The following is a 54833-nucleotide window of genomic DNA, read 5'->3' on the forward strand; positions in this document are numbered from 1 at the left end:
CTCGTCCTCGGCCTTGCGGCGGGCAAGACGCTCGCTCCAGCCAACGGGCTTGATGAACCCGCTCATACCGTCACCTCACACCTCGCGACACGATCACTGCTGCGGACGCAGCTGATCGAGCTCCTTCGTCAGCTGCACGGAGGTCTCCTTCAGCGATTCGTTGCTCCGGCGGAGTTCGGCGTTCTCCTGCTCCAGCTTCGCCAGCAGGGCGGCCGCCGGTTCGGCGGCACCGTTCGTGCGGGACCGGCGCTGCTCGCGGCGGCGCCGCGCGTTCTCCTTGGCGGTCTCGACCATCGTGTACAGCGTCGGCACCAGCACCAGGGTCAGCAGCGTGGAGCTGATCAACCCGCCGATGACCACGATGGCCAGCGGCTTGCCGATGAACCCGCCGTCGCCGCCGGTGATCCCGATGGCCATCGGGAGCAGGGCGAAGATGGTCGCCGCCGCGGTCATCAGGATCGGGCGCAGCCGCCGCCGGCCGCCGTCGATCACCGCCTGCCGGATGCTCGCCCCGTCCGCCCGGTACTGGTTGATCAGGTCCACCAGCACGATCGCGTTGGTGACCACGATGCCCACCAGCATCAGCATGCCGATCAGCGCGGGCACGCCCAGCGGAGTGCCGGTGACCAGCAGCAACCCGATCGCGCCGGTCGCCGCGAAGGGCACCGACACCAGCAGGATCAGCGGCTGCACCAGGCTGCGGAAGGTGCCGACCATGATCAGGAAGACGATCGCGATGGCCGCCGCCAGCGCCAGCCCGAGCTGCCCGAACGCCTCCTGCTGGTCGGAGCTGACGCCGCCGAGCTCGTAGGACGCGCCGGCGGGCAGGTCGAGGTCGGCGAGCCGCTCCTGCAGATCCGCGGTGGTGGAGCCGAGATCGGCCGCGGTCACGTTGCCGCTGATGGTGACGCTGCGGTCGCGATCGGTGCGGATGAGCTCCTGCGGCCCGTCGATCTGGCCGACGTCGGCGACCCGGTCGAGCCGCACCGTGCCGGTGGCGGTCGGCAGCGGGAGCGCCCGCAGCGCGTCCAGCCCGGCAGGCGCGTCGCCGCCCCGGAGCACCACGTCGTGCGGCGTGCCGTCGATCGTCAGCTCGGTGAGGGTGGCGCCCTGCATCGCCTGCGCGACGGCCTGCCCGATGGTCGCCTCGGTCAGCCCGTAGCGCGCGGCGTCGGCATCCCGGACGTTGACATCGATGCGCGGCGCGCTGTCGCCGAGGTTGCCGGTGACGTCGGTGACGCCCGGCGTTTCGCTCATCGCGCGCTGCACCGAATCCGCCGCCGCGGCCAGTTCTGCCTGGTCGGAGCCCTGCACGATGACCTGCAGCTTGCTGCCGCCGACGCCGCCCTCCTGGTCGAGGGTGATCTTGCCCGCGTCGGTCAGCCCGGCGAGCCGCTCCCGGATCTCGTCGGACAGCTCGGCCGAGTCGGCGTCCTCGTCGAGCGTGAGCGAGAAGCTGGCCGTCGAGGCGCCGCTGCCCGCTCCCATGAGGCCGGCGATCGCACCGAACGGGCCGCCGGCGCCGCCGATGCTGACCTGGTAGGACTCGATCTCGCGGAAGTCGGCGAGCACGTTCTCGACCTGTTTCGCCGCGGCGTCGGTGGCCTCCAGGCTGTTCCCGACGGGCAGCTGCTGGCTGATGCGCAGCGTGCTCTGGTTGGCCGGGCTGAGGAAGTTGGTCTGCAGCAGCGGCACCAACCCGAGCGTGCCGACCAGGACGACCACGGCGAGCGCGACGGTGGTCCAGCGGTAGCGGGTGGCGAAGGCGATCACCGGCACGTAGCAGCGTTGCAGCAGGCCGCGCTGCTCGCGCTCCTCGGCTTCGCGGCGAACGGCCTCGACGTCGACGTGCCGCGACGGCGTTTCGAGGAACCAGTACGCCAGCACCGGGATCACCGTGAGCGACACCAGCAGCGACGCGAGCAGCGCCACCGTGACGGTGATCGCGAACGAGCTGAACAGCTGGCCGACCATGCCGCCGACCAGGGCGATCGGCAGGAACACGGCGACCGTGGTCAGCGTCGAGGCGGTGACCGCGCCGGCCACCTCGCGGACCGCGCCGAGCACGGCGCGGCGCTTGTCCTCGCCGTAGGAGAGGTGCCGCTTGATGTTCTCCAGCACGACGATCGAGTCGTCCACCACGCGGCCGACTGCGATGGTCAGCGCGCCGAGGGTCAGCATGTTCAGCAACAGGTCACCGGTCCACAGCGCGATCAGCGCGATCAGCACCGACAGCGGGATCGACACGGCGGTGACCAGCGTGGAGTGGATCGACAGCAGGAACACCAGGATCACGACGACCGCCATGACCAGCCCGAGCAGGCCCTCGGTGGTGACGCTCTCGATCGACTTCTCGATCGCCGGTGCCTGGTCGAAGACCACGGTCAGGGTGGCGCCCGAGCCGAGCGCGGCGGTCAGCTCCGGCAGCCGGTCGCGCACCTCGTGCGAGATGGCGACCGCGTTGCCGTCCGGCTTCATGGTCACCGACACGCCGAGGCTGGGCTGGCCGTTTGTCCTGGTCAGCGAAGTCGGGGCGGCCAGCTCGGCGGTCACCTCCGCGACGTCGCCCAGCCGCACGGGCTGCTGGCGGGCCCCGGGCTGGGCGGGGCTGAGGTAGAGGTTCCGCAGGTCCTCGACGGTGCTCGGCGCGCGTCCGGTTTGGACGGTCAGCGTCTGCCCGTGCTCGGTCAACGTGCCGCCGGGCACCGGCGAGGCGGCCGACCGCAGGGCGGTGCCGATCGCGCTGGGACTCAATCCTGCGGCGGCGAGCTCGGCGTTGTCGGGGACGATCGTGACGACCTGCTGCCGGGTGCCGGAGACGGCGGCGTCCCGGACGCCGTCGATGCCCTCCAGCTCCGGCACCACCCGCTCGTCCAGCCGGGCGGCGAGTTGCTGCTGGTCACCGGGCGAACCGGCGGCCAGGGTCACCACCGAAAGATCCGCGGTGCTGCCCGCGACGACCTGCGGCTCCACGCCCTCCGGCAGCTGTGCCTGGATCCGCGACACCGACCGCTGCACCTGGCCCAGCGCATCGTCGATGTCGGTGCCGTACTCGAACTCCACCCGCACCGAGGCCGACGACTCGCGCGAGGTCGACGTCGTGCCGGTGATGCCGGGGATGCCGCGCAGGCTGTCTTCCACGGGGACGGTGACCTGCTGTTCGACCACCTCGGGGGAGGCGCCCGGATAGGCGGCGACCACCGACGCCATCGGGAGCTCGATCGGCGGCAGCAGCTGCTGCTTGAGCGCGGGTACGGCGACCGCCCCGAACCCGGCGACGACGAGCGCGATGAGCGCCACGAGGCTCCGGTTGGCGAGGCTCAGTTTGGCCAGTGCGGACATGTCGGGGTGGTTCCTTCAGATCGGCGGGCGTGCGCAGCACGGATGACCAGGCGGCAGTGCCGGTCGCCCGATGTCCACGATGGCCGTTCCGAAGGAGATTCGCGTCCGCCCAGCGCGGACACCTCGACGTACTGCGAACGCAGTACCGACGCCTCGGCTCCGCCCGGATCCCGGTTCCGCCTGCTCAGGACCCGTGCGCACTTCGTGTCGCTATAGAGCCTGTTTCCAAACTCGTCCTGCGTAGCGGTGCGGGTGGCGGAACCTCAGAGGTCTTCTCGGCTGTGGGATCCCCGACTTATGTATGACCAATACGCGGCATCGGGGCTGTCCTCGCGAGAAGACCTCTGAGAACCCGCGGCGGTGCAAGCTGAGTAGGCGGGCTAAGGCGGCTGCGCCGCTTCAAAGACAAAACGCCCGCGTTACCACATCCGCACGTCACCACATCCAAAACAGCCTCTATAGCAGCAGAAAGTGCACACGGGTCCGCGCCCGCGGTCAGGCGCCGCCGGGGCGGACCAGGCCGGTTTCGTAGGCGATCACCACCAGCTGGGCGCGATCCCGCGCGCCGAGCTTCATCATCGACCGGTTCACGTGGGTCTTCGCGGTCAGCGGGCTGACGAACAGCCGCTCCGCGATCTCCTCGTTCGACAACCCGGCGGCGACCAGCACCAGCACCTCGCGCTCCCGCGCGGTCAGCACCGCGAGCCGCTGCGGATCGGCGTCGACCAGCTGCTCCGGCTGCGCCAGGAACCGGGCGATCAGGCTGCGCACCGCCAGCGGCGAGAGCAGCGCCTCGCCGCCCGCGACGAGGCGGACCGCGTCGATGAGCTCTTCGGGCTCCACGCCCTTGCCGAGGAATCCGCTCGCGCCCGCCCGCAGCGCGGCGAACACGTACTCGTCGATCTCGAAGGTCGTCAGGACCAGTACCCGGACCCCGGCCAGGTCCTCGTCGGCGGTGATCTCGCGGGTCGCGGCCAGCCCGTCCAGGTCGGGCATCCGGATGTCCATCAGCACCACGTCGGCCCGGGTGCTGCGGGCCAGCGTGACCGCTTCCCGGCCGGTGGAAGCCTCGCCGACGACCGTCAGGTCGGGCGCGGAGTCGATGAGCACCTGGAACCCGGCCCGCACCAGGGACTGGTCGTCGGCGAGCAGCACGCGGATGGTCATGGCCGGTCGCCGTTCGGCAGCGGCAGGCATGCCTGCACCTGAAATCCTCCTGCGGTTCGCGGGCCTGCGGTGAGCCGGCCGCCGAGCGCGGTCACCCGCTCCCGCATGCCGATGATGCCGTGCCCCTGCCCGGTATCCGCCTCGGGAGCGCCGCGTCCGTCGTCGACGACGGACAGCCGGAGCTCGGTGCCGGTGTAGTCGATGCGCACGGTGGCGGTCGCCGGCCCGGCGTGCTTGTGCACGTTGGTGAGCGATTCCTGGATCACCCGGTACGCGGCCAGATCCACCGCGTCCGGCAGGGCAGTGGCGGTGCCTTCGACGGCGGTTTCGACGACCAGTCCGGCGCTGCGGAACGACGAGATCAGCTCGTCGAGCTGCGCGAGCCCCGCCGTCGGGGCCGTCGGCGCGACGGACTCGCCGTCCTGCCGCAGCAGCCCGACGGTCGTGCGCAGGCCTTCCAGCGCCGAGCGGCTCGCGGTCCGGATGTGCGCCAGCGCGGTCCGGCTCTGCTGTGGCTCGCTGTCGAGCATGTGCGCGGCCACGCCGGCTTGGACGTTGATCAACGCGATGTGGTGCGCGAGCACGTCGTGCAGTTCGCGCGCGATGCGCAGCCGCTCCTCCACGACGCGCCGCCGAGCCTCTTCGTCCCGGCTCCGCTCAGCGCGCCGGGCCCGCTCCTCGATCTCGGCCACGTACGCCCGCCGGCTGCGCACGGCGTCTCCGGCGGCGATGGCCATGCCCGACCAGGCGAGCACGCCGAACACGTCCGGCAGCAGCCACGGCCACGATGTCGACAGCAGCGACGCACCGGCCAGCGCCGCGGCGGTGATCGCGCCCGCTGTCCAAGCCGTCCGCCGCTCGGACAGCGTCGCCACGGTGAACAGCGCGACCAGGGCGGTGAGCAGGAGCGGGCGGGGCGGCGAGCCGAAAGCCAGGTAGACCACCGAGCCGACGCCGGTGCACGCCAGGACCGGGATCGGCCAGCGGCGCCGGAAGACCAGCAGGCCGCACAGGACGGCGCCGAGCCCGGCGGTCCACGGCAGCTCGGCGGGCCGGTTCACCATCGACGTGCCCACGATGATCGCGAACACGATCACCGCGAGCAGCACGTCCAGCCACACCTGCCTGGGCCGCGCGCGCTGGTTCACGCACTCACGGTACGGACGGGTCCGCGGCGACGCGTCTGCCCTGGGTCGTACCGGTCGATACCGCGCTGGCAGTACGTCAGCGGATGGTGCGGTACCCGGGGTGGACGCCGGGAGTCAGGTCGTGGCTGTCCGCCAGGCGCTCCAGGAGGGCCTTGAGCCGGGCTCGGTCGTCCGGGTCGAGGGCCTGGCAGAAGTCGGCCTCGTGCTCGGCGGCCACCGCGTGGACCTTGCCCAGCAGCTCGGTGCCCTCCTCGGTGAGGGTCAGCTCGTGGACCCGGCGGTCGCGGGTGCTGCGGGTGCGGGTGACCAGGCCGCGACCCTCCAGCTCGTCGACGAACGTGACGACCTTGCTCGGCAGCATCCCGAGGTTGCCGGCCAGCGCCTGCTGGCTCAGCCCCGGCTGCGCGGCGATCATCCGCAGCATGCCCACCTGGGGCGGGGTCAGGTCGAGCGCGCCGACGCGGGCGGCGAACTTCGTCGTGGCCTGCGCGCCCAGCTGGGTGAGCAGGAACGAGACGCCGGGTCTGGGAAGATCTGCTGCCACGCCAACACTGTACCGAATCGTTCACGCGTCGAACGATTTGTGTTTCTCGCCGGGCCGCAGGCTGGCGTGCGCCTCGATGTTCAGGCGCTCGACCATGTGCGGGTAGTGCAGCTCGAACGCCGGCCGGACCGAGCGGATGCGCGGCAGCGCGACGAAGTTGTGCCGCGGCGGCGGGCACGACGTGGCCCACTCCAGCGAGTTCCCGTGCCCCCACGGGTCGTCCACGTCGACCACCGCGCCGAACCGGTAGCTGGTGAAGACGTTGTACAGGAACGGCAGGATCGAGGCGCCCAGCACGAACGCGCCGATGGTCGACACGGTGTTCAGCGCGGTGAAGCCGTCGGAGACCAGGTAGTCGGCGTAGCGCCGCGGCATCCCCTCGGCGCCCAGCCAGTGCTGCACCAGGAACGTGGTGTGGAACCCGACGAGGGTCAGCCAGAAGTGCAGCTTGCCCAGCCGCTCGTCCATCATCCGGCCGGTCATCTTCGGGAACCAGAAGTACACCCCGGCGAACACCGCGAACACGATCGTGCCGAACAGCACGTAGTGGAAGTGCGCGACCACGAAGTAGGTGTCGGTGACGTGGAAGTCCAGCGGCGGCGCCGCGAGGATGATGCCGGTCAGCCCGCCCAGCAGGAACGTCACCAGGAACCCGACCGCGAACAGCATCGGCGACTCGAAGGTCAGCCTGCCGCGCCACATCGTGCCGATCCAGTTGAAGAACTTGATCCCGGTCGGCACCGCGATCAGGAACGTGGCGAACGAGAAGAACGGCAGCAGCACCGCGCCGGTGGCGAACATGTGGTGCGCCCACACGAGCATCGACAGGCCCATGATCAGCAGCGTGGCGAAAACCAGGCCGGTGTAGCCGAACAGCGGTTTCCGGCTGAACACCGGCAGGATCTCGGTCACGATGCCGAAGAACGGCAGCGCCACGATGTAGACCTCGGGATGGCCGAAGAACCAGAACAGGTGCTGGAACAGGATGACGCCGCCGTTGGCCGGGTCGAACGCGTGCCCGCCGAGGTGCCGGTCGATCAGGAGCCCGAACAGCGCGGCGGCCAGGATCGGGAACGCCATCAGCACCAGCAGGCTGGTGGCCAGGATGTTCCAGCAGAAGATCGGCATCCGCCACATCGTCATGCCGGGGCAGCGCAGGCACACCAGCGTGGTGATCATGTTGACCGCGCCCAGGATCGTGCCCAGCCCGCTGAGGATCAACCCGGCCGCCCACACGTCGCCGCCGGGGCCCTGGCTGAACATCCCGCGCGACAGCGGCGCGTAGGCGGTCCAGCCGAAGTCGGCGGCGCCGTTGGGCAACAGGAAGCCGCTGAGCACGATCAGCCCACCGAACAGGAACAGCCAGAACGACAGCGCGTTCAACCGCGGGAACGCCACGTCCGGCGCCCCGATCTGCAGCGGCAGCACGACGTTGGCGAAGCCGAACACGATGGGCGTGGCGAACAGCAGCAGCATGATCGTGCCGTGCATGGTGAACAGCTGGTTGTACTGCTCCTGCGAGAGGAACTGCAGGCCCGGCACCGCGAGTTCGCCGCGGATCAGCAGCGCCATCAAACCGCCGGCGATGAAGAAGAAGAACGAGGCGATCAGGTAGAGGATCCCGATGTCCTTGGGATCGGTGGTGCGCAGCCACGGGATCAGGTGCTTGCCCTTGACCGGTCGCGGCGTGGTGCGCGACCGGGTCGGAACCGGCGTGGGTTGGATTCCGGCAGTTGCCATCCCCGCCTCCAGCGCCATCGCAACGGCATCTCATCGGGCCGAATCCATCCAGTCTCAACCCGCCACCGGCCACCCGCAATCGGCCGGGCTCGCGGGAGTGCGCTGCTCAAGCTAGGCATCGCCGTTGAGGTAGCGCCTGGGAGATGTTCCGACGGTTCGCTTGAACGCGGCGAGGAACGCGCTCGGTGTCGCATATCCGACGGCGTGCGCGACCCGGGAGACCGGCTGGCCCTCGGCGAGGAGGGTCAGGGCGGCGCGCAGTCGGGCGTGGGTGCGCCAGCGGTCGAAGGACATGCCGGTGTCGTGGACGAACAGCCGAGTCAGGGTGCGGCGGCTCACCCCGACGGCCCGGGCGTGCGCCTCCAGGCTCCGCTGGTCCGCGGGGTCGGCGAGCAGCGCATCCGCCACGGCGCGGACGCGTTCGTCGACGGGGTGCGGCACATCGATGGGAGTGGTCGGCAGGGGACGCAGCAGATCGAGCACGACCGCTTCGCCGCGCAGCCGCGCATCATCGGCGAGATCATCTCGGCCCAGATAAGCGATCAGCTGCGCCAACAGCCCGTCCACGGCGACGGGTGTGGGCTCAGCCCAGTCCAGGCCGCACCGGTCCGGCTCGAAGTAGAGGCTGCTCAGCACCGCGTCGCGAGTCGCGCCGGTCCGGTGCACGACCCCGCCGGGCAGCCACAGCGCCAGGGTGGGCGGCAGGACCCAGTGGACGTCGCCCACCGCGACGCCGAGCACGCCGCGCCGGGTCCAGGCCAGCTGGTGCTGCGGATGGCTGTGCGCGGCGAACCACTGGCCCGACGACAGTGGGAAGTTCCCGACGACGATCGCTCCGACCCCGGGCGGGACGGCGCCCGTGATTGGCTCGGCCACGCCGCCAGCCTATGTCCTCGATGCGACATCATTTGGCCCTGTAACGCATCGTGGACAAGGCTGCCGGTGCATAGCGTCGTCGCATGCGAATCGATCATCGAAATGCGCAGCGCAGCAAGACGGATGCGCCGGGTGGATCGGCATGACGACGTCGCCCACCGTGGCCGTCGGCCGCCGCGGACCGGCTCTGGTGGTGTTGTGCTTCGTCCAGTTCATGCTGGTCCTGGACGACACCGTGGTGAGCGTCGCGCTGCCCAGCCTCCGGGACGAGCTCGGTTTCGGCACCGCGGGCCTGACCTGGGTCGTCAACGCGTACTTCGTCGCCTTCGGCGGGCTGCTGTTGCTGTTCGGCCGCGCGGCCGACCTGCTGGGCCGCCGCCGCGTCTTCCTGAGCGGTGTGGCGCTGTTCGGCGCAGCGAGCCTCGCCTGCGGAATCGCGCAGGAGCCCTGGCAGCTCGTCGCCGGGCGATTCGCCCAGGGCGCGGGCGCGGCCATGGCGAGCCCGGCCGCGCTGGCGCTGATCACGCTGCTGTTCCCCGGCTCCGAGGAGCGCGCCAGGGCTCTCGGCATCTGGGGAGGCATCGCGGGCCTGGGAGGCACGGCGGGCCTGGTGATTTCCGGCGCGCTGACCGGTCTCGCGTCCTGGCGCTGGATCTTCCTGATCAATCTGCCGATCGCATTCGCGGCCCTCGTGCTGCTTCCGCGCCTGGTCGCGGAGAGCCGGGCGGCGCGCCCGGGACGAGTGGACGTGCCGGGCGCAGTGCTGGGCACCGGTGCCGTCGTGTCCCTGGTCTACGGCCTGCTCCAGACCGCGGAGTCGGGTTGGGGCGACATGGCCGCCGCCGGTCCGCTCGCTCTCGCCGCCGTCTTGGCGGTGCTGTTCGTGGCGGTCGAGTCACGCGCTGCTGAGCCGCTGATTCCGTTGTCCTTCTTGGCCTTCCGGATCCGCGCTGTCGCCAACGGCGCGTCGTTGCTGTTCTCCGCCGCCTTCTACGCGATGGCTTTCCTGCTGATGCTGCACCTGCAGACCGTGCTCGGCTACCAGCCGCTGACGGCCGGCCTCGCCTACCTGCCCTACGGCGCCGGCATGCTCGCCGGCCTGTGGCTCTCCTCTCGCGCGTGATCAGGTTCGGTATGCGCCGGACGCTCGTCGCGTCATTCCTGATCAGCGCGGTCGGCCTGGTCCTGCTGTCCGGCGTGGCACCGGGCGACGGCTACGCGGCCGGAGTGCTGCCCGGCATGCTCGTCACGAGCATCGGATGCGGTCTGGCCAATCCCGCGATGGCGATCGCCGCGGTCGAGGGCACCACCGAGCAGGATGCCGGTCTCGGCTCGGCCGTCCTGAACTCCGTTCAACAGGTCGGCGGCGCTGTCGGGCTGGCGGTGCTGGTCGCCCTGGCCGCCGCTCGCACCCAGGCCGCGACGGCCGATCCGCTGCACGCTGCGACGGAAGGATTCTCGCTGGCGCTCACCGTCGCAGCTGGGCTCCTCGCGGTCGGCGCCGTCCTCATCGCCGCCCTGATGCCGCGCTCGTGACCCGGTTCAGGCCGCGCTCTCGACGGCGCCGAGGGCCATCTGGTGCAGCAGCCGGGACATCGCTTCGACGTCCAGATGGGCGCTGTAGGGCGTCGAGTTGATCAGGCCGAACACCGCGTGCGCGGCGGCGCGCGCGGTCGGGCGATCCAGGTCCGGCCGGATCCGGCACAGCACGTCGACCCAGACCTCGACGTAGCTGCGCTGCAACTCGCGGACCTTGTGCCGGTCGGTTTCGGCGAGGCTGTCCAGGTCGCGCATGTGCACGGTGATCAGCGCCGGGTTGGCCAGCGCGAACTCGACGTGCCAGCGCACCAGCCGGTCCAGCGCGTCGCGCGGGTGGGCGGCGGCGCCCACCCGGTCCTGACCGCCGAGCAGCAGCCGGTCGCTGATGCCGGTGAGCAGCTCCGCGAGCATCGCGTCCTTGCTGCGGAAGTGCCGGTACAGGCCGGGCCCGGAGATGCCCACGGCGGCGCCGATGTCGTCGATGCCGACGCCGTGGAAGCCGAAGCGCGCGAACTTCTCCGCCGCCGCGGTCAGGATCTGCTCGCGGCGGGACGGCTTGGCTGCATCGGTGGACATCGACGTCGATACTAGACGAATGGCGTTAGTCATCGTTAACATCGGTCGCGTTAACGATGACTAACTCCCGGTGGAAGGTGCCCCCGCATGGATGCGCCCGCCCTGCGCACGGCCGTGGACCCGGACTCGGCGGAGTTCGCCCGCTACACCGAGCAGCACGCGAAACTCGTCGAAGACCTCAACACCCAGCTCGCCCGCGCCCGGCTGGGCGGGCCGGAGAAGGCCCGCATCCGGCACGTCGAACGGGGCAAGCTGTTGCCCCGCGACCGGGTCGACGCGGTGCTCGACCGCGGCTCGCCGTTCCTGGAGCTCTCGCCGCTGGCCGCGCACGGCCTGTACGACGACGAAGCGCCGTCGGCGGGCATCATCACCGGCATCGGCCGGGTGTCCGGGCGGGAATGCGTGGTCGTGGCCAACGACGCCACCGTCAAGGGCGGCACCTACTACCCGGTCACGGTGAAGAAGCATCTGCGCGCGCAGGAAGTCGCGCTGCACAACAACCTGCCGTGCCTGTACCTGGTCGACTCCGGCGGCGCGTTCCTGCCCAGGCAGGACGAGGTGTTCCCGGACCGCGAGCACTTCGGCCGGATCTTCTACAACCAGGCCACGATGTCGGCGCGCGGCATCCCGCAGATCGCCGCCGTGCTGGGCTCGTGCACCGCGGGCGGCGCCTACGTCCCGGCGATGAGCGACGAGGCGGTGATCGTCCGCGAGCAGGGCACCATCTTCCTGGGTGGCCCGCCGCTGGTGAAGGCCGCGACCGGAGCCGAGGTGAGCGCCGAGGAGCTCGGCGGCGGCGAGCTGCACTCGCGCACCTCCGGCGTCACCGACCACCTGGCCGCCGACGACGCGGACGCGCTGCGCATCGTCCGCTCCATCGTCAGCACGCTCGGCCCCCGCGAGCCCCGGCCGTGGGACGTCGCGCCGGTCGAGGCTCCGGCGGTCGATCCCGACGAGCTCTACGGCGCGGTGCCGACCGACAGCCGCACGCCGTACGACGTGCGCGAGGTGATCGCGCGGATCGTCGACGGCAGCCGGTTCGCCGAGTTCAAGCACGACTACGGCCAGACGCTGGTGACCGGCTTCGCCCGCATCCACGGGCATCCGGTCGGCATCATCGCCAACAACGGGATCCTGTTCAGCGAGTCGGCGCTCAAGGGCGCGCACTTCATCGAGCTGTGCGACAAGCGGTCCATCCCGCTGGTGTTCCTGCAGAACATCTCCGGGTTCATGGTCGGCAAGGAGTACGAGGCGGGCGGCATCGCCAAGCACGGCGCGAAGATGGTCACCGCGGTGGCCTGCGCCCGGGTGCCCAAGTTCACCGTCGTCATCGGCGGCTCGTTCGGGGCGGGCAACTACTCGATGTGCGGCCGGGCGTACTCGCCGCGGTTCCTGTGGATGTGGCCGAACGCCCGGATCTCGGTGATGGGCGGCGAGCAGGCGGCGTCGGTGCTGGCGACGGTGCGCCGCGACCAGCTGGACGCCCGCGGCGAGCAATGGCCGGTCGAGGAAGAGGAAGCGTTCAAGCAGCCGATCCGAGACCAGTACGAGCACCAGGGCCACCCGTACTACGCGACGGCGCGGCTGTGGGACGACGGCGTGATCGACCCGAAGCAGACCCGAACGGTCCTGGGTCTCGCGATCTCGGCGGCGGCCAACGCGCCGCTGGAACCCGTCTCCTACGGCGTCTTCCGGATGTGAGCCATGAGTGAGGCTGTTGCCAGACGCATTTTGCGGGGCGGTGCCGGTTGCTGGGGTGGGCTAAGCGGCTGCGCCGCTTCAAAGACAAAGCACAAACCCGTGAGTGTTTTGGGGCGTTATGGCACCCCAAAACACTCACGGGCACTCACCAGGCAAAACATTGCGATCCTGCCGTTCGGCAAGGCGAAGGGATGACGATGCGGCACTTCGACACGGTGCTGGTGGCGAACCGGGGCGAGATCGCGGTGCGCGTGATCCGGACGCTGCGGCGGCTGGGCATCCGCTCCGTCGCGGTGTTCAGCGACGCCGACCGCGGCGCGCGGCACGTCGCCGAGGCCGACACCGCCGTCCACATCGGACCGAGCCCGGCGACCGAGAGCTACCTCGACGTCAAGCGCATCCTGGCCGCCGCGCGCGGCACCGGGGCCCAGGCGATCCACCCCGGCTACGGCTTCCTCGCCGAGAACGCGGGCTTCGCCGAGGCGTGCGCGCAGGCGGGCATCGAGTTCATCGGCCCGCCGGCCTCGGCGATCGATTCGATGGGCGACAAGATCCGCGCCAAGCAGACGGTCTCCGCCGCCGGTGTCCCGGTGGTGCCCGGCCGCAGCGAGCCCGACATGGCCGACGCCGACCTGCACTCCGCGGCGCTCGAGATCGGGTTCCCGGTGCTGCTGAAGCCCTCCGCCGGCGGCGGCGGCAAGGGCATGCGGCTGATCCACGACGAGTCCGCACTGGACGATCAGATCGCCTCGGCGCGCCGGGAGGCGCGGTCGGCGTTCGGCGACGACACGCTGTTCGTCGAGCGCTTCGTCGCCCGCCCGCGGCACATCGAGGTCCAGGTGCTGGCGGACGCGCACGGCAACGTGGTGCACCTCGGCGAGCGCGAGTGCAGCCTGCAGCGGCGGCACCAGAAGATCATCGAGGAAGCCCCGTCGCCGCTGCTGGACGCCGAAACCAGGGCCCGCATCGGCGGCGCGGCCGTCGACGCCGCCCGATCGGTGGGCTACGTCGGCGCGGGCACCGTCGAGTTCATCGTCTCCGCCGATCGGCCCGACGAGTTCTTCTTCATGGAGATGAACACCCGCCTGCAGGTCGAGCACCCGGTCACCGAGCTGGTCACGTCGGTCGGCGGGGAACGCGGCGTCGACCTCGTCGAACAGCAGGTCCGGGTCGCCGCGGGCGAGCCCTTGCCGTGGGCGCAGGAGGACCTGTCGATCGAGGGCCACGCGGTGGAGGCGCGGGTCTACGCCGAGGACCCGACCCGCAACTTCCTCCCGACCGGCGGCGACGTCCTCGCCGTGCACGAGCCCGCCGGTCCCGGCGTGCGGGTCGATTCCGGGGTGCGAGCGGGTGGGCGCGTCGGCTCGGACTACGACCCGATGCTGGCCAAGGTCATCGCGTGGGCGCCGAGCCGGGCCGACGCGCTGCGTCGCCTGGCCGCCGCGCTCGCCGACACGACGGTCCTCGGCCTGCACACCAACGTCGCGTTCCTCCGCGCGCTGCTGCGGCACGACGACGTGCTGGCCGGCCGCCTGGACACCGGACTGGTCGAGCGCGAGCTGACCGAGCTCATCGCGGAGAGCAACACGACGCCGGAAGACGCCTACGTCGCCGCGGCCCTGGAGCGGCTGCTGGCCGGCGAACCGACCGATCCGGTCGTCGATCCGTGGGACGTGCCCGACGGCTGGCGGCTCGGCGAACCCGCCTGGAGCACCTGGCGCTTCGCCGGAACGCCCGACGAGGTCAGCGTCCGCCTGCGCGGCCGCGCCAGGGACGTCGAGGTCGCCGTCGGAACCGCCGTCCACCGGGCCTCGGTCGAGGCGCGTGGCGACGAGCTGACCGTCACCTACCAGGGCCGCACCCGCCGCTACCGCTACGCGCACGTCGACGGCACCACCTGGCTCGCCGCCGACGGCCACGCCTGGGCGCTCGCGGAGCACCGGATGCTCGCCGACCGGGGTGGCAGCGGCGGCCGGTCGGACGGCGTGGTGACCAGCCCGATGCCCGGCACCGTGCTGGTCGCCGACGTCGCCGCGGGCCAGAAAGTCCAGAGTGGACAGAGATTGTTCGTGGTAGAGGCGATGAAGATGGAACACACCGTCACCGCGCCGATCGACGGCGTGGTCGCCGAAGTGCACGCCAGGAAGGGGCAGTCGGTCGGACTCGACCAGCCGCTGGCTGTCCTCGCCGCTCAAGAGGAGGCCTGATCGATGGTGGACCACCGGCTCAGCGAAGAGCACGAAGCCCTGCGCGAGAGCGTGCAGACCTTCGCCCGCAAGGAAGTCGCGCCGGTCATCGGCGACTACTACGAACGCGAGGAGTTCCCGTACCCACTGGTGCAGACCATGGGGCGGATGGGCCTGTTCGGGCTGCCGGTGCCCGAGGAGCACGGCGGCATGGGCGGCGACTACTTCGCGCTGTGCCTGGCCCTGGAGGAGCTCGCCCGGGTCGACTCGTCGGTCGCGATCACCCTGGAAGCCGGGGTTTCGCTGGGCGTCATGCCGATCTACCGGTTCGGCGACGACGAGCAGCGGCGCACCTGGCTGCCGCGGCTGGCGACCGGGGAGATCCTCGGCGCGTTCGGCCTCACCGAGCCGGGCGGCGGCTCCGACGCGGGCAGCACCCGCACCACGGCGGTGCTGGACGGCGACCAGTGGGTGATCAACGGCTCGAAGGCGTTCATCACCAACTCCGGCACGGATCTCACCGGCCTCGTCACGGTCACCGCCGTCACCGGGCAGAAGCCGGGCGGCGGCAAGGAGATCTCCACGATCATCGTGCCCGCCGGCACGCCCGGCTTCACCGTCGCGAAGAAGTACTCGAAGGTCGGCTGGAACGCCTCCGACACCCACGCGTTGTCCTTCGACGACTGCCGGGTTCCCGCCACGAACCTGCTCGGCGAGCGAGGCCGCGGCTACGCCCAGTTCCTCGCGACGCTCACCGAAGGGCGGGTCGCGATCGCCGCGGTCGGCGTCGGCCTCGCCCAGGGCTGCGTCGACGAATGCTTGCGCTACCTGGGTGAACGCGAGGCCTTCGGCCGGAAGATCGGCGAGTACCAGGCGATGCAGTTCAAGGTCGCCGACATGGAGCTGCGCGCGCACACGGCGCGCCTGGCCTACTACGACGCGGCGTCGCGGATGCTGCGCGGCGAGCCGTACAAGAAGCAGGCCGCGATCGCCAAGCTCGCCTCGTCGAACGCGGCGATGGACAACGCCCGGGACGCGACGCAGATCTTCGGCGGCTACGGCTTCATGAACGAAACCCCGGTCGGCCGCTTCTACCGCGACGCCAAGATCCTGGAGATCGGAGAGGGAACCAGCGAAGTCCAAAGAATGCTGATCGCCCGGGAGCTGGGCCTCCCGGCCTAGAGCTCGTTCCAGGCCCGTCCCGCGCCGCGGCGTGCGGACGGGCTCAGGGCTGCGCCGCTTCGAACAGGCGCGGAGCCGGGAACGAAGACGGCCGGCGGAGGCTTCGGGGGGCTGCCTCCGCCGGCCGGATGTCATCGGTCGGGGGTTGGTTGGGTCGGGGGTGGGATCAGCGGAACCGCTTCTGCGGAACCGTGATCTCGTCGGTCTGCTCGATGCCGGGGTAACCGGCCTGGTCGCCGTACTCGGGCGCGGGCCGGAAGCCCTGCTGCGTGTCCTCGCCGGGCCACACGGGCCCGCGACCGCCCGGTGCCTGGCCGATCGGTGCTTGGTCGCCCGGTGCCTGGCCGAATGGTGCCTGCTCGGCTTCGACCTCGGCCAAGTGCTGCATCACCCAGTCCCGGGCCAGCGCCGCCGGCGACGTGCCCTGCTTGACCGCGAGCTCCCGGAGGCGCTCGTTGGCCATCAGTGGCAGCCGCAGCTGGTAGACCTGGGAGCCGCCGAAGCGGCGTCCGGACCCGGTGGACTCGACGTTCTCCTCCGGGGCCAGCGCAGCCAGGTACGACTCGAACTCATGATCCGGTTCGGCCGGCTCGGCGGGCTTCTGCTGCCGTGTGCTGGTCTTGGTTCGTCCTAGAGCCACCGGGACACGATAACGGTTGTGTTGCGACGCGCGAATCGCTGTGAGCCCTCTCACGGGCTGAGAAAGCGGAGGGCCCCCGCGCCAGGGGGAGTGCGCGGGGGCCGGAGGGGATCTCCACAGGTGCTGACCGGGGGTGTGTCAGCGCATCGATTGTGACACGGCGCGGGTCGCGGTGGGGAGCCTTCGGCGCATGATTCGTGCGTCCGGCACCGTCGGACGGGGCCCGGTCGGCGGTCCTGCGCAACGATCCGGGGTGCTATGGGATCAGTTGGCGCTCGGCCAGTCCGTGATCGTGTAGCCGGCTTCGGTGATCGCCGCGGTCACGGCTTCCAGGGTCAGCTGCTGGTCGCTGGTCACCGACACCTGGCCGCTCTCCACCGAGACCTGCACGTCGCTGACGCCGGGCAGGTCCGAAAGCTCCTCGGTGACCGACTTGGCGCAGTGGCCGCAAGTCATGCCGCCGACGGTGAACGTCTGATTGCTCATGCGAGTTCCCTCCTGGCAGTTCCTGCCACGACCGGATGCGGATTACACCGCAACTGTCCCGAACGTCCAGTGTGGACGGCCGAGGCGGGGGTGGCCGGGGTGGGTGTGGTCGGGCCAATATCCGAAGTGGATCGAGGTCCGCCAGATGATTACTCTGTGTCGAAGGTAAATCACTCTCTGGGGGGCTGCGGCTGTTGACAACCTGTGGATAACCTGCGCGCGGAACCCGAGGCCGGGGAGGCGTCATGTACGGGTCGCTGGACGTACGGAAGTTCTTGTGGCAGCAGGAAGACGGGACCTCGCGGCAGCCGTCCGCGGTCCCCGTGCCGCGCGCCGGTGAGCCCTCGCGGATCTCGTCGGAGCAGGTGCACCGCGCCAGGATGGCGGTCGCCCGCGGTGCGGAGAACGCCGAGGACTGCAAGCTCCTGCTGGACATGCTGGGATTGGCACCGGACGATGACGGGCAGCCGCCGGTCATTCGCTGACCGGGAGTCGGCTGCGCCGCGCTCCGGCGGGTGCTCGCCGGGCGGTGTCCGGTGAGCCGGCACCGCCCCGAGTCCGGGGGGCGGGACGGCCCGATTCGCGGTAACTTCCGGTGGCGTAGTTGATCATCCGTTCGTGGACCGCGTCGCTCGGGCGGCGGATCCCGGACGACCTCTTCGTGCCGGAGTCGCGCCATGCCCCAGCAGCATCGGGCCAAGCTCACCCGCCGCGCCATCTTGGCCGCCGCGGCGGAGGAGTTCGACCTGATCGGCTACGAAGCCGCCACGCTGAGCTCGGTCTTGCGGCGCTCCGGCGTCACCAAGGGCGCCTTCTACTTCCACTTCACGGCCAAGGAGGCGGTCGCCGAGGCGCTGACCCGGCACTACCTGCTGAACCTGACCGAGATGCGGCGGCGGTGGTCCGGCCGCGGCCTGGATCCGCTGTCGACGCTGGTCGGCCTGACCTCGGAGGCCGCCCGCAGGCTGGAGCGCGACGTCGTCCTGCGGGCCGGCATGCTGCTGGCCTGCAATCGGATCGGAGCGGAGTCCGACGGCTGGTACGAGGCGATCTGCGAGCTGGTCCGGAAGGCCGCCGAGGCGGGACAGCTGCGTCCGGGCGTCGATCCGGCCGAGGCGGCGAGGGTGCTCTACGCGGCGTTGGTGGGTGCGCACACGGTCGGCGACGAGCCCGCGGGGCTGGTCTCTCGCTTCGAGGAGATCTGGCGCGTGGTCCTCGCCGGGGTCGCCCGGGACGGCTGGCGCGCGGACGCCGAACTGACCGGCCAGCCCTGAGGCGTGGATCACAAGAATTCGAATAATCCGGTTTGTCGGTTCTTTGTCTCCCGGATGGCCCTGGAAGGTCGCCGGGTGCCCGTTGTCGCGGCCGGGCGACGTCCCTCCATGATCGATCAAAACTGCAGGTCGGGCGGCTGTTGTGAGCCTCCGGGGCGCGCTGGGTCGACGGTGCGAGGGGGTGGTGTGCGACTTAAGGGACCCCCCCGTTGTGGGGCCCGTGGAGGAGTGTCGTAAGCTTTCATCACTGCCAACGGGGCGCTCCGAAAGGGGAAAGCCGGTTGGAGGCAAGGCCGGGTCGGTTCCGAATCGGCCAAGCCCCCATCGTCTAGCGGCCTAGGACGCCGCCCTTTCAAGGCGGTAGCGCGGGTTCGAATCCCGTTGGGGGTACGAACAACTGAAGATAGAGTATGGCCCAGTGGCGCAGTTGGTTAGCGCGCCGCCCTGTCACGGCGGAGGTCGCGGGTTCGAGTCCCGTCTGGGTCGCCAAGGCGAACGGCATTGCGCCGACGCTTCGGCCAGGTAGCTCAGTTGGTACGAGCGTCCGCCTGAAAAGCGGAAGGTCGGCGGTTCGACCCCGCCCCTGGCCACCGCTCGCAAGCTGCGAAACAGCCCCCGTCGATTTCGACGGGGGCTGTTTCGTCTCACTTGCCGTCTCAGTCCGTCGCCCAGCTGGTGCTGCGGTCCAACTCCCGGCTCTAACCGGACGCCCTCTCACTGCGCTCGTGCAGCGAAGACATCTGAGCGTCGAGTCTGGCAGCGGCATCGGCCGCCGCCTTGAGTTCGGCGGCGAAGCTCTCCGGAACCTTGCCGCCGCTCTTGTAGAGCAGCTCATGCTCGACGGCGGCCCAGAAGTCCATCGCGATGGTGCGCAGCTGGAGTTCGACGGCGACCAGCTCGGTGCGGTCGGACAGGTGCACCTGCACCTTGATGATCAGGTGCAGGCTGCGGTAACCGTTCGGCTTCGGCGCGGCGATGTAGTCCTTGGTCTGCACAATCTCAATCTGGTGCTTGCGGATGAGATCGCGGACGAGGTAGACGTCGGAGATGAACGGGCACACGACGCGCACACCGGCGATGTCGGTGAGGTGTTCGCGGGCCGACACCGGGTCGACCGGCAGCCCGCGCCGGGCGAGCTTGGCCGCGATCGCCTCCGGACGCTTGATCCGCGAGGTGATGTGCTCGATCGGATCGTGCTCGTGGGCGTAGTCGAACTCCTCGCTCCAGATCCGCAGCTTGGTCATGAGCTCGTCGACGCCGAACTTGTGCATCATCAGCAGGCCGCCGGTCTGGCGCACGAAGGCGAGGGCGTCGTCGCGGTCCATGTCGCCGAGCTGCTCGATGGCGCTGCGCTGCGGATAGGGCCACCCGCGCGAGCCGCCGCGCGATGATCTGTCCCCGGGGCCCATCGACGCTCCTCCCCCCCAGCTGCTCGGCTCCAGCCTAGGCCGGACCCGACGACCGAGCCCGCGCTCAGGCGGGGGCGAGAGGCTGTGACGGCAATCGAACTAAAGTTCACGTTCATGCCGACCACGCGGGCCGACCCGCCCCTGGCCGCCGTGACGACCAGCGAAAACAGCCCCTACCAGGATCTGTAGGGGTTGTTCAGCTTTCCGGCGGGAGCTTGCGCGCCGGTTGTTATTCTCGGCGACCTGATGTCTGCAACCCTCGTCGCCACGAATCTCGCCGCCGGCCACGGCAGCCGCTCCCTGTTCACCGGGCTCGACCTCGTCGTCGCGCCCGCCGATGTGATCGGGCTCGTCGGGGCCAACGGCGCCGGGAAGTCCACGCTGCTGCGGCTCCTCGCCGGGCTCGACACCCCGGAACAGGGCGAGCTGCGGCTCTCCCCACCCACCGCGACCGTCGGATACCTGCCACAGGAGCCCGAACGCAGGCCCGGTGAGACGGTGGGCCAGTTCCTCGCCCGGCGCACCGGCGTCGCCGCGGCGCAGCGCGCGATGGATGCGGCGACGGAGGCCCTCGCGGAGGGCGTGCCGGGCGCCGACGACGCCTACGCCGCGAGCCTGGAGCGCTGGCTGAGCCTGGGCGGCGCCGACCTGGATGAACGCGCCGAAGGGGTCGTGGATTCGCTCGGGCTGATCGTCGAGCTCGACCAGGCCATGACCTCGCTGTCCGGCGGCCAGGCCGCCCGCGCTGGGCTCGCCTCGCTCCTGCTGTCCCGCTACGACGTGTTCCTCCTGGACGAGCCGACCAACGACCTCGACCTGGAGGGCCTCGAACTCCTGGAGGGCTTCGTGCGCGGGTTGCGCGCCGGCGCCGTCGTCGTCAGCCACGACCGCGAGTTCCTCACGCGCACCGTCAACAAGGTCCTCGAACTCGACCTGGCGCAGCAGCAGATCAACCTCTACGGCGGCGGCTACGACGCCTACCTGGAGGAACGCGAGGTCGCGCGCAGGCACGCGCGGGACACGTACGAGGAGTACGCCGACAAGAAGTCCGCGTTGGAGACGCGTGCTCGCATGCAGCGCTCGTGGATGGAGAAGGGCGTCAAGAACGCCCGCCGCAAGAACACCGACAACGACAAGGTCGGCCGCAAGTTCCGCTCCGAATCCACCGAGAAGCAGGCCGCCAAGGCGCGGCAGACCGAGCGGCTCATCGAGCGGCTCGACGCCGTCGAGGAACCGCGCAAGGAGTGGGAGCTGCGGATGGAGATCGCCGCGGCGCCCCGCTCCGGCGCGGTCGTCGCCACCCTCCGCGACGCGGAGGTGCGGCGCGGCGACTTCGCCTTCGGGCCGGTGACGCTGCAGATCGACTGGGCGGACCGGGTCGCGATCACCGGGGCCAACGGCTCGGGCAAGTCGACGCTGCTCGGCGCGCTGCTGGGGCGGATCCAGCTGGACGCGGGATCCGCGGCGCTCGGTTCGGGTGTCGTCGTCGGCGAGGTCGACCAGGCCCGCGCGCTGTTCCACGGCTCGGAGTCGCTGCTCGATGCATTCTGCGCGGCCGTGCCGGAAACCGAGAGCGCCGAGGTCCGCACGCTGCTCGCCAAGTTCGGCCTCAAAGCCGACCACGTGATGCGCTCGGCCGCCACGCTGTCGCCCGGCGAGCGCACGCGGGCCGCGCTCGCGCTGCTCCAGGGGCGAGGCGTCAACCTCCTGGTGCTGGACGAGCCGACCAACCACCTCGACCTGCCGGCGATCGAACAGCTGGAGTCGGCGCTCGACTCCTACGGGGGCACGCTCCTGCTGGTGACCCACGACCGCCGGATGCTCGACGCGGTGCGCACCGATCGCCGCCTGGAGATGGCGGACGGCAAGCTCACCGAGCTCGGGGTGTGAGCGTTCGCCTGCTCGTCGTCCCGTTGTCGTGCTCGGCCGATAGCTTGATCGACGGAATCGGCATCGGGAGGAGATTGGCATGAGCACGATCCGAGAGGCTTACTTGCAGGCAGCCGCATCGGCCGCGGCGGTGCTGGGCGATCCCGCGGTCGCGGCCGCGTGGGACCGGCCCAGCGCCTTGGCGGAATTCAGCGTTCGCGGGCTGGCCGGGCACCTGGCGTCGCAGATCCTCTTCGTTCCCCGGCTGTTGGCCACCGCCGAGCCTGCGGAGGAGCCTTTGCCGCTCCTCGGGTACTACGCGAAGAGCGAGTGGATCGGCGCCGACGTCAACGCGGACGTCAACGTCCGGCTCCGGGAGATCGGCGAGGACTTCGCGGCCGAGGGTTCGGCGGCGCTGGTCGCCGAGGTCGACTCGGCCGTCCGGGATCTTCGTTCGGAGCTGCCCGCCGCGCCGGCGGACCGGGCGGTGGCGTTCTCCCAGCGGGTGCTGCGCGTCGACGACTTCCTGATCACCCGGATGATGGAGATCGCGGTGCACTCCGACGATCTGGCGTCGAGTGTGGGCATCGCCACGCCGGAGCTGCCGCCGGAGGTCTACGACCACGTGCTCGCGCTGCTCTCGCAGCTCGCCGTGCGCCGGCACGGGCAGACGGCCGTGCTGCGGGCACTGAGCCGGGCGGAGCGCGCGCCTGCCACGATCGTCGCGTTCTGACCGTGGATCGGCCGGGATCCGGGGCGTGGAAGGATCGAGGTATGTCGGACAACGAAGAGCCCGACCTTGCGGGTGGCCCCAACGCGCTGTGCTTCACCTGTGGCGGACTCCGCAAGCTCAGCGAGCCGCGGATCTACGTCGTGCAGGCCACCGAGGACATGCAGACCGGCATGACCATGGCCGAATGGCGGTCCTGCCCGCAGTGTGGGGGCAAGGGCCACTTGTCCGGACTCCACCCACCGGCCTGAGAGCCTGTTCCAGGCTCGTCTTGCGTGGAGGTGCGGGTCGGAACCTCAGAGGCCTTCTCGCTGTGGGACCCGACACGCGTATGTCCAAATGTGTCGGGTCGGGATTGGCCTCGCCGAGCGCCCCTCGGGCGGTCAGAGCCTGAGAACCCGCGGCGGTGCGAGTTGCGAGGGCGGGCTGAGTGGCTGCGCCGCTTAAGGACAACAACCCGCCCTACCGCACCCCAAACGGCTCTGAGAGACCCCGAGAATTAGGGACGCCCCCGCGCTCAACCGGCCTGGGGGTTACCGGGAGTGCGGGGGCGTCAAGGTCCACCCCTGGGGGTCAGGTGGACGGCGTCAATGCTACTTCGTGGTATCCGAGATGTCTCTAGGGGCAGAGATCTTTTTTCTCCCGGACCGCCGCGAACCGGAGGAAGAACTGGGTCAGCGGCCCGATGACCAACGCGTAGAGCACGGTGCCGACGCCGACCGTGCCGCCAAGCAGCCAGCCTGCGGCGAGGACGCTGAGCTCGATCGCGGTGCGGACCAGGCGCACCGACCAGCCGGTACGGGCGTGCAGGCCGGTCATCAGGCCGTCCCGCGGGCCCGGGCCGAGCCGCGCGCCGACGTACACCGCCGTCGCGATGCCGTTGAGCACGATGGCGGCGACCATCAGTGAGATTTGCCCCGGTAGCGCGTCGACCGGTGGTGTCGCGGCGAGTGTGATGTCCACCGCGAACGCGATGACCACCACGTTGGCGACCGTGCCGATGCCGGGCCGCTGCCGCAGCGGCAGCCAGGCGAGCAGCACCGCCACGCCGGTCAGCGCGGTGACCGCCCCGAAGCTCCAACCGAGGCGCTCGGACAGGCCCTCGTGCAGGACGTCCCACGGATCGAGGCCCAGCTGGGCCCGCACCATGAACCCCATGCTGGCGCCGTAGAGCACCAGGCCGCCGAAGAGCTGCCCGAACCTGAGCAGCGGCCGGGTGCGGATGGGGAGCGGTGAGAGGTCCACGGGGGCTGATGTTGACGCCATGCGGACTTTCTAACCCAACATTGGACTTAAAGTCGATAGCCAATTGAACTATATTGGATCCATGTCTTTCGCTTCGTCCGCGCACATCCACGGCCACAAGCTCGTCGACCTGCTTGGTTCCTGGCACGGCACGGCGCGTCCGTCCTCCCAGGCGTTGGCCGCGGCGCTGCGGCAACTGGCGCTGGACGGGCGACTTCCGCCGGGAACCCGGCTGCCGGCGGAACGCGAGCTCGCCGACGCCCTCGGGGTCAGCCGGACCCTGGTCGCGCGGACGCTGGACCGGCTGCGGGAAGACGGTTTCGCGGCCAGCCGTCGCGGGGCCGGTTCGTGGGTGAAGCTGCCGGATCGGGATCGCGACAACGAATCCCACGGCGGATGGTTCCCGACCGTGGACAGCGAAGTGCTGAACCTCGCGCAGGCCACGCCGAGCGCGCCACCGGAGCTGTGCGCGGCGGTGGATCGGGCGCGGCTGCGGTTCGCCGAGCAGCTGACCGGCCACGGCTACCAGCCGCACGGCCTGCCGGCGCTGCGCGAGCAGATCGCCGAGCGCTACGCGAAGCGGGGGCTGCCGACCAGCCCGGATCAGATCCTCGTCACCAGCGGCGCGCAGCACGGCTTCGCCCTCCTACTCCGGATGCTGGTGTCGCCGGGCGAGCGGGTACTCGTCGAGCACCCGACGTACCCGAACGCGCTGGAGGCGATCCGCGGGCTCAACGCCACACCGGTGGCGGTGCCGATGGTCGAGGACGGCTGGGACCTGGAGCTGCTGGCCGCGAGCCTGCGGCAGACATCGCCGCGGCTGGCGTACCTGATCCCGGACTTCCACAACCCGACCGGCATCCGGCTGGACGCTCCCGGCCGGGCCCGGCTCGCCCGAGAGCTGGCGCGCACCTGCACGACCGCGGTCATCGACGAGACACTCGCCGAGATCGACCTGACCGGTGACCAGGCGCCGCTGCCGATGGCCACGTTCACCGATCGGGCGCTGCTGGTCGGCTCGGCGAGCAAGTCGATCTGGGGCGGCCTCCGGCTCGGCTGGATCCGAGCATCCGAAGATTTCGTGCAGCGCACGGTGGTCGGCCGCGCCGCGGTGGACCTCGGCAGCCCGATCCTCGAACAGCTGGTGCTGGCGGAGCTGCTGCAGGACGCCGACCGGCTGCTGGAGCGCCGGCGCGCCGAGTCGATCGAGCGCCGCGACCACCTCATCGCGGCCCTGCGCGAACACCTGCCGCACTGGCGCTTCCGCGTCCCGGACGGTGGCCTTTCGCTGTGGTGCGACATCGGCGCACCGGTCAGCAGCCGGCTCTCGGTGGCCGCGGAGCAGCACGGCGTGCGGGTGGCGCCGGGGGCGCGCTTCTCGGTGCACGGTTCGCTGGAGCGCTGGGTGCGCGTCCCGTACACGTTGCCGGTCGATCAGCTGGAAGAGGCGATCCGCCGTCTCGCGGCGGCGGCAGCGTCGGTGCCGGAAGGACCCGGCCCGACCGCCCTGACGGCGCCGATCGCCTGAACAGCCGACCGCCCGTCGGCACGGCCCCTCGTCGTGCCGACGGGCGTTCGACCGCGGGCGCCGCCCCGGTGCCGCAGGGGCATTGCGGCACCGGGGCTCCGGGGGCCCAGTCCTCGGCGTTCCGGCAGGTCACCGACATTGCCGGGGGATAGGCCGGGGCGCCCCGATTCCGATCCGGCCGGGCGCAGACGGCCGGCTCGGAGCTGGTGGGTGCGAACGTTTCCCCAGGATTGCCGCCGGAGCGGCGCGGTGCAGCGTCAGTCGGGCGACGTCGATGGTTCGAAGGACGGGACGCCGGTCGCCGGCCGGTTTTCCGGGTAGGCGACGCCGGCGCTCGCGGACTCGGCCGGGTTGGGGCCGGTCGGCAGGATCACCAGCAGACCTCGCAGCCCGCCGCCCCAGGAGGTCGTTCCTGCGGACAGCGATGTGGCCGGTGCCGGGGGCGCCGGTGGTTCCGGTGCCGGGCTGGTCGGTGGCGTGATGCGGGACGGGGCGGACGCGTCCGGAGCCCGGGGCTCCGGGAGGGTCCGGGCGGCCCTGGTGGGCACCGGCGACCGCTTCGGCAGTGAAGCGGCCCGGTCGTCCGTGGCCGGTGCGGCGGAGTGCTGTCGCGGTGGTGGCGCGAACGTGGCCGGAGCCGGCGGGACGTCGTCGGTGTCGTCGGCGACGACGGTGGGCTGTTCGGTTCCGCCGATCGGCGGAACCGGGCGGTCGATGTCGGGCCGTTCGACCGCGGGTTCTGCGGGTTCGGGCGGTTCGACCACGGGTCGTGCCACCGGATCGAGCGCGGTTTCTGGCTTCGCCACCGCGTCGACGACGATCTGCTCCACCTCGACCCGGGGGTGGTCGAGCTCGACGGCATCGGCGACGCCGGTGGCACCGAGCCACCCACCGATGCCCAGGCCGCCGATGAACACCGCCCGCGCCGCGAGCGCGCGGAACCGTGACCAGGGACTGCGCTGAGCGCAGGCTCCCGTCACGGTCACCACCGCCTGTCGGTCGGGTCCGCGCGGCCTGGCGCGGCGCTGGCGTCGGGTGCGCCGGGGTGATCGGCGCGATATGGGCATTCAACCACCTGAGGTGGCGGTTTCGGGGCACCGACCGCGACGAGTGCGGCGGTCGTCCTCGCATTGTCCACGGAATCGGGCGACCAGGAAAGATCTCCGGCGTTGTCGTACGGGTGAGGTCGGTGGCGGGCGGCGGCGTGTCCGCAGTGGACAGATCGGGTGCCCGGCACAGTGTCCGCTGTGGATCAAGAACGCGAAATCCGGCTGAGCATCGGTGAACTCCAAGAGGTTTGGGCCTCCCGCGGGCACGATCTGCTGCTGCACGATCCCGGCGGCAGCGGCGAATGCCTGGTGCGGCGGGGCGAGCTCATCGCGTCGGCGAGCGCCCTGGATCCGATCCTCGACCGGTACCGCCGCTGGGTCGACGACGTGCAGCACGACGACGATCTGCTGCTGGCCAGGGTGCGGTTGCGGGGCGCGGAGCGGGACCGGTGCGTCGATCTCGCCCGGGAGGCCGGCGTCGCCGTCAACCACGTGCACTTCGGCTGCCCGGTGATGTACGGGATGCCGGTGATTTGGGGAACCGGCGCGGATGTGCAGGCGGGCCCGGCGCTTCCGGAACCGCCGGTGGGGCAGTGGGATCCGCCGGTCGTGGTCGGGGTCCTGGACACCGGGTGCGATCCACACCCGTGGTTCCGGGACCGGCCGTGGTTCGAGGCCGTGCCGGAGGAACTGGATGCCGACGGCGATGCCGGTCAGGACCGCCAGGCGGGTCACGGCACGTTCGTCAGCGGCGTGGTGCTGCAACACGCGCCGGGCGCGGTGATCCGGGCGCGCCGCGTGCTTTCCTCGCTCGGGTTCACCGATGACTGCACCGTCGCGGCCGGGCTGCGTTCGTTGCGGCGGTCGGCCGAGGCGCGCGGCGAACGCATCGGCGTCGTCGTGCTGACCGCCGGATGCCACACCGCGGACGACGAGTGCCCGCCGATCCTGCGCGAGGAGCTGCGCAACTGGCCCGACACCGTCGTTGTCGCTGCAGCCGGGAATCACGCGCAGGCCAGGCCGTTCTGGCCCGCGGCGTTGCCTTCGGTGGTCGCGGTGGCGGCGACCGGGGCCGACGGTGCGGTCGCCGAGTTCTCCAACTCCGGGCCGTGGGTCGACGCCGCCGCGCCCGGGGTGGATGTGTCGAGCAGCTTCGTGCGGATGGCTCCCGGTGGCGATCGCAGATTCGGTTACGCGCGTTGGAGCGGGACGTCGTTCGCCGCGCCGCGAGTGGCCGCCGCCGCTGCGAAGGCGTTGCGAGACGGCTTGAATCCGAACGAGGCACGCGATCTTGCCCGTCGGCATTACCCGTTCGAGCGGTAATCGGCGCGAAGTGAATCTGTAGGCACCTCTGCTTCCTCTTATTACGCGGGAGGACGAAGATCGCAGAATGGGGAGAGGTGCTTGGTCGTGCACGAGGTCGGGGACGGCCGGACGTCCGCGGTGTTGTTGCGCCGCGCGGAGTCTGGTGATCAGCAGGCGTGGCAGGAACTGGTGGATCGCAACGCCCCGGTGGTCTGGGGCGTGTCGCGGGCGTTCACGACGAACAACGCGGACGCGGAGGACATCTACCAGGCCACCTGGTTGCTGCTGGCGGAGAATCTGGGGCGGCTGCGCGAACCGGAGTCGTTGTCCGGGTGGCTGGTGACCACCGCGCGGCGGGAGTCGATGCGGTTGCGCCGGGCGCGGCGGCGGGAATCGCCGGTCGGGCTGGATTCTGGCGATCTCGGGCCGCCGGACTACGCGGAGGACCCGGAGCACAAGGTGTTGAGGGCCATGACGAGTTCACGGCTGGCGCAGTCATTCGCCCAGTTGCCGCAGCGCTGCCAGCAGTTGTTGCGGGTGCTGGCGGTCGCGCCGGAGGCGACCTATGCCCAGGTCAGCCAGGCCCTGGGGATGCCGAGGGGAACGATCGGGCCGAAGAAGGGCCGCTGCCTGGCGGAGCTGCGGCGGCTCATGCTGGCCGCTGAGGTCCCGGAGGAGGTGGCGGGATGAACCAGTGGATGCCCTCGGAGCTGCGGCGGTTGCGAGACATGTTCCAGTCCTGCGACCCCATTCCGGAGCACGCCCTGGCAGGCGCGTACTCGGCCATGGCGCGGCGCTCGCCGCACCGGGAGAAGGTGGCGTTGGAGCTCGTCGGCGACTCGGCGGAGTCGCCGGCGAGGGTCCGCTCCGGGCGGCCGGAGCCGCGGGTGCTGACCTTCGCGATGCCCGGCCGGGTCCTGGAAATCGACCTGATCCCGACCGTGGCGGGCCAGTACCGGGCGTCCGGGATGGTGCTGAACCGGGCGGGCCAGGCGCCGCCGGCGGGCGAGGTCGTGCTTCGCCATCCGGCCGGGGAATGCGCGGGTTCCCTGGACGAGTACGGCGCGTTCCGGGTGGCCGACGTGCCTCGCGGGCCGCTCAGCGTGGTGTTCCGGCCGCTCCGGTCGGCGCCCGCCGTAGCGGATTGGCTGGTCTGTTGAGCGCCGGGACGGCGATGGCACCGCCGGATGCGATCACCGCGGCGCTGTGGTGGCGGGACAACGCCGGCGCGGCTCCGGAGACGGCCATGCGCAAGGCGGAGGAACTGCTGTCGGGCACCGGCGACGCGGAACTGAGGGTGCTCGGTCGGCACATCGCGGCGCTCGCCGCGGTCGAGCGCGGGAAGGTGCGGCAGGCGCAGCGGCACGCGCGCCTCGGGTTGGCCGCGGCGAACCGCACCGGGCAGCCGGAGCGGGCCGCGCAGCTGCGGCTAACGCTCGCGTGGATCGAGATGGAGCGCGGCGCGACGAGCGCGAGCTGGGCACAGCTGGTGGCGGCGGAGCCGTTGCTGCCCGCGGCGGACCAGACCCGGGCAGCCTGCCTGCGCGGCCTCCTGCACTGCCAGAGCGATCAGCACCACGAGGCGAGGGTGGAGCTGAGCCGGGCATTGCGGAGCTTGTCGGCGGGCGACGATCGGCACTGGAGGGCGAACGCGCTTCTGGGGCGTGGCCTGGCGAACCTGTACACCAACAGGTTGGCCGCCGCGGAGGCGGATCTTGCCGCCGCGGAACGGGTTTTCGCCTCGGACGGCAGGACCGCGCGGGCGGCGGGCTGCCTGCACAACCGCGGTTGCGTCGCGTTCCGAGCCGGTGATCTGCCGCGTGCGCTGCGGCTGTTCGAGGAGGCGGTGGCTGCCGGGCTGGACGTCGAGTCGAACCCGGAGGCTCTGGTCGACCGGGCGGAGGCGTTGGCGGCGGCCGGGTTGAGCGGCGAGGCTCGGGCGACGATGGAGCGGGCGGCCGACAGGCTGGCCGCCTGCGGCCGGGCCGGGCGGCTCGCCGAAACCAGGCTGGCGCTGGCCGGCTGCGCGCTGCGGGACGGCGATGCGGCTGCCGCCGCCGAGGCGGCCGGCAGCGCACGGCAGCTGTTTCGCGCGCAGCGGCGGCCCGCGTGGGCGGCGTTGGCGACGGCCATCGCGTGGCAGGCGAAGCTGCGCGGCGGCCAGTGCTCGCGCTACGCGTTGGGGGCCGCGCGGCGAGCGGCTGCGGCGTGCGAGGAGGCCGGATGGATCGGGCCTGCGGCCGAACTGCGGCTCATTGCCGGTCGAAGTGCTGCGCGCGCCGGGATGCGCACGTTGTCCCGCAAGCTCTTCGCGTTGTGCGTTCCCCTGCGCGACGAGGTTTCGGGGCCTCCGCAACATCGGGCGCTGGGATGGTTGGCCGAAGCCCTGTTGGCCGACCAGGACGGCGATGTGGACCGGGTGTTCGCGGCGTGCCGGGGCGGGTTGCAGGCCGTTGACGGTCAAGCGGCAGGCATGGCGGCCTTCGAACTGCGCGTGCACGCGCTCGGTCTGGCGGGCGAACTGGGCGACATCGCGGTCGGTGCCGCGCTCCGCATCGGCGATCCTCGGTTGGTCCTGCGCTGGACGGAGCGGTCGAGGTGCAGCGCGCTGCACCGCAGGGTGCTGCGGCCGCCGACGGATTCGAGGCTGAACTCCGCGTTGGTGCGGCTGCGCGCCGCGGTGCTGGAGGCGCAGGGCAGCCGTGACCCGAGGCGCGCGCTGGCCACCATCGCGGAGCTGGAGGAGCAGGTGCGCCACCGCGCGATGCTGGTGCGCGGTCGCACCAGCGGCCTTCGGGCGCCCGGCGGCATCGACGACGTCATCGCCGAGCTCGGCGATTCCGTGCTGCTCAGCCTCTTCGCCCACGGCGATCGACTGTTCGCCGTGTCCATTGTGGATGGTGATGTTCGGCTGCACGTGCTAGGTCCGGAGGCGAACGCGGAAGGTCACGCGGCCCGGCTCCGGCACTTGCTCGCGCGGCAGGCAGTGGGCACCGCGCCGAGCGCGGCGCCGATCTTCGAGATGGGCGCGCGTCGCGCGGCGGAGGAGTTGCAGGCGCAGCTGCTCGCGCCGGTGCTGCCCGCGCTCGAACGAGGTCGGTCGCTCGTCGTGATCCCGACCGGGCGCCTGCACGTGCTGCCGTGGGCGGCGCTGCCGGTGTGCCGAGGGCGAAGCGTGACGGTGAGCCCGTCGCTGCGGTGCTGGTTGCGCGGCGCGTCGGACGCTCGGAGCGCGGACCGGGCCGGTGCGCCGGTGTGGATCGCGGGCCCCGGCCTGGATTACGCGGATCGAGAGGTCGAAGGCCTGCACGCGGTCGCGGGCGGGCGGCTGCTGGTGGGCGCCGAGGCGGTCTCGGAACGGGTTCTATCCACTGTGGATGGAGCGGCGATCGTGCACATCGCCGCGCACGGCCGGTTCCGGGACGACCAACCGCTGCTGTCGTGCGTGGATCTCGCCGACGGGCCGCTGTACGCCTACGACCTGGACCGGCTGCACCGCGGCCCCACCACGGTGGTGCTGTCGGCCTGCGACGTGGGCCGGTCGGCGGTTAGCCGGGGCGATCAGCTCAGCGGCCTGGCGACCACGCTCCTCGGGCGCGGCACCGCGACGGTGATCGCCAGCGTCGTGCCGGTCCCGGACGAGCGCACGGCAGGCGTGATGGCGTCGCTGCACCGCGCGCTCCGCGCGGGCCGCCCGGCCGCTGCGGCGCTGGCGGAAGCCCAAGCCGAGCACGGCGAAACCGGATTCGTCTGCCTCGGATATGGAGGTGATCGATGACAGCAGCGCGCCGCTGGGACGAGCCGTGTCAGCGGAGCTTGTGGAGGCGGCGGATCGCTTCGTCCAGGACTTCGTCGCGCTTGCAGAAGGCGAACCGCACCAGGTGCTTGGTGTTCTCCGGGTTGTCGCAGAAGACCTGCACCGGGATCGCGGCGAGCCCGATCCGCTCCGGCAGCGAGCGGCACAGCTCGGCGCCGTCCTTGAAGCCCAGCGGCCGGACGTCGGCGCAGATGAAGTAGGTGCCCTCGCTGGCGAGCACGTCGAAGCCCGCCTCGGTCAGCCCGCCGGCGAGCCGGTCCCGCTTGCGCTGCAGGTCCGCGCGCAACTGCTCGACCCAGTCGAGCTCGTTGCGCAGGGCGTGCGCGACGGCGGGCTGGAACGGCGCGCCGCCGACGAAGGTCATGAACTGCTTGGCCGCGCGCACGGCGGCGACGAGCTCGGCCGGGCCGCAGATCCAGCCGATCTTCCAGCCGGTGGCGCTGAAGCTCTTGCCGACGCTGGAGATCGACAGCGTCCGCTCGGCCATGCCGGGCAGGGTGGCCAGCGGGCGGTGCTTGCGACCGTCGAAGATCAGGTGCTCGTAGACCTCGTCGGTGATGGCGATCACGTCGTTGTCGCGGCAGACCTCGGCGATCACGGCGAGCTCGGCGTCGGTGAACACGGTGCCGGTCGGGTTGTGCGGCGAGTTCAGCACCAGGGCCCGGGTCTGCGGCCCGACGGTGGCGCGCAGCGCCTCGACGTCGAGCTCGAAGCGGTGGTCGGGGCCCTGCCGCAGCGCGACGGTCCGGCGCACCCCGCCGGCCATCGCGACGGCGACCGGGTAGGAGTCGTAGTACGGCTCGACGAGCACGACCTCGTCGCCGGGCTCGACCAGGGCGAGCATCGCGGCCGTCAGTGCCTCGGTCGCGCCGACGGTGACCAGCACCTCGTCCTCGGGGCGGTGCTCGATGCCGTAGCGCGCCTGGCGGTGCTCGGAGATCGCGGCCCGCAGGTCCGGCTCGCCGGCGCCCGGCGGGTACTGGTTGACGCCGTTGCCGATGGCCTCCTGCGCGACGCGCAGCATGCCCGCGGGACCGTCGGTGTCCGGGAAGCCCTGCCCGAGGTTGACCGCGCCGGTCCGCCGCGCGAGCTCGGTGATCTCGGCGAAGATCGTGGACGTGAAGGGCCGCAACCGGCTGGTGAGGGCAGGAGTACGCACGTTTTCGCAGGGTAGTCGAAGACGCGGGTGCGATGCGTGCCCGTCTCGCGCAGTGGTGCAGGTGGCGGCTCCTGCGGGGAGTCGCGGGCGCTAGGCCTGCCGCCGGTCGGGCGAACCAGGTGCCAGCCGGTCGCGTAGATCAGCAGGGGTGCAGTTCAGGCCGCGCCGACCCCGGTGAGCAGGAGTGATAGCACGGTCTCTGCCAGGACTCGTCTTCGAGCTCGACCACGCACAGCAGCGCTCCGGTGATCGCGTCGGCGGAAAGGGTGGCCAGCCCTCCGCAGTGGGTAGCGGGCTTCAGCCGGGACGAGTCGCAGCTCGGGATCGGCATGCGTGACGGCTGTCCCGTCGCCGCGACACGTCGGTGCTCTTCAGTCGCTGCCACAATCGGTATGTGCAGCCGACAGCGGATTCCGACAGTGACAAGCGCCGTGGCCTGCGGCGGATGAAGGCGGTGGCCGGCGGATTCCTGCTGGTCGCGACCCTGATCTACGTGGTGGCCCGCTGGCAGGAGAACGCCGGCGCCGATGCCTGGGTGGGGTACGTGCGGGCCGCGGCCGAGGCGGGCATGGTCGGTGCGCTGGCGGACTGGTTCGCGGTCACGGCGCTGTTCCGGCGGCCGCTGGGCCTGCCGATCCCGCACACCGCGATCATCCCGACCCGCAAGGACATGATCGGCCGCAGCCTCGGTGACTTCGTCGGCTCGAACTTCCTGGCCGAGCAGGTGGTGCGGGACAAGCTGCGCCGCGCGGAGGTCAGCCGCCGGCTTGGCGGCTGGCTCGACGACGCCGACCACGCCGAGCGGGTCACCTCGGAGCTGGCCACCGCGGTGCGCGGTGCCGTGCAGGTGCTGCGGGACGAGGACGTGCAGGCCGTGCTGGAGCAGGCGGTCGTGCGAAAGGTGCTCGCCCAGCCCTGGGGCCCGCCGCTGGGCCGGATCCTCGGCCAGGTCTTCGCCGACGGTTCGCACCACAAGCTCGTCGACCTGATCTGCGACCGGGCCTACGACTGGGTGCGGGACAACCACGAGACCGTGCTGCGCGTGGTCAGCCAGCGCGCGCCGTCGTGGTCGCCGAAGTTCTTCGACACCATCGTGGCGGACAAGATCTACGCCGAGGTGCTGTCGTTCGCGTGGGCGGTCAAGACCGACCCGGAGCACCCGATGCGCAAGGCCGTCGACCGCTTCCTGGTGGAGTTCGCCGCCGACCTGCAGCACGACCCGAAGACGATGGCCAAGGCCGAGCAGATCCAGCAGCAGGTGCTGGAGCACCCGGAGGTGCAGAACCTCGTCTCCTCGGCGTGGGGCACGGCGAAGAAGATGCTGCTGGACGCCGCCGAGGACCCGTCGAGCGAGCTGCGGGTGCGGGTGCGCGAAGGGCTGCGTTCGCTGGGCCGCCGGCTGGTCGAGGAGCCGGAGCTGCAGTCCAAGGTGGACGGTTGGCTGGAGGGCGCCGTGGTGTACGTGGTGTCCAACTACCGCGACGAGCTGACCACGCTGATCACGGAAACCGTGGAGCGCTGGGACGCGCAGGAGACGTCCCGCAAGATCGAGCTCCAGGTCGGCCGGGATCTGCAGTTCATCCGCATCAACGGCACCGTCGTCGGTGCCCTCGCCGGCCTGCTGATCTACACCTTCTCCCAACTGTTCCTCTGAGCGCGCCGCCGGTGGTTTCGCCGATCTCCGGCGAAACCACCGGGGCTTCAGGGGCTGTTTGAAGTGCGGTCGGGCGGGTTGTTGTCCTTGAAGCGGTGCGGCCGCTTAGCTCGCCCTCGCAGCTAGCACCGCCACGCAAAACGAGGCTGGAAACAAGCTCTTCAGCTGGTGTGGCGTTCTCGCCAGGAGCGGGCCTTCTCGCGGTTGCCGCACACGCGCATCGAGCACCAGGTGCGTGAGCGGTTGCGGGAGCGGTCGTAGAACGCCCACAGGCAATCGTCGGCCGGGCAGATCTTGATCCGGTCCCAGCGCCCGGTGTGCACCAGCCGGGTCGCGGCCACCAGCACGCTGCCGATCGCGTCGCCGCCGGTCAGCATCGGAACGCCGTTGCGCAGCCGGACCTGAACTGGCCAGGCCGTTTCGAAACCCGCCCGTGGCCGGACGCCGCAGGACACCGCGATGCGCATGGCGTCCCGGATCTCCCGCGCCGCATCGACGCCGGGAGCCTTGCCGAGGTCCTGGTCGATGCACCACTGCTGCCACTGCCCGGGATCGTCCAGGATCTCGGTGCCCTTCTCGGCGTCGCAGGTGTTCAGGAAGGCCAGGACCAGCTCGATGTCGTGGTCGAAGTCGAGTTCGACGCCCTCCGGGGCCGACGGGTGATCCACCTCCGGAGCGACAGCTCTGCTGTTCACGAACACCATCGTAAGCCAATAGGGGGTTGTGCCGACCTCTCGTAACCAACATACTCGCAACACAGGTTAGTAACCGGTGAACGGGTTTGACAGGTTGGAGCGTGGCGATGAATCCGATCCAGATCGATCCGCACGGGTACTTCGAGACGGGACGCGAGCTGACCGCCACGGCGGCCCGGGACGCGGAAGTCGACCGCGCGCTGCGCGAAGGCGGCAGGCTCCGGCCCGAGTGGCTCGACCGGTTCGCCAACTGGTGGGCCTCGGCCACGGAGGCCCTGCGGCCCGGCGCGGCGGTGGACCCGGGCCCGGCCCCGCAACCGAACATCGAGAGGAATGACGATGACCACGCTGAAATTGGCGGGCGTCGCGATCGACTGCCCCGACCCGCTGGCCCTGGCCGAGTTCTACGGGCGGTTGCTGGGCTGGGAGGTGGACGAGGCTGAGTCCAGCGACGGCTGGATCGAGCTCGCGGATCCCGCCGGCGGCGTCCCGCTGGTCTTCCAGCGCGACCCGGGCTACCGCCCGCCGACCTGGCCGAGCGGGGAAGTGCCGCAGATGATGCACCTGGACATCCGGGTGCGGACGCTCGCGGAGGGCCACGAGCTGGCGATCGCGGCAGGCGCGACGCCGCTGCCGCAGCCGCCCGACCAGCAGGACGCGGACTTCCGCGTCTACGCCGACCCGGCCGGGCACCCGTTCTGCATGTGCGCCGGCAAGACGTGATCGGCGTCTCCGGTCAGGGTGCAAGCAGTGTGCTTGCAACAGCTAGCACTCGTGGCTATCGTGGTTGGTGACCGGAGAGGTGCTAGCCCGATGGAACGTGTGGACAAAGCCGTCAACAAGGCCGTCAACCAGGCGGTCAGCGACCTCGGCAGCTACATCCGGACGCAACGCAACAACGCCCAGATCTCGTTGCGGCAGCTGGCGAAGCTCGCCGGCGTGTCGAACCCCTACCTGAGCCAGGTGGAGCGCGGGTTGCGCAAGCCGAGCGCGGAGATCCTGCAGCAGATCGCCAAGGGACTGCGGATTTCCGCCGAAGCGCTTTACGTGCAGGCCGGGATCTTGGAGCGCCGCGAGAGCGGGCCGGTGGTGGACGCGATCCTCGCCGACCCGGAGCTCAACGAGCGGCAGAAACAAGTGCTTCTGGACATCTACGCCTCGTTCCGGCGGGAGCACGACACCGCGGCGGACGGGGACACCGAGCAACCCGAGGAGTGACCGCCATGCCGGCTTTCCCGAAGACCGAAGACGTGAACAAGGTGCGCGAGCAGGCCGCGCACGCCCTGGGCGGGGCCGTCGAGCAGGCCCGCACCCCGCTGCTCGCAGCGCTCGGTGCCGGCGACCTCGCCGCCCAGGCGCTGCTGGAGGCGGTCAGCAAGGTCCGCACCCAGCTCAACGAGCGGGCCGAGGCCGCGCGCCAGGACCTGCCGGGCGACTTCAACGAGCTGCGGGACAAGTTCGACCCGGCCGAGCTGCGCAAGCGCGTCGACGCCTACAGCCAGACCGCGAAGAGCCTCTACGACTACCTGGCCGAGCGCGGCGAGGAGACGCTGCACCGGCTGCAGGACCAGCCGCAGGTCAAGAAGGTCTGGGACCAGGTGGGCACCGCGCAGGACAAGGTCGAGGAGACCGTCGACGAGGTCCGCGACCTGGCCGACGACGTGCTCGGCAAGGTCAGCCGCCCGTTCGGCAAGACCGAGGAGGCGCCCGCCGAGGAGCCGAAGGCCGCCGAATCCGAGGCCGCCGAGCCCAAGGCCGAGGCGCCCGCCGCCAAGCCCGCCGCGAAGACCACGGCCGCGCGGACGACCACCCGCAAGACCACGACCAAGTCGACCGCCGCGAAGAAGTCCTCGACCAGCAAGTCCAGCGAGAGCTGACGGTCCGACCGGGTGCCCACGGCGCCGGCGACCACGTAGGGTGGACACGTGGAGCTGGCGCTTTGGATCCTGACGATCATCTGGATTGCGGGCATCCCGGTCGGGGTTTTCGCTTTCGTGCACGCGGCGGTGCAGCGTGCGGACGCGTTCACCGCCGTGGACAAGCTGAACAAGCTGGCCTGGCTGGCCATCACGGCCGTAGCCGCGCTGGTGCTGATCTTCGCCACGCTGGGGCCGTTCACGATCATCTGGATCGCCGGGCTGATCGCTTCGCTGGTCTACATCGTCGACGTCCGGCCCAAGCTGAAGGAAGTCCAGGGGCGGTCCTGGTAGTGGGCGCTCGCTGGACGGAGCACGGCCGCGGATCTCCGGTGACGCTGGTCGTGCACGGATTGGGCGCGACCGAAGGCGAAGCCCGCATCCCGGCTTCCGGGCTCCCGGGCACCCGCGTCGTCATGGCGCTTCCCGGCCACGGCAGCGCCGACGATGCGCCGCCTGACTACTGGAACTACGGCTCGATCGCGGCGGATGTCCTCGCCGTGGCGGACGAGGTCGAGGCGACCCGCGCCGTCGGAGTCTCGCTCGGCGCGGGCGCGTTGACGCGCATCGCCGCGGATCATCCGGACCGGTTCGAGCGGCTGGCGCTGCTGTTGCCCGCCGCGCTGGACAGGCCGCGCGAGGTCGCGGCGACCTGGGCGTTCGAGCGGCTCGCGGTGGCGGTCGCGGCCGGTGGCGAGACGCTGCGCGAGACCGTGGCCGCAGACCTGCCTGCGGGCGTGGAGGTCGGCGACTACGTCGACCGCCGGGCCGAGGCGCTGCTGCGGCTGGAAGACGCGCTGCGCGAGCTGCCGGAGCAGGTTCCGGTGCCGGACGCCGCCGTGCTGGCCGATGTCCGGTCGGAGGTGCTGGTCATCGGCGCCACCGACGATCCGCTGCACCCGGCCGAGGTCGCCAAGGCGGTGGCCGCGGCCTTCGCCCGTGCGCGGCTGGAGATCCTGCCCTCTCCGGCGCCGATGCTCACGCACCGCCGTGAGCTGCGCCGCCTGCTGGTGGACTTCCTGCGCTGAACCCGCGTCCGGCCGCTTCGGCGGGATTCGTATTGTCTGGTCATGGGTGTTGATTGGTCTGCGGCGGCAGGAACGCTGAACGTCACTTCGGCGCTGGAGTGCCTCGAACTGCTCGCCGAGCCGGTCGCGGCTGTGGTCCGCGAGCTCGACGACGAGCGGGTCGGGGCCACCGAGATCGACCCGGATCTGGCGGACACCGCCGCGTTCTGCGAGCAGTACGGCTCGCCGCTGGAGCTGTCGGCGAACTGCGTGGTGGTCGCGGGCAAGCGGGCCGGCGAGGTGCGCTACGCCGCGTGCGTGGTGCTGGCCACCACCCGCGCCGATGTCAACGGCGTCGTCAAGCGGCGGCTGGACGTCCGCAAGGCGTCGTTCGCGTCGATGGACGACGCGGTGCGGCTCAGCGGCATGGAGTACGGCGGGATCACGCCGTTCGGCCTGCCCGCCGACTGGCCGATCCTGGTGGACTCCGAGGTCGCCAAGGCTTCGGCCGTGGTGGTCGGCAGCGGCGTCCGGCGGAGCAAGATCATCACGCCGGGCGAGGTCCTGGCCCAGCTCCCGGGGGCAGAGGTCCTGGAGGGCCTCGGCCGGTGAGTCGTGAGTGCGAAACCGGGCCCCAGCCCGTTTTCGCACTCACGACCCCTGGAAGCCCCTGCCCTTGACGGCGGCGACGAAGTCGGCCCACCGAGCCCGGGAAACGGCAAGCACGGGACTGGCGTCCCCGAGCTTCGAATCCCGTAACCCGACGAGGTCAACACCCTGCCCGATCTCGACGCAGCTCCCGTTCGCCGCCGAGTAGCTGCGCCAGCCCACTTCGACGCAGTTGCCAGTTCCGTTGCTACGACTGGACTTGCGCCAGCTGATGGATGCAAGATCGGCGGCTGACAGCTTCTGGGTCATCACCTGAGTTCCTCGGCGGTGCGAGCGATCAGTTCTATGCTCTCTCGGGGTGAGAGAGCCAGGGCTGTGATCGCGTTGAACGTGTAGTTGTAGGCACGTACCTCATGAGGTTTCTCCCGAAACGCCCACGAAGTCAATGTTTCGAGGTACACAGCTTCGGGATCTGTCGGTTCGGGAAACGACAGGATCATGTAATTTTCCCCGCGTCCCGGGTGGGCACCTGTGGTGAAAGGCACTACCTGGACAGTCACGTCGTGCTCGTCGACGACCTTGAGGATGTGCCGCAGTTGGTCATGCAAGACCTGGCGGCCACCAACCTGGTACCGAATCGCTTCTTCGCCGATCACTGCGGTCAGCTTGCAGTCCGGCTCCCTGAGGCGTTGCTGGCGCCGCATCCGCAGATCAACTCGGCGCTCGATGTCCTGTGGACGGACGTACGGCGTAGCAGCACTGATCACTGCCTCTGCGTAGTCGTGCGTTTGTAGCAGTCCTGGGATCACACCGCCTTCGAACGACCGGAGCCAGGTCGCTTCGGTCTCAAGCCCGATCAACACTTCGACCTGCTCCGGCAAGACGTCGCTGAAGTCGCGCCACCAGCCTTTCTTTGCGGCGTCCTTGCGAAGTGCGCGAAGCAACTCGGCTTGATGTTCGTCGGGTTCGAGGAAGTCGATCGCCGCTTCAAGCTGTTTCGACGTGAGCACAGCGCGGCCGTTCTCACACTGCGACAGGTGTGATTGGGAGACGCCCACAGCCTTGGCAAGTTCAATGCCCCGGATGTTGGCGTCGCTGCGCAAGTCGCGAAGCTGCGCTCCCAGACGACGGCTCCGCACTGTCGGGCTCATGGCCATGCGAACAGTCCTCCTTTGGTTCAAGCCGATCTTCCCTGCTCGTTCGATGCCCCCAGGAACAACTACTCGATCAGGCGACTACGGATCCGACAGGATTCTAGAAATATTTTGTGATGTTGGAAGGCTTACTGGAAGGAGGGTGTATGAGCGAGTACCTGACGTACATATGGCGGCCGGTCGCCGGTGGTCGGCACGCTTTCCCCATCGCTGCGAAGAAAGCTGCGTCCGGTGAGGCCGTGACTGCTTACTGCGGCGCTGAGGTCGACGCGGGGGAGTTGCACGATCGGTCCGAAGTGGACTGGATACGCGAGGAGTCGTGCATGCGTTGCTGGCGCATCCTCGCTGACCGCGACAGTGCCTGATTTTCCTTATCTTGCAACCGATTTCGGAAGGAAACCTCATGTTCTGGCTTCAGTTGGCCACTTTGGTCCTCTTCAGCCTGCTGATCCTGGCCATGCTGGTCAGTCGTGTTCCGGTGCCCCGGTTCTCGCTGTCCGCAGCCCAACACGCTGGAGGCGGCGAAGGTGAGTACACCGTCTGGCACCTGATAGCCGACGTCGAAGCCGAACGCCGCGCCGAGCGGGAGCCCCCGCCCATACCGGCGTTCCCGACGCGTGATCCCGACGAGCCCACCGGGCGGCACCACCTGCGAACCTGATCAACACCCCCAAGAACGGGCCGCTGCGGTGCCCCATCCCCCGACTCCGCCGCAGCGGCCCAACCCCGGTGGCCGGGCGCGAGCCTCCCTCTCCGCAGCGCGCCCGGCCACCGGATCAGAAGACGACGGTGCGGCGGCCGTGGACCAGGACCCGGCCTTCCAGGTGCGCGCGCAGGCCCCGGGCCAGCACGAGCTTCTCGGCGTCGCGGCCCTTGCGGACCATGTCGGTCACGTCGTCGGTGTGGTCCACGCGGATCACGTCCTGCTCGACGATCGGCCCCGCGTCGAGCTCCGCGGTCACGTAGTGGCAGGTCGCGCCGATGAGCTTCACGCCGCGCTCGTACGCCTGGTGGTACGGGCGGGCGCCGGCGAACGACGGCAGGAAGCTGTGGTGGATGTTCAGCGCCCGGCCCGCCCACGCCTCGCACAGCTCGGGCGGCAGCACCTGCATGAAGCGGGCGAGCACGATCGCGTTCGGGTCGTGGTCGTCCACCAGCTTCCGGACCTCCCGGAACGCCGCCGCCTTCGCGTCCGGGTCCTTGCCGAACGGCACGTGGTGGAACGGGATGCCGTGCGCCTCGGTGATCGGGCCCAGATCCGGGTGGTTGCCGATCACCGCGCTCAGGTCGACGTCGAGCTCACCTGAGCCGATGCGGCCGAGCAGGTCGTGCAGGCAGTGGCCCTCCTTCGACACCAGGATCACCACGCGCCGCCGCTCGCCGGTGTCGGCCACCTGCCAGTTGGTGCGGCTGCCGAGCTCCTCGGCGACGGCGGCGAACCGGCGCCGCAGCTCGTCGATGCCGAACGGCAGCGAGTCCGCGCGGACCTCCTGCCTGGTGAAGAACCAGCCGGTGTTGATGTCGGTGTGGTAGCCGGCCTCGACGATCCAGCCGCCGTGCTCGGCGATGAAGGTCGCGATGCGGGCGACGATCCCGGTGCGGTCCGGGCAGCCGAAGCTGATGACGAAGCGACGTTCGGAAGGGCTCACGGCCGGTGATTATCGCAGGTAGCAATGGTTGTTCCGGCAACAGGCCGAGCCGTGCGACGCCCACTAGGAGTCATCGTTTCGCCTGGTCGGGTGTCGTGGGCACTTTGGATCGCCATGGCAGTCCAAAGCGCTCACGAGCCGTCGCCGGCGGAACGGGTCAGCCGGCGAGGGCGGCGCGGTGTTCGCTGGGGCGGATGCCGAGGCTGCGCTTGAAGGCGACGCTGAGCGCGTACGCGTTGGAATAGCCGACCTGGCGGGCGATGGCGTCGACCGTCGCATCCGTTCGCGCCAGCAGGTCGGCGGCCTGGCAGATTCGCCACTCCGCGAGGTACGCCATGGGCGGTTGCCCGACCAGCCGGCGGAACCGCTGCGCGAAGGTCGCCCGCGACATGCCCGCCTCGGCGGCCAGCTTCGCCACCGTCCACGGGTGCTCCGGGCCTCGTGGATGAGCGCCACGGCCCGGCCGATCAGCGGGTCGTGATGCGCCCGGTACCAGGCCGGGGCGCCCGATTCCGGCCGGTCGAACCATTCCCGCAGGCTGGCGACCAGGTGCAGGTCGAGCAGGCGGTCCAGGATCGCCTGGCGGCCGGGCTTGTCCACCCGGATCTCGTCGATGATCAGCTCTAGCGTCGGGCACCCGGCGGGCCCGGCGGGGATCACCGCGACGCGGGGCAACGCGGTCAGCACTCGCTGCGAAACGCTGCCCCGCACCTGGTAGGTGCCCTTGAGCAGCACGGTCGAGCCGGTGACGTCGGTGCCGGCGCCGCACATCGGCGGCTCGGCGTGCGCCGCGAGCGGCCCGGTTTCCGGGGAGTCGGCGACCGTGAACGGCTTCGGGCCCACGACGATGGCCTCGTCGTGCCTGCGCAGGCGAACCGGTTCGGCATCGTCAGGCAGCACCCAGGCCTCGCCGTTGACCATCGTCAGCAGTGTCAGCGGAGTCTCGTCCGCGAACCGCAGCGACCACGGCGGGCAGAGGATCGACTGGTCGAAAAGCGCGCCCCTGGACCGGACGTCGTGCAGCAGGCTCGACAGCGCATCGTCCACGGCCGCCAGCCTAGACGCGCGGACATCGATCCCGGACTTCCAGCCATCCACAGTCCAGCGCTGCGGTTGTTGGGTGGAGTCCATGCCTTCACGAACGTTCGGGTTTCGGCGCCGGATCGGCCTGGCCGTCCTGCTGCTGCCCACCCTGCTGCTGGCCGCCGACCTCGGCGTGCTGTGGCTGGCCACCCCGCAACTCGCCGCGGACCTGCGGCCCACGAGCGCGGAGCTGCTGTGGATCAACGACAGCTACGGCTTCGCGATGGCCTGCCTCCTGGTCCTCGCAGGAAACCTCGGTGACCGTTTCGGCAGGCGCAAGATGCTGCTGTTCGGCATCGCGGTCTTCGGCGTCGCGTCGCTCGCCGCCGCCTTCGCGCCGAACCCGGGCGCGCTGATCGCCGGCCGGGCGGTCCTCGGGGTGGCCGGCGCGGCCATCATCCCGTCGACGCTGGCGCTGATCTCCGACATGTTCACCGATCCGCGGCAGCGGGCCAGGGCCATCGCGATGTGGGTGACCGCGCTGTCCACGGGTATCGCGCTCGGCCCGGTGCTCAGCGGTGTGCTGTTGGAGCGCTTCTGGTGGGGCTCGGTCTTCCTGGCCGGGGTGCCGGTGATGGTCGTCGCGCTCGTCGTCGTGCCGATCACGGTTCCCGCCTCCGGCGATCCCGGTGCCCGCAAGCTCGATGCGATCAGCATGCCGCTGCTGTTGCTGACGTTGCTGTCGTTCGTCTACGCCATCAAGCACTTCGGCGAGTACGGCGTCGACGGCTGGGCGCTGTCGGCTCTGCTGGTGACGATGCTCTTCGGCCTGCTGTTCGTCCGCCGCCAGCGCGGGATCGACAACCCGCTGCTGGACCTGCGCCTGTTCGGCGACCGGACGTTCGCCACCGCACTGGTCCTGCTGTTCGTCGGTCTGGCCGCGATGAACGGCGTGGAATACCTGGTGCCGCAGTACTTCCAGCTCGTCGCCGGGGTTTCGCCGCTGCCTGCCGGATTGCTGATGGTGCTGCCCGCCGTCGGGCTGGCGATCGGATCGCAGGTGACGTCCGCGCTGGCCAGGCGGGTGCGGTCGGCCCACGTGATCGCCGGTGGTGCCGTGCTCGCGATCGTCGGTTGCGCGCTGATCGCCACGCTCCCGCCCGGCCCCTCCGGCGTGGTGCCCGCGGTGGTCGGCGTGACCGCGATGATGTCGGGGCTGGCACCGATCACCGTGCTGGGCACCAACATCGCGGTCGGTGCCGCCCCGCCGGAGAAGGCGGGGCAGGCGTCCGCGGTCGGGCAGACCAGCTACGAACTCGGCCTGGCCTTCGGGGTTGCGGCGACCGGCAGCGTCATGGCCGCCGTCTACCGCGACCAGGTGCGGACGTCGGCGCCCGAGGGGGTTCCGGGCGATCTGGTCGCCGAGGTCGCCGGAAATCTGGGCGGTGGGCTCGCCATCGCCGAGCGCCTCCCCGGTGGTGATGCGCTCGTGGCCGTTGTACGCGAGGGCTTCACGTCGGGCCTGCAGGCCGTGGCGATCGTCAGCGGGTGCCTCGCCGCTTTGCTGCTGATGCTGGCGTTGACGCTGCTCAAGAGGGTTGACCGGATCGGGGCAGCGGAGCGGTCCGAACAACCCGCATTGACTGCCGCTGCGTGAGCACTGTTTCGCCTGGCCAGGTGCCGTGCGTACTTTGTGTCGCTATAGCAGCACAAAGTACGCACGGGCTGTAGTCAGCGCCCGGCCGCGAGGGCCGCGAGGGCGGCGTCGCCTGTCACCACGGCAGTGCTCGGGCGGCCCCAGACCCGCCGGAACAACGCGTCTGCCGTGCCCGCGACCGTCGCGTCGACCTCCAACGCCGCGTCGGTCGGCGCCCCGGCTAGCGGCGGCCGGCCCGGCCGGTACTCGACCAGCCAGGCGCGGCCCGCGTCCGGAGCGTGGAAGAGCACCTTGCCCTCGCTCTCCTGCTCCGCCCAGTCGCCGAGGGGCAGCAGCATGGTCAGGAACTCGTCGATGCCGTCGGCCGCCAGCTCCGGGTCGAAGATCAGATCGTGCACGTGGTCCGGGCCGAGCCCGGCGAGCGCGTGCTCCGCGTCGAGCCGGTGGATCGCCGTCTCGTGCGCCATCCGCCGGGTCCAGGTCTTCGGGGTGCCGCCGGGGTAGAGCGACCGCACGGGCCGGTCCTGATCCATTGTGGACAGTGTCTGGAGCAGGATCGCCAGCCGCTCGTCCCACCAGGCGACCACGTCGTCGAACTCGGCCGGCGGCCGCAGGTCCTCGGGGCGCTCGCTGCCCGGCTCCAGGTGCAGGGAGAGCTCCGCCCTCGCGTAGGCCTGCCCGAGGTGCTGGACCAGCTTGCGGACGTCCCAGCCGGGGCAGGTCGAGACCTCGGAGTTCGGTCCGGCCTGGAGCACGGCGCTGCGGAAGGCAGCGGCCTGGTCCCGGAATGCGCGGTGCAAGAAGTCGCTCGCCATGTCTCCACAATAGGAATCCGGACGTCGTCGTGGACAGGGCGGCGGACCAGGAGATCGGCCGTCGATCGCTTGGTGGGCGGTCAGAAGTCCTGGGCGTGTGCGCGGAATCCATCGACCACCAGCAGGGCCGAATGCCGACCCGCAGCGCGGTGAAAGCCCGCGCGGGCCGGCTCAGGGCGCTACCGCGGACCAGTCGACGGTGAGCTCGCCCAGCCGCCACCTTCGCCGCCGGTCCAGCACCGGCCAGCCCAGCTCCGCGAACGTCTGCGTGGCCTGCACCCACCGGGCGCGCGGCCCGAACGGGGCCATCGGGGCGGCCTTCGCCCAGCACGCGTCGAGCTCGGCCAGCATCGCGTGCACCTTCTCGCCCGGCACGTTGCGGTGGATCAAGGTCTTGGGCAGCCGCTCGGCGAGGTCCGACGGCCGCTCGATGTCGGCGGGCAGGCAGGCCAGCGTCAGCGTCCGCGGCCCGCTCCGGTCCAGCGTCACCCAGCAGCAGCGCCGCCCGATCTCGTCGCAGGTGCCCTCCACCAGCAACCCGTCCGGCGCCAGCCGGGAGCACAGCTCCTCCCAGGCCTTCCACGCCTCGGGCTCGGTGTACTGGCGCAGCACGTTCAACGCCCGCACCAGCGCGGGCCCCGGGAAGTCGCGCACCCCGGCGGCCAATCCGGCCAGCTCGAACCCGCCGCGGCGGAACTCCAGCGCGGGCGGATCGGCGACGAGCTTGCCGGCCGCGACCCGATCCGGGTCGATCTCCAGCCCGACCACCCGTGCGTCCGGCCGCAGCGGACGAAGCCGGGCCGCCAGCTCCACGGTGGTCACCGGGGTGGCGCCGTAGCCGAGGTCGATGACGACCGGCTCCACGGCGTTGCGCAGCGCGTCGGCGACCCACGGCGTGCCCGCGATCCACCGGTCGATGCGCCGCAGCCGGTTCGGGTTGGTGGTGCCGCGCGTCGGCATGCCCAGGGCGCGAGCCCGACCGGCGGCGAGCCGGGGCGCCCGCTTCTTCGGGGCCGAGCTCATCCCCGGCGGGCCAGCCACTCGGTCGTGAAGTGCTCCTCGTCGGACAGCAGCTTCTGCACCTGGTCGACGATCAGGTCCTCCAGCTTGCCGCCCAGGAACGGCACGTTCACCCGCACGCTGCCGGACACGACGAACTCGCTGACCTCGGATCCGACCGGTTCGGCCAGGTCGCGCAGCCACATCGAGCCGGTGATCGAGCAGGGCGCGCCGGCGATCTCGGCGGCGATCTCGCCGGTGTAGTGCCCGTCCTCCTCGCGCCGCCACGATTCGCTTCGGTCGATCGTCAGGTCCCCGCCGACCACCGTGCGGGCCACCGACGGCAACTTGTCGGCGTGCACGCCTTGGCGCACCTGGAACCGCGCGCCGTCCTCGGTGGTGACGTGCTGGAGCAGCGCCGCGTTCGAGCCGCCGATCTCCGCCAACCGGTCGGCGAGGTAGTCGTTGTCGATCAGCGCCTCGTACACCCGGGCGGCGGGCCACTCGGAGGTGCTCCGGTGCTCGATGCGGCGTGCCATGCAGCGGAGGCTACCTTTGGCAACCGTGAACCCCTCCATGTCCGGTGCGGAAGAAGTGCGCGATAACACTCGGTCGTCGGATCCGCACCCAGCCGGGACAGCCGTCGGGCACGGCGGTGACGGCCGGTCGCTGGCCGGCTACACGACGCTGCGGCTGGGCGGCCCGGCAGCCGACCTGGTGGTCGCGCACCGCCCAGACGAGTTGACCGCCGCGGTGCGGGCCGCGGATTCGGCCGGGCAGCGGCTGCTGGTGCTCGGCGGCGGCTCGAACGTCGTGGTCGCGGACGAGGGCTTCGCCGGGCACGTGGTGCGGATCGCCACCAAGGGGCGCCAGTACGACAGCGTCGGCGACGGGCTGGTGCAGCTCACGGCGGAGGCCGGCGAGGACTGGGACGAGGTGGTCGCCGACACGGTCCGCCAGGGCCTGGGCGGGCTCGAATGCCTGTCCGGCATCCCCGGCCTGACCGGGGCGACGCCGGTGCAGAACGTCGGCGCCTACGGCATCGAGGTGTCCGAGCTGCTGGTCTCGGTCGACCTGCTGGATCGCGCCACCGGGCGCGTGCGCACGGTCCCGGCCGGCGAGCTCGGGCTGGCCTACCGGAGCAGCGTGCTCAAGCACAGCGACGCCGCCGTGGTGTTGCGCGCCCGGTTCCTGCTGCGCGACGGCGGCCAGTCGGCCCCGATCCGGTACGCCGAGCTCGCGCGCACGCTAGACGTGGAGCCCGGCGGGCAGGTCGACGTGGCCAGCGCCCGCGAGGCAGTGCTGGCGCTGCGGCGCGGCAAGGGCATGGTGCTCGACCCGGCCGACCACGACACCTGGAGCGCCGGCTCGTTCTTCACGAACCCGATCGTCGACGCCGACGACCTGCCCGAGGTGCTGGCCCGCATCGTCGCCGAGATCGGCCCGGACCAGCGGATCCCGCAGTACCCGGCGGACGGCGGCCGGACCAAGCTGTCCGCGGCGTGGCTGATCGAGCGAGCCGGGTTCGCGAAGGGGCATCCCGGCCCCGGCGGACGGGTGGGGCTGTCCACCAAGCACACCCTCGCGCTGACCAACCGCGGCGCCGCGGCGACCCGCGACCTGCTACTTCTAGCGCGTGAAGTTCGGGACGGGGTACGCGTGGCCTTCGGCGTTTCGCTGGCACCCGAGCCCGTGTTGGTGGACTGTTCGCTGTAGCAGCCGAAGAGCCGAACGGCCGTAAGAGTGACTCTTCGTGACTGATGCGTAACCCTGAGTGTTAAATGGGGTAGGTGGAGGGGGCCACCATGCTGAGCATCAGGGAGCTTAGGGACCGGGCGGTCATACGCCCGATCAAGCGGGCTGTCGAGGACCAGCTCCTGGACCTGCCCGGGGTGACCGCTGTCGACATCGGTGTGAAGCACCGTGCCGGGGCGCCCACCGGGCAGCAGGTCATCGTCGTCTCGGTGGTCTGCAAGAGACCGCGCGACCAGCTCGTACCGGGCACCTGCGTACCGGGCGACATCTTCGGCATCCCGACCGACGTCATCGAGGAGCAGCCGGTCCTGCAGCACATCCACTGCACCCGGCAGGAGCCGCTGGCGCCGAGCCGGCGCTGCGGCGAGCGCTCCGGCGTGGTGCGGGCCGGCGGCGGGCTCGCGCCCTGCCGGGCCGTCTACCTGACGCCGCCGACCGTGCCGAGCGCCGGCGAGTACCGCCGGATCGGCACGCTCGGGGCGATCGTCACCGGCACCGCGCCGACGGTGGTCCCGATGGGCCTGACCACCTTCGACGTGGCCTGCCTGGACGATGCCTGGGCGGTGGGCGACCGGATGGTCGATCCGGACGGCGGCCGGGTGCACACCGAGCTGGCGCGGGCGGCGCTGTCCGGCCGGGTTGACGCGGCCGCGGTCGCGATCGCGCCGGGTTCGGAGACGTCGTGCGTGGTCGACGGCATCGGCCCGGTCACCGGGCGCGCGACGGCGTATCCGGGCGAGCGGGTCCGCAAGAACGGCTTCGGCACGGGCGTGACGCTCGGCGTCGTCACCTCGGTCGATGCGACCGTGCGGATCGATCACGGCGAGGCCCTGGGCGTCCGGGTGCTGCGGGAGCAAATCCGCATCACCGCCGCGGACCTGCGGTTCTGCGGGCCGGGCGATGCCGGGGCGGCGGTGCTCGATCCGGGCGGGCGGATCATCGGCCTGCACGTGGCGGGCAGCCGCGGCGGCGTGTTCGGTTTCGCCAGCCCGATCACGGACGTGCTGGCGGAGCTCGACGTGGAGCTCTGCACCGAATCCCAGCGCATCCGCGTGTGAGCCGGAGCGGCGCCTCCCGCCGACCCGATCGGCGAAAGGCGCCCTTCAGCCGGAATGGATCACTCGCTGCGGCGGTGCATCCGGGTGGCCGAGTGCTGGTCGCGGGGCCTGACGGTGATGAAGTCCAGGTTCACGTGGGACGGGCGGGTCACCACGAACGTGATGACGTCCGCGATGTCGTCAGCGGTCAGCGGCGTGATGCCGCGGTAGACCGCCGCCGCGCGCTCCTTGTCGCCGCCGAAGCGCACCTCGGAGAACTCCGTCTCCACGGCGCCCGGCGCGACCTCGGTGAACCGCACCGGATCGCCCAGGTACTCGCCCCGCAGCGTGCGATGCAGCGCGCCCTGGGCGTGCTTGGCCGAGGTGTAGCCCGCGCCGTTGTCGTAGACCTCCGAGGCCGCCACCGAGGTCACCGTCACCACGTGCCCGTCGCCCGAGGCGACCAGCTTCGGCAGCAGCGCCTTGGTGATCCGCAGCGTGCCGAGCACGTTGGTCTCCCACATCCAGCGCCAGTCGTCCTCGTCGGCTTCGGCGACCTTGGCCAGGCCCTTCGCGCCGCCGGCGTTGTTGATCAGCACGTGGCATTCCGGCACCTGCTCGACGAACGCCGCCACCGAATCCGGATCGGTGATGTCCAGCGGCAGCGCCGTGCCGCCGATCTCCTCGGCGAGCGCGGTCAGCCGCTCGAGCCGCCGGGCGCCCAGCACCACGTGGAAACCGGCGGCGGCGAGTTGGCGTGCGGTGGCCTCGCCGATGCCGGAACTCGCCCCGGTGACCACGGCCCAGCGGCCTGCAGAACTTGTGCTCACGTCTTCTTCCTCCCGGGAGACGGCCGATTGCCCGCTTCCATCGGACCACGTCCGGCCGGGGCTGGTGTGACGCGCCGGATGTGACACGACACACTGGGGGTTCAGGACATCTTTTTACGTCTTCGGGCGTCTTATGGATATTGGGTCACTTTTCCACGACCGTCCGGTTGCTTTTCGGGCAAAAGGGATGGCCGTGTGCAAATTCTCGGAAGGGATCGGGGTCAGAAGGTGAGTGGTTCCAAGCCGCGGTCGCGGTGGGCTGCGCTGGCGGGAGCTGTGGCGGCGGTGCTGCTGATCTCGGGCTGCGGCTCGTCCGCACCGCAGGAGCAGAAACCCGCGGACCCGGTCGCCAAGGTGTCCTTCGAGCCGGGCTCCGACGCGGGCGAGGTCAACCCGGCGGCGCCGATCGGGGCCACCGTGGATCGCGGCAGGTTCGACACCATCGTGCTGGCCAACGCCGACGGCAAGCAGGTCGCCGGCGAGCTGGCCAAGGACGGCAAGAGCTGGCACGCCACCGAGGCGCTCGGCTACGGCAAGAGCTACTCCTGGACCGGCCAGGCGACCGGCGAGGACGGCAAGCAGGTGCCGGTGCAGGGCCGGTTCAGCACGCTGCAGCCCGCGAAGACGATCCGCGCCACGATCAACCCGACGGACAACGCCAAGGTCGGCATCGCGATGCCGATCAGCGTGAAGTTCGACGAGGCGGTTCAGGACAAGGCGGCGATCCAGCGGGCGCTGACCGTGCAGACCTCGGTGCCGGTCGAGGGCTCCTGGGCGTGGCTGTCGGACCGGCAGGTCAACTGGCGGCCGAAGGAGTACTGGCCGGCGCACACCCACGTCAGCGTGCACGCGAAGCTCTACGGCCAGTCCTACGGCCAGGGCGCCTACGGGCTGGCGGACCTGAGCACCGAGTTCGACATCGGGCGGGCGCAGATCGTGAAGGCGGCCGTGGGCACCCACCGGCTGGTCGTGATGCGCGACGGCGAGCAGGTGGCCAGCTACGCGGCGAGCTACGGTGAGGAGTACGACCCGGGCCGCAACACTCCCAACGGCACCTTCATCGTGATGGAGAAGAACCCGGTGGAGATCATGGACAACCCCCGGTACGGCTACCGCGACGTGCGCAAGACCTGGGCGGCGCGGTTCTCGAACCACGGCGAGTTCATCCACGAGAACCAGGAGAACGCCGCCGCGCTCGGCAAGGTCAACAACTCGCACGGCTGCATCAACCTCAGCGCGGCCGACGCGAAGGCCTACTTCGACAGCGCGCTGCTCGGCGATCCGATCGAGGTGACGGGTTCGGCCAGCACCATGCCGGCGCAGTTCGACGTCTACGACTGGCTCCTCAATTGGGACCAGTGGACTAAGAAGTCGGCGGTCTGAGCCAAGTCCTTCCGCTGAAACGGGGCCGTGAGTCCTTTGGGTTGCTATAGCGGCCCAAAAGACTCACGGCCCCGTTGCGTGCGCGAGACTCACGGCCCCGTTGCGTGCGCGAGACTCACGGCCCCGTTGCGTACGCGGGCTCAGTCGTCGGGGGCGGCGGCGAGGATCGCCTTGAGCACGCCCGGGAACTTCTCGTCGAGGTCGGCGCAGCGCAGGGTCAGGTGGATCTCGCGGCCGGCCGGCCGCTGGTAGATCACGCCGCTCTCGCGGAGCACCCGCCAATGGTGGGTCATCGTCGACTTCGACACCGGCGGCGGCCTGCGCACCGCGGTCGCCGCATCCGCGGTGATCGCGCTCGTCGGGGCGCTGCTCGCGCTGCGTTCGGGCCGGTCGCCCGGCGTGTGAGCAGTGCCACCCGGGGCCGCCTGGCAGGCCTGACCGGCGGCCCCCGGGCGGTAGCGTCGAAGGTTGGCCCGGCTGTGTTCCGGCACGGCGACGGGAATGTTTCCGCCGCGCCGGGTGTCGGGTTTGACGCGGGCCCGAAAAATTCGGGCCGCTCGGCTTGCGATGGGCAGCAGATGACTTCCAGCACGTTACGCATGCGGCCGCGCCGCGCCGCCGTCTTCTCGTTGCACACCTCCCCGCTGGAGCAGCCCGGTACCGGCGACGCCGGCGGCATGAACGTCTACGTCGCGCAGACCGCCAAGCAGCTCGCCGCGCTGGGCACCGAGGTCGAGATCTTCACCAGGGCGACCTCCTCGGACATCCCGCCGATCGCGGAGCTGGCCCCCGGCGTCCTGGTCCGGAACGTGGTCGCGGGCCCCTTCGAGGGGCTCGACAAGAACGACCTGCCGTCCCAGCTGTGCGCCTTCGCCGCCGGCGCGCTGCGGGTGGAAGCCCGCCACGAGCCCGGCTACTACGACATCGTGCACTCGCACTACTGGCTGTCCGGGCAGGTCGGCTGGCTGGCGCGGGAGCGCTGGGGCGTCCCGCTGGTGCACACGGCGCACACGCTCGCCAAGGTCAAGAACGCCAACCTCGCCGTGGGCGACAGCCCCGAGCCGCGGGGCCGGGTGCTCGGCGAGGAGCAGGTGGTCGCCGAGGCGGACGTGCTGGTGGCCAACACCGAGTTCGAGGCCGCCGACCTGATCGACCGCTACGGCGCCGATCCGGACGCGGTCGTGACGATCCCGCCCGGCGTCGACCTCGAACTGTTCACCCCCGGCGATCGTGCCGCCGCCCGCGCCGACCTGGACCTGCCGCCGGACGCGGTGGTGTTCGCCTTCGTCGGCCGGATCCAGCCGCTGAAGGCCCCGGACGTGCTGCTGCGGGCGACGGCGGAACTGCTCGCCCGGCGTCCGGAGATCCGCGACCGCCTCGTGGTGCTGGTGGTCGGCGGGCCGTCCGGCAGCGGGCTGGAACGTCCCCGGGCGCTGCAGGAACTCGCGGCGCAGCTGGGCATCACCGATGTGGTGCGGTTCCTCCCGCCGCGCAGCGGGGTCGCTCTGCGCGACGTGTACCGGGCGGCGGACGTCGTGGCGGTGCCGAGCTACAACGAGTCCTTCGGGCTGGTCGCGCTGGAGGCGCAGGCCTGCGGAACGCCGGTGGTCGCAGCCGCCGTCGGCGGCTTGCCGGTCGCGGTCGACGACGGCGTGTCCGGGCTGCTGGTGGACGGGCACGGCGCCGGGCAGTGGGCGGATGCGCTCGGCTCGGTGCTGGAGCCGGGATTGCGCGCTCGGCTGGCCGCGAACACCACCGCGCACGCTGCGCGCTTCTCGTGGCAACGCACCACAGAGGCTCTGCTCGACGCCTACGCGCAGGCGAAGATGTCGTTCCACGCGCAGTTGCGCATCCGGGAGGTCACGGCGTGAGCGTCGACGAGGTCATCAAGTCCACATTGGACGCAAGTGGGCTGGAGTACGCGCCCAAGGGCGCGGGGCGGTACTTCGTCACGCTGCCCGGCAACAAGAAGCTGCAGACCAACTGCTGGCTCATCGTGGCCGAACACGCCCTGGTCGTCGAGGCGTTCGTGTGCCGGCAGCCCGACGAGGCGCACGAGGACGTGTACCGGTTCCTGCTGCGCCGCAACGCCCGGCTCTACGGCGTGCACTACACGATCGACGGCAACGGCGACATCTACCTAGTCGGCCGGATCGGCCTGCACGCGGTGACCGCCGACGAGCTGGACAGGGTGCTCGGGCAGGTCCTGGAGGCGGCCGACGGCGACTTCAACACCCTGCTGGAGCTCGGGTTCGCCACGGCCATCCGGCGCGAGTGGGGCTGGCGCGAGTCGCGCGGCGAGTCCCTGGCGAACCTCCAGCCGTTCCGGCAGCTGGTGGAGCGCGACGGCCCGGTCCAGCCCCTGCACGACCAGCAGTAGCGGCGTTCGTCGCCCGATCGGTGCAACCGGAAGATCGTCCTCCTCCGTCTCCGCCGTGTTCACGACGACGCGGAGGAGAACGGCATGGGCAAGCGGCGATTACGCGGGCCGATCGTGGCGGTGGTCGCGCTCGGCCTGCTCGGTGGATGTTCTTCGGGGGCAGGCGATTCGGCGAACTCGCAGTCTCGCGCGGTGGCGCCGGTAGCCCCATCGGAGCGCAGCACCTCGGGCAACGGTTTCGCGACCGAGACGGCGCCTGACGCGCAGAGCCCGGCGACCGGGCAGCGAGAAGTGATCCGGACGGCGGAGCTGGGCATCGAGGTCGACGACATCGAGCGGGTCGGCGCCGAGGTGCGGCGGCGCAGCGAGGGCGCGGGCGGTTACCTCGAGCAGGAGGACACCTACCGGTCGAGCACGACGATGACGATGCGGGTTCCGGCGGAGCGCCTGGACCAGGTGCTGGGCGAGCTGTCCGGCCTGGGGCGGGTCACGTCGCGCAGCCAGCAGACCCAGGACGTCACCGACCAGCTGGTGGACACCCGGAGCCGGATCGATTCCCAGCGGGCCAGCGTGCAGCGATTGCGCGCGCTGATGGATCGCGCCGCGACGGTCGACGAGATCGTGTCGATCGAGAGCGAGCTGACCTCGCGCGAAACGGAACTGGACGCCCTCGAACGGCGCGCGGCGGCGCTGTCCGGCCAGGTCGAGCTGGCCACGGTGACGGTGCGGCTGGAGCGCCCGAGCGCGGTCGCCGACGACGACACGGGCTTCCTGGCGGGGCTCTTCGGCGGCTGGCGAGCGCTGTCCGAGATCGGAGCGTTCCTGCTGACGGCCTTCGGCGCGGTGCTCCCGTTCGCGGTGGTGCTAGCGGTGCCGGCCACGGCGGCCTGGCTCCTGCGCCGCCGCCGGAAAGCCCTCCGCAACACCCGCATCTGAGCCCGGCAGTTCCAGGCCCGTGAGCGTTTCGGGGTGCCATAGCGCCCCAAAGCACTCACGGGGCAGCACCGCCGAGCAAGGCGAGCCTGAAAACAAAGGGACCGCGCGGGGCGGCTCGGGAGAGAGGGGGAGTCACGAGCACGAGCCGCCCCGCGTGGGGGTCCCGCCTGACGGGCCGGTGGGCGGGGGGCACCCGGGGCCCGGCGGGGGCGCGGTTCGATGGGGGATACGAACCGCGTACTTGCTCTCGCGAGATCGGGGAGTGCGTGGGAGCCGATCTCAAGGAGAGCGTTGTCAACTTCGCAGAGTCCTGCAGCGGCCACAAGGCCGCCGCATTACTCCATTAGTGTGATGTTTTCTACTGAAAGTAACGCTAAGGATTCGAACCGCGTTCGGTGCGTGCGCGAAAGTGACAGTCACCACTTTCGTGTCACGGCGCTGCGATGATCACATAACTGTCGGGTGACACGCACAACCAAAACTGCGGGTCACCGCGCGCTGCGGGAGGGTGGATCCGGCGGGAGGCAGCGGCCTCCGCGCACCCGATGAGGAGCGGCGAAATGACCGATCGCAACGCCACCACGCAGTGGACCGGAGACCTCAAGTCCGGCTCCGGCACCGTCACGCTGGACTCGTCCAATGCCGGCCAGTTCCCGGTCACCTGGGCGTCCCGGGCCGAGGAGCCCGACGGCCGCACCAGCCCCGAGGAACTGATCGCCGCGGCCCACTCCGCCTGCTACTCGATGCAGCTGTCCGGCCTGCTCACCGCGGCGGGCACGCCACCGGAGCGGATCGACACCAGCGCCGAGGTCGCCTTCGGCC

Annotated in this window: 56 protein-coding genes, 3 tRNA genes and 1 pseudogene (1 of these 60 cut by a window edge); 36 read left to right on the forward strand and 24 right to left on the reverse strand. The window is 70.9% G+C overall.

Annotated elements, in window-relative coordinates; genetic code table 11:
- Positions 1-93: 93 nt before the first annotated feature.
- From AB0I53_RS12970 to AB0I53_RS12995, 6 genes are all read right to left on the reverse strand, one after another.
- Complete coding sequence (locus AB0I53_RS12970; RefSeq protein WP_358600970.1) at positions 94-3342, reverse strand: efflux RND transporter permease subunit; 3249 nt, start codon at positions 3340-3342, stop codon at positions 94-96.
- Between the two features lie 495 nt (positions 3343-3837).
- The gene (locus tag AB0I53_RS12975) at positions 3838-4539 is read right to left on the reverse strand and encodes a response regulator transcription factor (RefSeq protein WP_358600973.1); all 702 of its coding nucleotides are present in this window, start codon (positions 4537-4539) and stop codon (positions 3838-3840) included.
- Entirely contained in the window at positions 4506-5657 is a 1152-nt protein-coding gene (locus tag AB0I53_RS12980) for a histidine kinase (protein WP_358600975.1), read from the reverse strand. Before AB0I53_RS12980 ends, AB0I53_RS12975 begins: the two co-directional genes overlap by 34 nt.
- A 76-nt stretch (positions 5658-5733) precedes the next feature.
- Positions 5734-6201 (reverse strand): MarR family winged helix-turn-helix transcriptional regulator, encoded by a 468-nt coding sequence (locus AB0I53_RS12985; protein ID WP_358600978.1) that lies wholly within the window; start codon positions 6199-6201, stop codon positions 5734-5736.
- 21 nt (positions 6202-6222) lie between these two features.
- Complete coding sequence (gene ctaD / locus AB0I53_RS12990; protein ID WP_358600981.1) at positions 6223-7941, reverse strand: cytochrome c oxidase subunit I; 1719 nt, start codon at positions 7939-7941, stop codon at positions 6223-6225.
- A 111-nt stretch (positions 7942-8052) separates the two neighbouring features.
- Positions 8053-8817 carry a helix-turn-helix transcriptional regulator gene (locus AB0I53_RS12995; protein ID WP_358600984.1) on the reverse strand — a complete coding sequence of 255 codons (765 nt, stop codon included), beginning with the start codon at positions 8815-8817 and terminating at the stop codon, positions 8053-8055.
- A gap of 142 nt (positions 8818-8959) precedes the next feature.
- Here AB0I53_RS12995 and AB0I53_RS13000 point away from each other — a divergent pair, with 142 nt between their 5' ends.
- Together AB0I53_RS13000 and AB0I53_RS13005 are read left to right on the forward strand one after the other, a co-directional pair.
- Positions 8960-9940: an MFS transporter gene (locus AB0I53_RS13000; RefSeq protein ID WP_358600987.1), complete on the forward strand. Its 981-nt coding sequence runs from the start codon at positions 8960-8962 to the stop codon at positions 9938-9940.
- Positions 9937-10353 (forward strand): hypothetical protein, encoded by a 417-nt coding sequence (locus tag AB0I53_RS13005; protein WP_358600990.1) that lies wholly within the window; start codon positions 9937-9939, stop codon positions 10351-10353. The genes AB0I53_RS13000 and AB0I53_RS13005 overlap by 4 nt, the downstream gene beginning before the upstream one ends.
- A gap of 6 nt (positions 10354-10359) precedes the next feature.
- On the opposite strand, the gene AB0I53_RS13010 is transcribed toward AB0I53_RS13005, so the two are convergent.
- Positions 10360-10932 carry a TetR/AcrR family transcriptional regulator gene (locus AB0I53_RS13010; protein ID WP_358600993.1) on the reverse strand — a complete coding sequence of 191 codons (573 nt, stop codon included), beginning with the start codon at positions 10930-10932 and terminating at the stop codon, positions 10360-10362.
- A gap of 87 nt (positions 10933-11019) precedes the next feature.
- On the opposite strand from AB0I53_RS13010, the gene AB0I53_RS13015 reads away from it, so the two are divergent.
- The 3 genes from AB0I53_RS13015 (at position 11020) to AB0I53_RS13025 (ending at position 16001) form a co-directional block, all read left to right on the forward strand.
- Positions 11020-12633, forward strand: coding sequence for a carboxyl transferase domain-containing protein (locus AB0I53_RS13015; protein WP_358600996.1), 1614 nt, complete (start codon positions 11020-11022; stop codon positions 12631-12633).
- 191 nt (positions 12634-12824) lie between these two features.
- Complete coding sequence (locus AB0I53_RS13020) at positions 12825-14840, forward strand: biotin carboxylase N-terminal domain-containing protein (protein WP_358600999.1); 2016 nt, start codon at positions 12825-12827, stop codon at positions 14838-14840.
- A gap of 3 nt (positions 14841-14843) precedes the next feature.
- On the forward strand, positions 14844-16001 hold the full coding sequence (locus AB0I53_RS13025) for an acyl-CoA dehydrogenase family protein (RefSeq protein ID WP_358601002.1): 1158 nt from the start codon (positions 14844-14846) through the stop codon (positions 15999-16001).
- A gap of 166 nt (positions 16002-16167) precedes the next feature.
- Here AB0I53_RS13025 and AB0I53_RS13030 read toward each other — a convergent pair whose 3' ends face one another.
- Together AB0I53_RS13030 and AB0I53_RS13035 are read right to left on the reverse strand one after the other, a co-directional pair.
- The gene (locus AB0I53_RS13030; RefSeq protein ID WP_358601005.1) at positions 16168-16641 is read right to left on the reverse strand and encodes a hypothetical protein; all 474 of its coding nucleotides are present in this window, start codon (positions 16639-16641) and stop codon (positions 16168-16170) included.
- A gap of 264 nt (positions 16642-16905) precedes the next feature.
- Entirely contained in the window at positions 16906-17127 is a 222-nt protein-coding gene (locus AB0I53_RS13035) for a heavy-metal-associated domain-containing protein (protein WP_358601008.1), read from the reverse strand.
- A 245-nt stretch (positions 17128-17372) separates the two neighbouring features.
- On the opposite strand from AB0I53_RS13035, the gene AB0I53_RS13040 reads away from it, so the two are divergent.
- The 5 genes from AB0I53_RS13040 (at position 17373) to AB0I53_RS13060 (ending at position 18991) form a co-directional block, all read left to right on the forward strand.
- Positions 17373-17612: a hypothetical protein gene (locus tag AB0I53_RS13040; protein WP_358601011.1), complete on the forward strand. Its 240-nt coding sequence runs from the start codon at positions 17373-17375 to the stop codon at positions 17610-17612.
- A 192-nt stretch (positions 17613-17804) separates the two neighbouring features.
- The gene (locus AB0I53_RS13045; protein ID WP_358601013.1) at positions 17805-18401 is read left to right on the forward strand and encodes a ScbR family autoregulator-binding transcription factor; all 597 of its coding nucleotides are present in this window, start codon (positions 17805-17807) and stop codon (positions 18399-18401) included.
- Between the two features lie 317 nt (positions 18402-18718).
- Positions 18719-18791: transfer RNA gene (locus AB0I53_RS13050), tRNA-Glu, on the forward strand.
- Between the two features lie 22 nt (positions 18792-18813).
- A tRNA-Asp gene (locus AB0I53_RS13055) sits at positions 18814-18890 on the forward strand.
- A 27-nt stretch (positions 18891-18917) separates the two neighbouring features.
- Positions 18918-18991, forward strand: a tRNA-Phe gene (locus tag AB0I53_RS13060).
- A 108-nt stretch (positions 18992-19099) separates the two neighbouring features.
- On the opposite strand, the gene AB0I53_RS13065 is transcribed toward AB0I53_RS13060, so the two are convergent.
- Complete coding sequence (locus AB0I53_RS13065; RefSeq protein ID WP_358601016.1) at positions 19100-19810, reverse strand: GTP pyrophosphokinase family protein; 711 nt, start codon at positions 19808-19810, stop codon at positions 19100-19102.
- A gap of 246 nt (positions 19811-20056) precedes the next feature.
- Here AB0I53_RS13065 and AB0I53_RS13070 point away from each other — a divergent pair, with 246 nt between their 5' ends.
- The 3 genes from AB0I53_RS13070 (at position 20057) to AB0I53_RS13080 (ending at position 22660) form a co-directional block, all read left to right on the forward strand.
- Positions 20057-21700 (forward strand): ABC-F family ATP-binding cassette domain-containing protein, encoded by a 1644-nt coding sequence (locus AB0I53_RS13070; protein ID WP_358601019.1) that lies wholly within the window; start codon positions 20057-20059, stop codon positions 21698-21700.
- Between the two features lie 79 nt (positions 21701-21779).
- On the forward strand, positions 21780-22412 hold the full coding sequence (locus tag AB0I53_RS13075; RefSeq protein ID WP_358601021.1) for a maleylpyruvate isomerase N-terminal domain-containing protein: 633 nt from the start codon (positions 21780-21782) through the stop codon (positions 22410-22412).
- Positions 22413-22453: 41 nt separating this feature from the next.
- Positions 22454-22660 carry a hypothetical protein gene (locus AB0I53_RS13080; protein ID WP_358601023.1) on the forward strand — a complete coding sequence of 69 codons (207 nt, stop codon included), beginning with the start codon at positions 22454-22456 and terminating at the stop codon, positions 22658-22660.
- 367 nt (positions 22661-23027) lie between these two features.
- Here AB0I53_RS13080 and AB0I53_RS13085 read toward each other — a convergent pair whose 3' ends face one another.
- Positions 23028-23654 carry a hypothetical protein gene (locus tag AB0I53_RS13085; RefSeq protein WP_358601026.1) on the reverse strand — a complete coding sequence of 209 codons (627 nt, stop codon included), beginning with the start codon at positions 23652-23654 and terminating at the stop codon, positions 23028-23030.
- Positions 23655-23736: 82 nt separating this feature from the next.
- On the opposite strand from AB0I53_RS13085, the gene AB0I53_RS13090 reads away from it, so the two are divergent.
- Positions 23737-25182: a PLP-dependent aminotransferase family protein gene (locus AB0I53_RS13090; protein WP_358601029.1), complete on the forward strand. Its 1446-nt coding sequence runs from the start codon at positions 23737-23739 to the stop codon at positions 25180-25182.
- Between the two features lie 257 nt (positions 25183-25439).
- Here AB0I53_RS13090 and AB0I53_RS13095 read toward each other — a convergent pair whose 3' ends face one another.
- Positions 25440-26171 (reverse strand): hypothetical protein, encoded by a 732-nt coding sequence (locus tag AB0I53_RS13095; protein ID WP_358601032.1) that lies wholly within the window; start codon positions 26169-26171, stop codon positions 25440-25442.
- 258 nt (positions 26172-26429) lie between these two features.
- Here AB0I53_RS13095 and AB0I53_RS13100 point away from each other — a divergent pair, with 258 nt between their 5' ends.
- From AB0I53_RS13100 to AB0I53_RS13115, 4 genes are all read left to right on the forward strand, one after another.
- Positions 26430-27554, forward strand: a complete 1125-nt coding sequence (locus tag AB0I53_RS13100; protein ID WP_358601035.1) for a S8/S53 family peptidase — start codon at positions 26430-26432, stop codon at positions 27552-27554.
- An 87-nt stretch (positions 27555-27641) separates the two neighbouring features.
- Positions 27642-28226, forward strand: coding sequence for a sigma-70 family RNA polymerase sigma factor (locus AB0I53_RS13105; RefSeq protein WP_358601038.1), 585 nt, complete (start codon positions 27642-27644; stop codon positions 28224-28226).
- Entirely contained in the window at positions 28223-28696 is a 474-nt protein-coding gene (locus tag AB0I53_RS13110; RefSeq protein ID WP_358601041.1) for a hypothetical protein, read from the forward strand. The genes AB0I53_RS13105 and AB0I53_RS13110 overlap by 4 nt, the downstream gene beginning before the upstream one ends.
- Positions 28693-31314 (forward strand): CHAT domain-containing protein, encoded by a 2622-nt coding sequence (locus AB0I53_RS13115; protein WP_358601044.1) that lies wholly within the window; start codon positions 28693-28695, stop codon positions 31312-31314. The genes AB0I53_RS13110 and AB0I53_RS13115 overlap by 4 nt, the downstream gene beginning before the upstream one ends.
- A gap of 28 nt (positions 31315-31342) precedes the next feature.
- On the opposite strand, the gene AB0I53_RS13120 is transcribed toward AB0I53_RS13115, so the two are convergent.
- Positions 31343-32512 carry a pyridoxal phosphate-dependent aminotransferase gene (locus AB0I53_RS13120; protein WP_358601047.1) on the reverse strand — a complete coding sequence of 390 codons (1170 nt, stop codon included), beginning with the start codon at positions 32510-32512 and terminating at the stop codon, positions 31343-31345.
- A 445-nt stretch (positions 32513-32957) separates the two neighbouring features.
- On the opposite strand from AB0I53_RS13120, the gene AB0I53_RS13125 reads away from it, so the two are divergent.
- The gene (locus tag AB0I53_RS13125) at positions 32958-34166 is read left to right on the forward strand and encodes a DUF445 domain-containing protein (RefSeq protein WP_358601170.1); all 1209 of its coding nucleotides are present in this window, start codon (positions 32958-32960) and stop codon (positions 34164-34166) included.
- 161 nt (positions 34167-34327) lie between these two features.
- Here AB0I53_RS13125 and AB0I53_RS13130 read toward each other — a convergent pair whose 3' ends face one another.
- Positions 34328-34870, reverse strand: coding sequence for a CGNR zinc finger domain-containing protein (locus AB0I53_RS13130; RefSeq protein ID WP_358601050.1), 543 nt, complete (start codon positions 34868-34870; stop codon positions 34328-34330).
- Between the two features lie 330 nt (positions 34871-35200).
- Between AB0I53_RS13130 and AB0I53_RS13135 the strand changes: the two genes are divergently transcribed.
- The 6 genes from AB0I53_RS13135 to AB0I53_RS13160 all read left to right on the forward strand — a co-directional run bounded on the left by AB0I53_RS13135 (position 35201) and on the right by AB0I53_RS13160 (position 38396).
- The gene (locus AB0I53_RS13135) at positions 35201-35584 is read left to right on the forward strand and encodes a VOC family protein (protein ID WP_358601053.1); all 384 of its coding nucleotides are present in this window, start codon (positions 35201-35203) and stop codon (positions 35582-35584) included.
- Between the two features lie 90 nt (positions 35585-35674).
- Complete coding sequence (locus tag AB0I53_RS13140; protein WP_093269388.1) at positions 35675-36079, forward strand: helix-turn-helix transcriptional regulator; 405 nt, start codon at positions 35675-35677, stop codon at positions 36077-36079.
- A gap of 5 nt (positions 36080-36084) precedes the next feature.
- Entirely contained in the window at positions 36085-36738 is a 654-nt protein-coding gene (locus AB0I53_RS13145) for a hypothetical protein (RefSeq protein ID WP_358601056.1), read from the forward strand.
- Positions 36739-36786: 48 nt separating this feature from the next.
- Positions 36787-37071 (forward strand): DUF2516 family protein, encoded by a 285-nt coding sequence (locus AB0I53_RS13150; protein WP_358601058.1) that lies wholly within the window; start codon positions 36787-36789, stop codon positions 37069-37071.
- Between the two features lie 38 nt (positions 37072-37109).
- Positions 37110-37805, forward strand: coding sequence for an alpha/beta hydrolase (locus tag AB0I53_RS13155; protein ID WP_358601061.1), 696 nt, complete (start codon positions 37110-37112; stop codon positions 37803-37805).
- A gap of 42 nt (positions 37806-37847) precedes the next feature.
- Positions 37848-38396, forward strand: coding sequence for a YbaK/EbsC family protein (locus AB0I53_RS13160; RefSeq protein WP_358601063.1), 549 nt, complete (start codon positions 37848-37850; stop codon positions 38394-38396).
- 39 nt (positions 38397-38435) lie between these two features.
- Here the strand turns inward: AB0I53_RS13160 and AB0I53_RS13165 are convergent, their stop codons facing one another.
- Both AB0I53_RS13165 and AB0I53_RS13170 read right to left on the reverse strand, forming a co-directional pair.
- A complete protein-coding gene (locus tag AB0I53_RS13165) occupies positions 38436-38702 on the reverse strand; it encodes a DUF397 domain-containing protein (protein WP_358601066.1) in 267 nt (88 codons plus the stop codon).
- Positions 38702-39550 carry a helix-turn-helix transcriptional regulator gene (locus tag AB0I53_RS13170; protein ID WP_358601069.1) on the reverse strand — a complete coding sequence of 283 codons (849 nt, stop codon included), beginning with the start codon at positions 39548-39550 and terminating at the stop codon, positions 38702-38704. The genes AB0I53_RS13165 and AB0I53_RS13170 overlap by 1 nt, the downstream gene beginning before the upstream one ends.
- A gap of 143 nt (positions 39551-39693) precedes the next feature.
- On the opposite strand from AB0I53_RS13170, the gene AB0I53_RS13175 reads away from it, so the two are divergent.
- Positions 39694-39912, forward strand: a complete 219-nt coding sequence (locus tag AB0I53_RS13175; RefSeq protein WP_358601071.1) for a zinc finger protein — start codon at positions 39694-39696, stop codon at positions 39910-39912.
- A 38-nt stretch (positions 39913-39950) separates the two neighbouring features.
- On the forward strand, positions 39951-40208 hold the full coding sequence (locus AB0I53_RS13180) for a hypothetical protein (RefSeq protein ID WP_358601074.1): 258 nt from the start codon (positions 39951-39953) through the stop codon (positions 40206-40208).
- 115 nt (positions 40209-40323) lie between these two features.
- Here the strand turns inward: AB0I53_RS13180 and purU are convergent, their stop codons facing one another.
- Together purU and AB0I53_RS13190 are read right to left on the reverse strand one after the other, a co-directional pair.
- Entirely contained in the window at positions 40324-41196 is an 873-nt protein-coding gene (gene purU, locus AB0I53_RS13185; protein ID WP_358601077.1) for a formyltetrahydrofolate deformylase, read from the reverse strand.
- A 157-nt stretch (positions 41197-41353) separates the two neighbouring features.
- Positions 41354-41614: a helix-turn-helix transcriptional regulator gene (locus tag AB0I53_RS13190; protein ID WP_358601080.1), complete on the reverse strand. Its 261-nt coding sequence runs from the start codon at positions 41612-41614 to the stop codon at positions 41354-41356.
- Positions 41615-41637: 23 nt separating this feature from the next.
- Between AB0I53_RS13190 and AB0I53_RS13195 the strand changes: the two genes are divergently transcribed.
- Positions 41638-41823, forward strand: coding sequence for a hypothetical protein (locus tag AB0I53_RS13195; RefSeq protein ID WP_358601083.1), 186 nt, complete (start codon positions 41638-41640; stop codon positions 41821-41823).
- On the opposite strand, the pseudogene AB0I53_RS13200 reads toward AB0I53_RS13195, so the two are convergent.
- Positions 41776-42327, reverse strand: a pseudogene (locus AB0I53_RS13200) (cupin domain-containing protein); the annotation flags it as partial. The gene AB0I53_RS13195 and the pseudogene AB0I53_RS13200 overlap by 48 nt on opposite strands.
- On the opposite strand from AB0I53_RS13200, the gene AB0I53_RS13205 reads away from it, so the two are divergent.
- A complete protein-coding gene (locus tag AB0I53_RS13205; protein ID WP_358601173.1) occupies positions 42326-43876 on the forward strand; it encodes an MFS transporter in 1551 nt (516 codons plus the stop codon). The pseudogene AB0I53_RS13200 and the gene AB0I53_RS13205 sit on opposite strands and share 2 nt — an antisense overlap.
- Before the next feature lie 74 nt (positions 43877-43950).
- Here AB0I53_RS13205 and AB0I53_RS13210 read toward each other — a convergent pair whose 3' ends face one another.
- The 3 genes from AB0I53_RS13210 to AB0I53_RS13220 form a co-directional block, all read right to left on the reverse strand.
- Positions 43951-44691, reverse strand: coding sequence for a maleylpyruvate isomerase family mycothiol-dependent enzyme (locus AB0I53_RS13210; protein ID WP_358601085.1), 741 nt, complete (start codon positions 44689-44691; stop codon positions 43951-43953).
- Between the two features lie 171 nt (positions 44692-44862).
- On the reverse strand, positions 44863-45732 hold the full coding sequence (locus AB0I53_RS13215) for a class I SAM-dependent methyltransferase (RefSeq protein WP_358601088.1): 870 nt from the start codon (positions 45730-45732) through the stop codon (positions 44863-44865).
- The gene (locus AB0I53_RS13220; protein ID WP_358601091.1) at positions 45711-46229 is read right to left on the reverse strand and encodes a DUF2505 domain-containing protein; all 519 of its coding nucleotides are present in this window, start codon (positions 46227-46229) and stop codon (positions 45711-45713) included. Before AB0I53_RS13220 ends, AB0I53_RS13215 begins: the two co-directional genes overlap by 22 nt.
- A gap of 16 nt (positions 46230-46245) precedes the next feature.
- Here AB0I53_RS13220 and AB0I53_RS13225 point away from each other — a divergent pair, with 16 nt between their 5' ends.
- Together AB0I53_RS13225 and AB0I53_RS13230 are read left to right on the forward strand one after the other, a co-directional pair.
- Entirely contained in the window at positions 46246-47406 is a 1161-nt protein-coding gene (locus AB0I53_RS13225) for a UDP-N-acetylmuramate dehydrogenase (RefSeq protein WP_358601093.1), read from the forward strand.
- 89 nt (positions 47407-47495) lie between these two features.
- Complete coding sequence (locus AB0I53_RS13230) at positions 47496-48503, forward strand: hypothetical protein (protein WP_358601096.1); 1008 nt, start codon at positions 47496-47498, stop codon at positions 48501-48503.
- Positions 48504-48562: 59 nt separating this feature from the next.
- Here the strand turns inward: AB0I53_RS13230 and AB0I53_RS13235 are convergent, their stop codons facing one another.
- Positions 48563-49312, reverse strand: a complete 750-nt coding sequence (locus AB0I53_RS13235) for an SDR family oxidoreductase (RefSeq protein ID WP_358601099.1) — start codon at positions 49310-49312, stop codon at positions 48563-48565.
- Positions 49313-49540: 228 nt separating this feature from the next.
- On the opposite strand from AB0I53_RS13235, the gene AB0I53_RS13240 reads away from it, so the two are divergent.
- Positions 49541-50695 (forward strand): Ig-like domain-containing protein, encoded by a 1155-nt coding sequence (locus AB0I53_RS13240; RefSeq protein ID WP_358601102.1) that lies wholly within the window; start codon positions 49541-49543, stop codon positions 50693-50695.
- Between the two features lie 140 nt (positions 50696-50835).
- Here AB0I53_RS13240 and AB0I53_RS13245 read toward each other — a convergent pair whose 3' ends face one another.
- Complete coding sequence (locus AB0I53_RS13245; protein ID WP_358601104.1) at positions 50836-51186, reverse strand: helix-turn-helix domain-containing protein; 351 nt, start codon at positions 51184-51186, stop codon at positions 50836-50838.
- A gap of 87 nt (positions 51187-51273) precedes the next feature.
- Between AB0I53_RS13245 and mshA the strand changes: the two genes are divergently transcribed.
- The 4 genes from mshA to AB0I53_RS13265 form a co-directional block, all read left to right on the forward strand.
- The gene (mshA, locus tag AB0I53_RS13250; RefSeq protein WP_358601107.1) at positions 51274-52566 is read left to right on the forward strand and encodes a D-inositol-3-phosphate glycosyltransferase; all 1293 of its coding nucleotides are present in this window, start codon (positions 51274-51276) and stop codon (positions 52564-52566) included.
- The gene (locus AB0I53_RS13255; RefSeq protein ID WP_358601110.1) at positions 52563-53075 is read left to right on the forward strand and encodes a YbjN domain-containing protein; all 513 of its coding nucleotides are present in this window, start codon (positions 52563-52565) and stop codon (positions 53073-53075) included. The genes mshA and AB0I53_RS13255 overlap by 4 nt, the downstream gene beginning before the upstream one ends.
- 84 nt (positions 53076-53159) lie before the next feature.
- Positions 53160-54011: a DUF4349 domain-containing protein gene (locus tag AB0I53_RS13260; protein ID WP_358601112.1), complete on the forward strand. Its 852-nt coding sequence runs from the start codon at positions 53160-53162 to the stop codon at positions 54009-54011.
- A 560-nt stretch (positions 54012-54571) separates the two neighbouring features.
- Positions 54572-54833: the 5' portion of an OsmC family protein gene (locus tag AB0I53_RS13265; RefSeq protein ID WP_358576078.1), read on the forward strand. Its footprint extends 170 nt past the window's final position; the window shows 262 of its 432 coding nt (coding positions 1-262); its start codon is at positions 54572-54574; the stop codon falls past the right edge of the window.

It is taken from the genome of Saccharopolyspora sp. NPDC050389, from assembly GCF_040655595.1.
Lineage (GTDB): Bacteria > Actinomycetota > Actinomycetes > Mycobacteriales > Pseudonocardiaceae > Saccharopolyspora.

What these genes read in the sequence shown, in the direction of transcription:
- AB0I53_RS13010 (WP_358600993.1), bottom strand. Translation starts at nt 10,932, where the DNA reads ATGTCCACCGATGCAGCCAAGCCGTCCCGCCGCGAGCAGATCCTGACC.
- AB0I53_RS13090 (WP_358601029.1), top strand. Translation starts at nt 23,737, where the DNA reads ATGTCTTTCGCTTCGTCCGCGCACATCCACGGCCACAAGCTCGTCGAC.
- AB0I53_RS13220 (WP_358601091.1), bottom strand. Translation starts at nt 46,229, where the DNA reads ATGGCACGCCGCATCGAGCACCGGAGCACCTCCGAGTGGCCCGCCGCC.
- AB0I53_RS13125 (WP_358601170.1), top strand. Translation starts at nt 32,958, where the DNA reads ATGAAGGCGGTGGCCGGCGGATTCCTGCTGGTCGCGACCCTGATCTAC.
- AB0I53_RS13205 (WP_358601173.1), top strand. Translation starts at nt 42,326, where the DNA reads ATGCCTTCACGAACGTTCGGGTTTCGGCGCCGGATCGGCCTGGCCGTC.
- AB0I53_RS13130 (WP_358601050.1), bottom strand. Translation starts at nt 34,870, where the DNA reads ATGGTGTTCGTGAACAGCAGAGCTGTCGCTCCGGAGGTGGATCACCCG.
- AB0I53_RS13080 (WP_358601023.1), top strand. Translation starts at nt 22,454, where the DNA reads ATGTCGGACAACGAAGAGCCCGACCTTGCGGGTGGCCCCAACGCGCTG.
- AB0I53_RS13000 (WP_358600987.1), top strand. Translation starts at nt 8,960, where the DNA reads ATGACGACGTCGCCCACCGTGGCCGTCGGCCGCCGCGGACCGGCTCTG.
- AB0I53_RS13210 (WP_358601085.1), bottom strand. Translation starts at nt 44,691, where the DNA reads ATGGCGAGCGACTTCTTGCACCGCGCATTCCGGGACCAGGCCGCTGCC.
- AB0I53_RS13160 (WP_358601063.1), top strand. Translation starts at nt 37,848, where the DNA reads ATGGGTGTTGATTGGTCTGCGGCGGCAGGAACGCTGAACGTCACTTCG.
- AB0I53_RS13065 (WP_358601016.1), bottom strand. Translation starts at nt 19,810, where the DNA reads ATGGGCCCCGGGGACAGATCATCGCGCGGCGGCTCGCGCGGGTGGCCC.
- mshA (WP_358601107.1), top strand. Translation starts at nt 51,274, where the DNA reads ATGACTTCCAGCACGTTACGCATGCGGCCGCGCCGCGCCGCCGTCTTC.
- AB0I53_RS13135 (WP_358601053.1), top strand. Translation starts at nt 35,201, where the DNA reads ATGACCACGCTGAAATTGGCGGGCGTCGCGATCGACTGCCCCGACCCG.
- AB0I53_RS13040 (WP_358601011.1), top strand. Translation starts at nt 17,373, where the DNA reads ATGTACGGGTCGCTGGACGTACGGAAGTTCTTGTGGCAGCAGGAAGAC.
- AB0I53_RS13180 (WP_358601074.1), top strand. Translation starts at nt 39,951, where the DNA reads ATGTTCTGGCTTCAGTTGGCCACTTTGGTCCTCTTCAGCCTGCTGATC.
- AB0I53_RS12975 (WP_358600973.1), bottom strand. Translation starts at nt 4,539, where the DNA reads ATGCCTGCCGCTGCCGAACGGCGACCGGCCATGACCATCCGCGTGCTG.
- AB0I53_RS13045 (WP_358601013.1), top strand. Translation starts at nt 17,805, where the DNA reads ATGCCCCAGCAGCATCGGGCCAAGCTCACCCGCCGCGCCATCTTGGCC.
- AB0I53_RS13020 (WP_358600999.1), top strand. Translation starts at nt 12,825, where the DNA reads ATGACGATGCGGCACTTCGACACGGTGCTGGTGGCGAACCGGGGCGAG.
- ctaD (WP_358600981.1), bottom strand. Translation starts at nt 7,941, where the DNA reads ATGGCAACTGCCGGAATCCAACCCACGCCGGTTCCGACCCGGTCGCGC.
- AB0I53_RS13175 (WP_358601071.1), top strand. Translation starts at nt 39,694, where the DNA reads ATGAGCGAGTACCTGACGTACATATGGCGGCCGGTCGCCGGTGGTCGG.
- AB0I53_RS13070 (WP_358601019.1), top strand. Translation starts at nt 20,057, where the DNA reads ATGTCTGCAACCCTCGTCGCCACGAATCTCGCCGCCGGCCACGGCAGC.
- AB0I53_RS13025 (WP_358601002.1), top strand. Translation starts at nt 14,844, where the DNA reads ATGGTGGACCACCGGCTCAGCGAAGAGCACGAAGCCCTGCGCGAGAGC.
- AB0I53_RS13110 (WP_358601041.1), top strand. Translation starts at nt 28,223, where the DNA reads ATGAACCAGTGGATGCCCTCGGAGCTGCGGCGGTTGCGAGACATGTTC.
- AB0I53_RS13075 (WP_358601021.1), top strand. Translation starts at nt 21,780, where the DNA reads ATGAGCACGATCCGAGAGGCTTACTTGCAGGCAGCCGCATCGGCCGCG.
- AB0I53_RS13170 (WP_358601069.1), bottom strand. Translation starts at nt 39,550, where the DNA reads ATGGCCATGAGCCCGACAGTGCGGAGCCGTCGTCTGGGAGCGCAGCTT.
- AB0I53_RS13015 (WP_358600996.1), top strand. Translation starts at nt 11,020, where the DNA reads ATGGATGCGCCCGCCCTGCGCACGGCCGTGGACCCGGACTCGGCGGAG.
- AB0I53_RS13165 (WP_358601066.1), bottom strand. Translation starts at nt 38,702, where the DNA reads ATGACCCAGAAGCTGTCAGCCGCCGATCTTGCATCCATCAGCTGGCGC.
- AB0I53_RS13145 (WP_358601056.1), top strand. Translation starts at nt 36,085, where the DNA reads ATGCCGGCTTTCCCGAAGACCGAAGACGTGAACAAGGTGCGCGAGCAG.
- AB0I53_RS13230 (WP_358601096.1), top strand. Translation starts at nt 47,496, where the DNA reads ATGCTGAGCATCAGGGAGCTTAGGGACCGGGCGGTCATACGCCCGATC.
- AB0I53_RS13140 (WP_093269388.1), top strand. Translation starts at nt 35,675, where the DNA reads ATGGAACGTGTGGACAAAGCCGTCAACAAGGCCGTCAACCAGGCGGTC.
- AB0I53_RS12970 (WP_358600970.1), bottom strand. Translation starts at nt 3,342, where the DNA reads ATGTCCGCACTGGCCAAACTGAGCCTCGCCAACCGGAGCCTCGTGGCG.
- AB0I53_RS13260 (WP_358601112.1), top strand. Translation starts at nt 53,160, where the DNA reads ATGGGCAAGCGGCGATTACGCGGGCCGATCGTGGCGGTGGTCGCGCTC.
- AB0I53_RS13035 (WP_358601008.1), bottom strand. Translation starts at nt 17,127, where the DNA reads ATGAGCAATCAGACGTTCACCGTCGGCGGCATGACTTGCGGCCACTGC.